This is a genomic window from Alteromonas salexigens (assembly GCF_025628895.1).
Classification (GTDB): Bacteria; Pseudomonadota; Gammaproteobacteria; order Enterobacterales; family Alteromonadaceae; genus Alteromonas; species Alteromonas salexigens.
In genome coordinates, this window is sequence record NZ_JAOTJC010000007.1 from 288,358 (window position 1) to 346,028 (window position 57,671).

Consider the following 57,671-nt stretch of genomic DNA (forward strand, 5'->3'; position numbering starts at 1 on the left):
CATTCCCAGTATAAGCGCCGCTCCCATCACGCACACCATCAAGGTTGTCGTCATAGAATACCTGCACCGCCACCGCAAATCCTGCAAATGCTGCGTTGCCACCGGCTGAAACCGCCTGGCCACGGCTATCCTGTATGCTGGAGCCACTCACACTCAGGCCATGAAAATCGTCCACATCATCGAAGTTACTTCGGGTTTCGCCGCTGTCCGGCCCTAACCCACTGCTGGGGGTGCAGGGCGTAGCTTCATTACACCGTGACCCGGGCGCACTCGCAGCTGAGTTTTCATCAAACCGCGTCCGCATAATTTCTTGTAGCAGGGATTCGGCCAGATGACTGGCCCGGGACTGGACCACAGGATCGACGCTGCGGCTTGCCTGTGACATCACCAGGTTTACCACAATGACAATCACAATACTGAACACCACCATGCCGGCGACCAGCTCAATGAGAGTAAAGCCTCTGTCAGCACGCATAAATAAAGCCTTCCCGCTCCACACACACTGACGCAGTATCGGCACCGGTAAAGGTTACCTCACAACCGGAAAGACAATTGAAATTGTTAGTTAACGGACGGCCAAGGTTGGTAAAGCCCATAAAGGTAATTTGTCCGCGGCCTTCCCGAGTTGCCATAGTGACGCTTTCGCCGCTAATTTCGGCTGAGTTGGCTTGTAAGTAATCGGGCGCGCGCAGCGCAATAGAAAGAGAGCACGATGAGCTTTCCTGCCCGGCACTATAATTACTGGTGGACGGACCAAATGCCGGACTGCTGCCGTTTTGGAATACCAGCTGGTAGCAAAAACCCGCTCTGTCATCCTGCATAGCACGGTATTGCATATGCCGTAGCGAGGAAATTAAGCGTTGCTGAAGGGTATATTCGGTGTACCCGGTATTGTCCTGAAACCGCGCTGCGGCGGTCACCGCGATGACGGCAATGACGAGGAGGGTTACCACTAACTCAATCAGTGTAAATCCCACCTGCTGGCTGAATTTACACTGATGAGAAAGCCCGGTAGCGGGCTTCATTACGCAGGTTGCTCTAATTAGCAGCCGCTGTCTTCAATATCGTACGAAGGTGTTCTTCCTGCAGAGCTCGGTTCGGTATACAGCAAGTAACAACGGGTTGCCGCTGCGGTAGAATACGCGACGCCATTCGGTGTAATTGCGAATGTACCTGCAGGGGGAACGGTGGCTGTGCCTGTACCGGATCCGGCAGTAATATCCCAGTCGTCACTGCTAATTTCTACCCAGTTATCAACCCAGCTTATAGTGAGCATACTCTCCGCATCGGGGTAACCGAAGTCAGTCTGCACATCGCCGTTATCTAAGGTTACTTCAGTGGTGTTGTCACCTGCATTAGCATTGCGGTTTTCACCAGCCAGTGCGGATTTAGCATACACCAGCTGAGCGCCACCCTGGACTGCTGCTTTCAGGCCACCCAGTGTAGAGGCACGGGCATCGCTTTGAAAATCCACAAAACGGGGGGCAGCGGTGACCGCTAAAATTCCCAGAATCACTATTACTACAATTAATTCAATTAAAGTGAAACCACGGTTGCTCATTGTTCTTTCTCCTAAAAATCTTTCCAAAGTATCACATGCTCTTGGTCACTATTAAAGCAAACTTTAGTCTATTTTCTGATACTTAGTTACGTGTAAAGGTTACTACCTGGCCAATACGCGGGTCATAAATAAAGCCGTTACCCACGGTATTATCACTCGGCGCTGCTGACTGGCTTTTGATTGTCTGACTCAGATAGTAATAACACACATCATTCCCGCCGACGCCGCCGCCCGAACTCAATGAAGTGAAGTAACGGAAGCCTTCAAACGGTTGTAACGAAAAATCTGAGGTAATGGTAGGTGCACTTTGCAGAATTAAATTAAAAATACTCACACAGTCTTGCACGGTAATGCTGGTGTCTTCGGTGCTGCTGTCGTTACTGAGCTGCCCGGTGGGATAGCCGGTATCCTGATCCACCCCTACGGTGACACCGTCCAGCACCACAAAGGTCTGGTTCGTCGCATTATTTTCCTGTGGACGGCCCTGCAACTCCCATTGTGCGCGAACCAGGCCTACGCCGGTAGCATAACCTCCCGCCACGCCCTCAACCGTGGCATCTTCGGCGTCTTCTGTCACATCCAGAAAACGGGGAATTGCCACAGCGGCTAACAGCCCCAGCAATACCACTACGATTACTAACTCGATAAGTGTAAAACCTCGCACACTTGCCGGGGCCATCATTTGTTTGTTTGTAGAGTTCACAGCCTTCTCCTGCTTTATAGCTCAGCACAGGGCGTTGTTATGCACACTGCGCATTAATCTGGCATGCATTGCCAGACTTTATTGAGTTCCTTCCAGCGACACCTTGCCCCGATAAATATGGTAATCGAAGTACGGGCCACGACTTAACCGAAAACGACAACGGGAATTTACCGGTTCGTTGTCCACCAATTCGCCGCGATAGTATTCGCCTATCACACGAAACCCATCTACCTGCATGGGTACGTTCAGTAACATTTTCCACAGCTTGTTGCAGCCTTGGCTGCTGGCTTCTACCCAGGGCACCCCAAGGTGGGACATTCTTACCGGGCGTCGGTCCCGCTCTTTCCCCTGGCTGTCGTAATGAATTAACATGATCATTTCAGGGCGGCCCTCGGCCTGCCATTTCCAGTGGGCGTTGGTGGCGCTACTCTCAACTTGTTTGCCGTACTGCGCCAGAATTCTGGCTTTTACATCGGGTTCGGCAGAATTGAAATAAACAATAAAACTCACCATGGCTAGTGCAAACACCACAATCACCGCAATATTGATATAAAGCCGGCGTAACCCATGTTCAGCACGCTCGTTTTTTGTCACCACGTGTTAGTTCCCTTTAATAGCACCCATCATGTCCCACATAGGCGTGAATATTCCCAATGCCAGTACTAATACCATGCCAGCTACAATAACAATCAGAATAGGTTCAATTTTTGCGGTCAGGCTTTTTAACTCGAAGTCGACTTCCCGCTCGTAGAACTCCGAGGCTTCTTTTAATAGTTCATCGACCTGTCCGGTTTCTTCCCCGACCCGAATCATCTGCATCACCATGGGGGTAAACAGTCCGCTACTGGCACTTACTCTGGCTAAACTCTCACCTTTTTCAATACTTTTTCTCATGGTGGTAATCTTGTCAGCCATATAGGCATTGTCTACCGCGTCAGCAGTAAGATTTAACGCCGTGGTCAGTGGCACACCACCCCGTAACATCATGGCAAAACTGCGGCAGTACCGGCCTAGCAAAGACCGCCGGAAAATAGACCCAACTACCGGAAGCTTCAGCTTATTTTTATCCCACTTGTACCGGCCTGCAGTGGAGTTGATGTATCTGTGCAACGCAAACAGTCCCAGCCCCAGCACTATCAGTATTAACCACCAAAAGTTAATCATAAAGTCAGACATGCCTATCAGCGCCCGGGTAACTAGCGGCAATTCGGCGTCAAACTTCGCAAACATTGTGCTGAATTTTGGGATAACAAATATATTCATAATCACAAAAGCAATGCTAATCGCGACCACCACAAAAATAGGATAGCGGGTGGCCGCTTTAATTTGCTTACGGGTTTCCTGCTCCCGCTCCAGGTATTCAGCCAATTGCGCAAAAGCTTCATCGAGGCGGCCGGTGTTTTCACCCACGTGGACCACACTCACGAACATGTGCCCAAAAATTTCACTATGCTGATTTAGCGCGGAGGAAAAGTTACGTCCCCTTTCCAGATGCGCAATAACATCTTCCAGCGCTGCCCGCAGACGTTTAGACGTACTCGACTCAGCCAAGCCTCCCACGGCACGAAGAATAGGGATACCCGCTTTGGTGAGTGAATACATCTGACGACAAAAGATAACCAGCTCATCAAGACGGACGCCAGGTAAGAACCAGTCGCTGATATCCTGCCCCTTGCTGCTATCGTCGTCCTGAGACTTAATGCTCAAAGGAATGACATTGCGGGCGCGTAATAAACGGACGGCACTTTGTTCGTCTGCAGCTTCAATAACCCCGTTACTCAAGCTGCCAGATAATTCACGTCCGGTATATTCAAATTTCGCCATCGTGCGTTCCGTCGGTCGAACTAGCAGCTTCCGGTTCCTCGGCCACCGGTGCCTCAGCGACCATTTCCACCAGCCGCAGCACTTCGTCTACCGTAGTAATGCCCATCTTAGCGTAGGTGAGTGCGGCATGAGAAAGCGGTCGGTAATGTGGACTCTTGTACGCAGCGTCACTGAAGCCTGCGGTATCGCCGGCTTTAAGTGCATTCATCATGCTTTCGGTCATTTCCAGCAGCTCGAAAACGCCTACCCGGCCACGATAGCCGGTTTGGTTACACTTCTGGCAACCCATACCCTGCTGGAAGGTGATGTTGGCAACGCCTGCATCGATGTTACTCAGCCAGAACTGTTCTTCCTGGGTAGGTGAGTAGGGCTTGGCACAACTATCACAAATCCGCCGTACTAATCGCTGGGCGACAATGCCCCGCAGTGAACTGGCCACCAGGTAACCCGGTGCGCCCATATCAATTAGACGTATAGCACTGGAAACCGCATCATTGGTGTGCAAGGTAGTTAACACAAGGTGACCGGTTAAGGCGCCTCGCAAACCAATTTCAACGGTTTCCTGATCCCGCATCTCGCCCACCATAATGATATCGGGGTCCTGACGTAACGTGGTGCGCAGTATTTGCGAGAATGATAAATCGATTTTACTGTTTACCTGCACCTGATTGATGCGCGGCAGTCGGTACTCCACGGGATCTTCTACCGTAATTATCTTTGACGCGGCTTTGTTAAGCTCACTGAGGGCGCCGTACAGCGTGGTGGTTTTCCCTGAACCGGTGGGCCCGGTGACCAGGATCATACCGTGAGGGCGGGTAAGCAATGTGCGAAAACGTTTCAGGATAGGCGCCGGCATACCGGTCTGATCCAAGGTTAGCAAACCGGCAGACTGATCCAGCAGACGCATAACCACCGACTCCCCCGCCTGCACCGGCATGGTAGAAAGTCGCACATCAATGCGATGCCCTTTTACGCGGATTTGGGTGCGGCCATCCTGCGGAAGTCGTTTCTCAGAAATATCCAGTCCGGCCATTAGCTTTAGGCGTAACACCAGTGCTGCAGCAATATTCTTCTCAGGAATGAGGTTTTCCTGCAACATGCCGTCTACCCGCTGGCGGATCCGCAGCTGGTTTTCATCCGGCTCAATATGAATATCTGACGCTTTGGCCATTACCGCGTCTTCAAAAATAGATTGCAATAATCGCGCTACTGCCGTGTCCTGTTCGTCTTCCAGCCCGGCGGCCAGCTCAAACTCGTCTTCTGTGGTGTACTCTTCTGCCAGCTCCTGCGCAAATGAAGCGATTTCCTCGGTTTTACGGTAATAGCTCTCATAGGCGTTAAACAACTGCTGTTCGCTGACTACCGCTAAATCAAAAGGCTTATTTAACAGACTGGACAGGTTATCCACGGCATTAAGATCAGCCGGGTCGGTCATTCCGACCAGAAAGCTGTCACCCCGGTCTTCAATAACCAGTGCACGGTATCTGCGCGCCTGTATTTCCGGTAGCCGCTTAACCGCCTCCGGATCAATGCGGTAATGCTCCAAATCAATCAAGGGAACATTTAAGTGAGCTGACAATAGTTCCAGCAACTGATGCTCTGTGACCATACCCAAGGCAATAAGGGTTGCCCCAAGTTTACGCCCGGTCTGGCGCTGTTCAGCCAGCGCCTGCATCAACTGCTCTTCGGTAATCAGATTTTGCTGGACCAGCAGGTCACCTAAGCGCAGGCGGGGTTTATTCATCATGGTCTCCGGCTAATACCGTTATACGTTGCCGCATAAACTGCTGAACATCCGTATTTAACTCCCCCCGCGAGAGCGCCTGGCGGTAGGCATTCAGTGCAACCTTAGCCTGACCAAGATGGTCAGCACTCGTTGCCACGCCGAGCCACCAACGGGATTCATCAGGGGCCCGCGCCACCAGCAAATGATAGTCAGTAAGTGCCTGTTCGAAGCGTTGTTCTGTTTGTGCCAGTGACGCTCGGAATGCTATCAAATCGGTACTCACAGGAAGATAATCTTCAGCCGTGGCTAATACTTGTCTGGCTTGTTCGGTTTGCCCCTGTTGCTGGTACAAGCGTGCCAGCATCAGACGCACGCTGTGGTCGGCAGGGAATTTGTCCAGCGTGGCAATGAGTTGATCCCGGGCCGGTCCGGCCTGACCATTCGCAAACAAGACCGCCGCCAGCTTTTTGCGCACTGCGACATTATCCGGTTGAGCCTCTGCCAGTTCCCGCATCAGAGTGATGGCTTCGCGCTTGTCCGGACTGTCCAGTGCCAGCCGGATCCGTTCCCGTAGGTTCTGGTACTCCTGCGTGCCGTTTTTGGCAGTCAGCGTGAACTCACCTTGTTCTGCTGCAGTGTCTTCCGCGGCTGTGGTCTCTGCACTTGCGGTGTCGGCCGCTGTCCCGGGCTGCTCACCACTCAGGGGCTTTTCACTGGCCAGCAAATCTTCTTTTCTGCCCGCCTGCCCCGCGACGATTTCGCTTATGGGGCGGGTTAATATAGATTGCTTCTTAGGCTTTGCGGGGACTGGTTTTGCTACTTCTATCGGTTTTGCGGTCACCGTGTTTGTCTCTTCGGCGGGCACCACTTCTACCGTTTGCGGTACCGACGGGGCTTCTACGCGTTCGGGCATGGTGAGTAATGCCACTGCCACCACCAGCACGGCAACGGTGACCAGTGAATACACCCAAATGCGTAATGGTTGCGCCTTTTTCTGCGCCGGGGGACGATAATTGCTGGGCGCGCCTGTCTCGGCGTCACGGGATTCCAAATCTTTCAGCATTTTATTAACTACACTCACTCCAGGCCTCCCAGGTGCCATACTGCCATTATTACTACGAGCGTACACAGGGCGGCAATCCCCACGAATGCTGCGGGTGACAGGCTTCGCCCGCCCACCGGCTCGGCCGCTTCCGTATCGGCTATAGCGGCCAGTACGTGGCTGCGCTCAACCTGTGTTTTCCCCTCTCCATATGCCAGCATCAGGGCCTTATGACACAGTACATTGACGATGCGAGGCGTGCCCCGGCTGGCGTTATAGAGCAACTGGCAAAGCGGGGCCGGGAATAATTCTGCGCCGCGGTAACCAGACACCGCCATCCGGTGCTGTACATACTGATGCACCTGATCGGCATCCATCAGCCGGAGCGCATAGCTGAAGGTGATCCGTTGTTTAAGTTGCCGCAATTCCTCGAGGGCCAGCTTTTCATCCAGTTCCGGCTGGCCGAATAGCACTACCTGTAAGAGTTTGCGCGACTCAGTTTCCAGGTTAGTCATCAGCCGCAGCGCCTCTATGCTCTCGGTAGGTAACGCCTGGGCTTCATCAATAATTAATACCGCACTTTTTTGCTGTTGATGAATAGCTATCAGGCGTTCCTGAATTTTTTGTGTGAAAACCTGCTGGTCGCTAGTGATACCCAGCTCTACACCCAATTCAGCGGCGACCGAACGACGTAATTCATCGGGTGATAACATTGGATTAGGGATGTAGGCCGCCTCAAAATGATCAGGCAGTTCATTGAGCAGCTTGCGGCATATCAAAGTTTTCCCAGTGCCGACTTCGCCGGTGACCTTAATGAATCCTTCACCGGTTTTCAGTGCGGTAAGCAGTACCTGTAACGCTTCGTTATGACTGGGCAGCCCGAAAAAGTAGCTGGTATTCGGCGTGAGCGTGAACGGTAACTCGTTAATGCCAAAATGATAGAGGTACATACCTATTCCACGTATAACCAGTCGGCCATGGTCTCCCGACTGCGTTCCATTTGCTCAGTCCAGGTGTCTGCACCCACTACCGTAGGCTTCAACAGAATAATCAGTTCTTTTTTGGTTTCCTGTTGCCGTTTGTTGGTAAACAATTCACCCAGAATAGGAATATCACCCAACAACGGGGTCTTTGATTCGGTATCCCCACGGGTCGTTTGCATTAACCCGCCAATCACCACAATTTCTCCTGATGCAGCACGAATAATGGTGTCAGACTCACGAATCGTACTCTGTGCGAGCGGCAGCACCAGGCGTTCGCCATTGACCGTGACAATTTTCTGTTGTTCCTGGGTTTCGATTACCGACGGGTGCACATGCAGTAACACACTGCCTTTGTCATCAATCTGTGGCGTAACATCCAGCGCGATCCCTGAGAAAAACGGCGTGAGTTCGACGTTCGGGGTCACTGAGGTCGCTGTAGGCGTCACGACGTTCTGGCTGGACACCTCAGTCACAAAATACTCATCATCGCCTACTTTAATGACCGCTTTCTGGTTGTTAATGGCGGTCACTCTCGGGCTGGACAATACCTGCACGTTGCCCTGTGTGGAGAGCAGCGATAACACACCTGAGAAGTCTTCGTTCATAAACGATAGCGAGGTGATCCCACCCAACGAGGTAGTAATACTGTTACCAAAGCTCGCCGCCGTGGTGGACAAGCTGAACCGGGTACTACCTTTGGCAACAATTTCATTCCAGTTAATGCCCTGCTGGTAATCATTATTCAGCACCACTTCCAGGATCCTGGCTTCAAGAATAACCTGCTTTTGTAAGTTTGTTTCAGAGATATTCAGGAAGTGTTTAATGTCCTGAATTTCCGACGGCAACGCCCGTACCGTTACCAGTCCAGCCTGAGGCGTTACAAATACCGCGCGCCCGTCTTCGTCGCCAATCATGCCTTCCAGGCTAACTTTCAAATCGTCCCAGAAATTTGTTTCGGTACGGGTGCTGATGTTTGTGCCATTAGCACTGTTCATCTGTCCCCCGAAATTCCCACCAGAGTCGGAGCCGGTGATATCACTGAATGCGTTGTTGCCACTGCTGTTATTGTTACCGTTCTGTTGAGATACTCCACCGGAGGTAATACTGGTCTGGGTGGCGCCATCGCGTTTCATCATGAGGTAATTAACCGCGAACGTCTCGGTGCGCATACCCGCCGGGCGCACCCGGTATACCGTATCTGAACGGGAAATGTCGTAACCATATAAGTCACTCACCAGCCCCATAATTTGTTCCATGGTGACCTGCTTAAGGGACAGACTAACCTCACCCTGCACTGCGGGGTGTACTGCTACGCTGTATGGCGTGTCGTGCACTAACCCCGAAAAGAACGCCCGTACGCTGACATTCTGTGCGTTGACATCAAATTTTTGTGGTCCGAACAGACTGTCGCTGTTTCCTGACAATGAGGGCGCCGCCAACGTCGCTGCCACTGCATCAGGCATCTGTGTTAACACTGCCTGATTGGCCGGTGACGTTGCATTATGCTGTTGCTGCTGTTCGAGCTGGGATGAAAGGTCCTGTTCGACAGCCGAACGTTCAGGGGCTTCTTCTGGCATCGTCTGACACGCGCCCAACCCGATTGTCGCGGTGATGGCGATTAACCATCTGCCTGTATTGCCCATCTTAAAATTCCTCAAAGGTACTGCGTTTAACCGGCGTCGGTGACGACAGCTGTAATACGGTTTGTGACGCGTTGCTGGCGCCACTTGCCCGCAGTACCACGGTGTTTGCATTTATTTGTTCTATGGTGCTGCCGGCAAGGATGTCCCCTTCGGCAACGACCTGATTATTAATCACGGCCTGACGATTATCAGTGGTAAAAAAAATGGCTTGTAACGTGAGGCTTCCTGTATTGCTCACGCCACTGCCGGATGACATCCCCGCCATCGCACCTGGGCGAGTGGGATCTCGTTCTTCAGCGAACGCGCTCGCCTGAGTCAGAACCGCAGCTCCCAATCCCAAAGCAAATGCCGCGCCGGTTAGAGTAATTTTATTCAACACCAATAAATGCCTTCTCGGTACTTAAGGTATAGACGTCTATCGTGACCTCCGCGTCGGGATAGCTACCGACGGTGTAAGTCATTGAACGCCAATAAAGTTCTGAGGTCAATTGCTCTGCCGAACGCAAAAAATCACGCACGGCAAAATAGCTGCCTGAAAAGGTCAGGGATAACCCATGCTGGTAAACCGCCACGCCTTCCATCTCTTTGCGATGGGCAAAAATGTTCACCGGGGGTAATGAGCGCATGCTGATAAGCTGCAAACCGTCTGCTTGAGAAAACACCTGTTCAATAAGTGCAGGCATCTGATGGGGCAGTACCAGCTCGCCAAGCTGACGGGTAAAAGTCTGTTGCAATTTGGCATACTGAGCTTCCAGCTCTGCCCGTTCCCGTTCTAGCTCGGCATTAGGATCCTGTTGCAGAGCTTCACTGAACGCCACCTGTTGCTGAACTAATGACTGTTGTCGTGCCTGTTCATTTTCCAATTGCTGATTGACCGCCGCCAACTCGTCCAGAGCGGGCTCAATGAAGAAAGTGACCAGCACCAAGAGGATAACCACCACGCCGGCAGCCAGGATCATCACTTTTTCCCGCATCGATATAGCCGCAAACTTTTCCGCGTTGGTTAACTGGCTCATTGCACCCCTCCCTGCTGCGTCTCACTGACGTCAGCCTGTCGGTCGGTCTGAAGGGCAAAATACAGTGCCTCATCCTCACGAATAACACTGGCTGAGTCGAAAGTCCGCCCACTGAATGAAGGGGTTTGAGCCAACCGGTTTAGCCATTGAGGTAGCGCACGCGGGGCAGAGACCTGACCTTCGAGGTACAAAATTGATTCGGAAGCCGAAATTGATTCTAGCCAGAGATCAGTAGATGACTGGGCTGCCAAATCGGTAAGCAATTGGGCAAAGCCCTGTTTTTTTATTACTTCGCGACTGCTCAGTTCTGCCAATAATACGTCCTGCTTAGCGAGAGTATTGCGAAGCATAGTTACCCGCGCTTTCAGAGCAGGGGAAGGCTGGCGGGTGGCCAGTTTTGATTGCAGCATTTGCACATCTTCATCGAGCTGACGGTTTTGCGCCTCAAATGCAGCCAGCCTGTCGGTATTGTCAGACACCGACCAGCGGATCCCTCCCCAGACCAACAGCAGGGTTATGAATAATCCGGCACAAATCCCCACCACGCTGTGTAGCGTCACCAGTTCCAGTTTCGGGTGAAACTGGTTTTGATATAAATTAATACGATGTTTCATCAGGCCGCCTTGCCTTCATATGAAGCACGCTCGGCGTGACGAGCGGGCGCCAGCGCCATACCCAGCGCCGTGAAGTTTAATCGTAGTTTGGACAGCGGCGCATTCACCTGAACATCCGGCTCCAATGCTATAACTTCCGCCGGTATAACCTGATTAATTTGCTGGGCGACTAATGCAGTGTGTGGGGTATCCAGCCGGAGCTGGATTTTGCGTACCGGCGGTTGTCTGAGCTGACTTTCAAAATAGTCCATGGAGCGCTGAACCTGCACACTGAGTGAATCAACCAGGCCCATTTGTAATTCCTGTTCGGAAAAGCTGCCCAGATTCTCAAAGCCTTTCAGACGGCGGCTGACATATAAATGCCCGTTTTTAACGATATTCAGTGACACTTCTTCGCCAGTTTCCTGCACGATAAGCATCAATGGTTCAGCCGTTGCAGGCATGAGTTCACAGGTTGCCAACTCGGCCACGCTGATTTGTACCAGGTTAACGCCTGCTCGCACCGCTTTTTCACTGGCGGCGGCCACCGCTTCCTGAGGGATGGCAAAAATATTGAGCTTTTTATTACCCGCCACGTGCACGTCCAGGTCGGTATAGTCAAAGACCCATTGGGTATCGCTGCCCAGAATTTCTTCCACCGAAAAGGAGAGCGCTGCGTGGACTTCATGGTCCTCCACCGGCGGGCGGTCTACCTGCACCTGACGATATAATTCCAGCGAGAAGGCCAGATATGCCGGGGTGTTACTCAGACCGTGCTGTTCAACCCAGGAGGCAAAGTGCCTACCCCAGTCAGCAAAGGCCACTGTATCTTCTGCATAGACCTCCAACTCTGCGTCTTTCTGGCGTAAAGCACAAAACGTCACTGTTTCCGCGCCAATCGCAATCCCCACAGAAAAGAACTGTGAAGATGACCGCAGTTTCTGTTTAAGGTATGCCCGCCACCCTATTCGCATGTGTGTTGATGTCTTTGAAAAGTTTCAACAATTACAACAGAGTTTAGAAGAAAGTACCAGTAGACTAAAGTGGGCACTCATCACGCACTTATTAGTGCCGCAACCACAACGTGCATGCCCCCCGAAGAATAACCATGACCGGCTCTTTTTATGTCGCCGAGGGGGCTTTATTCCCGATCTATTTTTGCAGGTACAGGCTATATAAATGATCGCCTGCCCGGTGACATCGTTATAAACATAAGCGCTACGCCTGCCTTGTTAATAAATTGCAAATCGGGCACGCTTCTTTATTTCTTGCCGACAGACATCTTGGAGACGCTGCGTGACGGATTATATTCTTGCCATCGATCAGGGAACGACAAGCTCAAGGGCGATTATTTTCGGTGCGGCCGGAGATATTATTGGCGTAGCACAACGAGAGTTCCCCCAATCTTACCCTCAGGATGGCTGGGTCGAGCACGACCCGGAAGCTATCTGGAACAGCGTGACCGATACGCTACGCCAGGTATTCGACAAATGCCCCGTCACGCCCGCAGAAATTAAAACGTTAGGCATTACTAACCAGCGCGAAACCACGCTGGTGTGGAATAAGCATACCGGTGAGACAGTTTATCCTGCGATTGTATGGCAGGACCGCAGAACATCTGAAACCTGTCGCCAGTTAAGTGAGGACACTGCCCTCACTGATTACATTACCGAACGCACCGGCCTGCTACTTGACCCTTATTTCTCCGCTACCAAAATAGGCTGGATCCTCGATAATGTGGAAGGCGCGCGTGAACTTGCCGAAGCAGGCGAGCTTCTGTTTGGCACTGTAGATACTTTCCTTATCTGGCGCCTTACCAAGGGTGCATCCCATGTTACCGATGCAACCAATGCTTCCCGTACCATGCTGTTTGATATCCATTCTCAACAGTGGGACGAACGGTTACTGGATGAGTTCAATATCCCGAAAGCGATGCTTCCAGAGGTACTCGATTGCGCCGCTGAATTTGGCGAGCTGGATGAAAGCCTGTTAGGAACGGGCATTCCCATACAGGGCGTAGCCGGTGACCAGCAGGCCGCGCTGGTGGGTCAGGCCTGTTTTGACAAAGGCATGGCAAAAAGTACCTACGGCACGGGTTGTTTCATGATCCTGAATACTGGCGACACCCCGCTGATGTCGGAAAACCGGCTGCTAACTACGGTTGGATATCGGCTGGATGGCAAAACCACTTATGCACTGGAAGGCAGTATCTTTATGGCGGGGGCCACTATTCAGTGGCTGCGCGATGGCTTGCACTTAATTGATAATGCGGAAGAAACCGAAGCCCTCGCCCAACGGTCAAGACGGGATAACGGGGTGTTTCTGGTGCCGGCATTTACCGGTCTCGGCGCGCCGTACTGGGATCCGGACGCCCGTGGCGCGATACTCGGGCTCACCCGGGATACCGGTATCAGTGAAATTGTTGCCGCAGGCTTGCAGTCAGTATGTTATCAAACCAAAGATCTGCAGAAAGCCATGGAGTGTGATGGAGCTCGTCCGGTTACCCTGCGTGTGGATGGGGGTATGGCAAAGAACGACTGGGTAATGGGGTTTCTGTCAGACATTCTCGGCGCCGAAGTTGAGCGCCCAGTGGTCACCGAAACTACCGCACTGGGGGCAGCGTATCTTGCTGGGTTACAGGCCGGCATATACGACTCAGTGAATACGCTTTCGAAACAATGGTTGTGTGAAACCACATTCAGACCCCGGCTGACCAAAGCCCAGCGGGATCAGGCCTATGAAGGCTGGCAGGCTGCGGTCGCACGGATCCGTTGCTGCTAGTTTGCTGACAATGATAGCTGTTGTATGGCTTCCCTGGGGTCGGATTGTTGTTGCTCAACCACGATTTTAACGTTAGCAGCCAGCTCTTCAGATACCCATTGAGCAACTAGTGTAAGGAACACGTCGCTGGCCTGCTCATCACTGGTTTCGACTCGTTCCCGAAACGCGTTCCACAATGAATAACTGTCCCTGTCACTCTTGGTGCGTAGCGCTGAATCAATCGCCTGATGGATAACCAGTCCGCACGTGTAATATAAATCGAAACGCCCTCGTTCAGCGGCCTCAGCAAGAGGAAAGTCAGTCAGACCGGTGGCGCAATGTTCTTTAAATCTGTCTGTTTTATTTGAGACGTAGAGATTCGTATCAGGATACAAGGCTGACAACGCCAGTGCCGCTGACCACTCTGCATGGCCTTCATGCAGCCAGGACGCCTGTCTTTCCACGATATTATCGCCCTTCCCGCTGCGTTGGTATAGGTGTGCTACTTCGTGAGCAAAAAACCAGAGGGTGTCATTGAGAAACTTACTGGTAGCGACTTTTTCTTCGAGGTTATTCACATTCCAGTGCATGAAGATCTGATTCGGCAGAGTACCGCCTTGGGAGGAGTGTCCTTCAACATTGGCATAAGAAGCGAACAAGGTGGGTTTCTCGCCCTCGACTGGCCCTAACTTCTTCTCAAAATACGTCATTAACGCGGGAATATCAGCCTCTAACGCATGTTTGATTTTCTCCGGCAAGCCAGGGTCTATGACGGCTATTACATTTGGTGTTTCTATTGGCGGTTGTGCGCCTACATACACATTCATGCCGTCACCGCTGTCTATCCAGCTGGTCGAGCCTGTGTGTACCTTTCCTGCGAGGATGATATGTTCGCCCGCCGGTACCTGCATGGACACCCGCCACTGTTGGTTTTCTTCCGAGCAGGTGTCAGCACAGGCAAACAGGCGTCCGGTGTATATCAAAGTGCCACCGTCTGAATAAGGGGAAAACGGCGCGTAATCTTTTGAAAGATGCTTATAGGTGGGGGTGAGTGTGACACTTGCTTTAGTAAAGTCAGTGCCGTCTATCCTGACCAAATACTCTTTATTATCAGCTAAAACCAGATCAAATTCAGATGATTGGGGCGTCCAGCGCGTAGTTCGTGAGTGATCAGGATTCCGTACAAAGCCCAGCCGGGACACTGGTTGTTGCGTTTGGTAGGTTACTGTCCAGTCTCCGGTGGCAGCTTTTACCACCGCAATATCCACCTTCGTATCATCTTGCGCCCAGGCGGGTGCACTCAGACCCAGTAATGAAATAAACCCAATGATCTTCAACGCTGACTTCCTTTTCTTATTGTGGGGCTGTGTGAAATTAAAACTATTTTTAGCTCCAACTTTTTCTGACTACAAGGCGTTATCCACTCTAAAAATATAAAAAAAGGGCTTGTGAAAACAAGCCCTTAATATAGTAAACCTACAATGTTAATTCCCTACCGGAAATCAAAAGGGCTTAATCAAAATTCATTACAGAATATATCTCAGGTAAACGCTAGAACGGGATATCGTCATCAAAGTCGAAATCGGGCTCTGCCATAGGAGGCTGTTTAGGCTGCTGGCTGCCGCCCTGCGGACGTCCGCCTTGCGGGTTACCTTGTGGTGCACCTTGCTGGCCACCCTGATAACCGCCTTGCTGACCGCCACCCTGATTACCGTAGCCGCCCTGGTTGCCTTGCGGGCGTTGCTGATAGCCACCGCCTTGCTGGCCGCCACCGCCGCCTTCACGACCGCCCAGCATCTGCATCTGGTCAACGATCACTTCAGTGGTGTAACGATCCTGGCCTTGCTGATCCTGCCACTTACGGGTTTGCAGCTTGCCTTCAACGTATATTTGAGAGCCTTTTTTCAGGTACTCGCCGGCAACTTCGGCCAGGCGACGGTACATCGTTAACCGATGCCACTCTGTACGCTCCTGTACCTGACCTTGCTGATCTTTCCAGCTTTCGCTGGTGGCCAGACTAAGGTTTGCGACGGCGTTGCCATTGGGCATGTATCTGACTTCAGGATCATTGCCCAGGTTGCCCACCAAAATGACCTTGTTCACGCCTCTGCTTGCCATTGATGTCTCCTGTTATTTACTTGCGGGGCCGGTTTATATACCCGCCACCGATACTGTCATTGTGTTCGCGTACGCGAAAGCCCACAAGTATACCGCAAATTGCCGCAGCAAGATGCAGTTTTTAGAACCCCGAGCCTTTCACTTAATGAAGAGATTAACACAGAATACGCTTACTGTGTGCTGCCTGTTAGACCAGCCGGCACCTGTGTGAGCGCGCCGGCCAGCATGCGGTGATTACCACCAGGTGGTGTAGAACGCCACCAATAGCAGTACCACCGCCAAGGATGCCATATTAAAGCCACTGGTTGTCTTAAAGTTCACTTCATTCAGTTCAATGGCATGTTCGTGTTTGCCGGCTTTTTCACTCAGCGAAACGATGACGGCCAAACCTACACAAAGCAGGAATACCAGCCCTACCCGGTCGATAAACGGCAATGCTGGCCAGAACAACCACAGCAGTAAACTGAAGAAAAACGAGCCCAGTGCGGCGACCAGACCGCCGTTGGCGGTAGTGCGCTTCCAGAACATCCCCAGAATAAACAGCGCACAGATACCGGGAGTAAAGAATCCGGTGAATTCCTGAATATACTGGAATGCCTGATCGAATTGGCCCAGTAACGGCTTCGCCGCCACCATGGCAATAATCAGTGATAACACGCTGACGATCCGGCCTACTTTTACGTAGTGATGCTGGGTTTCATTGGGGCGCTTATCTTTATAGATATCCATCGTGAAGATGGTCGACACACTGTTCGTCATCGACGCCAGCGACGACACAATCGCAGCCACCAGCGCGGCAAAGATAATGCCTTTCAGCCCAATTGGCATTAACGTCATCATTGACGGATAAGCCTGGTCGGGGCGTTGTAAGTCAGGCACCAGCAGCACCGCCGCAATACCTGGTAAAACCACAATTAGCGGCATCAACAATTTCAGGAAGGCGGCGAAAACTATCCCTTTCTGCGCTTCTGCCACGCTCTTTGCAGCCAGCGTACGCTGAATGATGTACTGGTTGAAGCCCCAGTAAGACAGGTTCATGATCCACATCCCGCCGATGAGCACTGACAAACCGGGTAGATCCATATAATGCGGATTGTCTTCAGACAAAATCATGTCGAACTTGCCGGGTAACTGGTCAGTAAGGGTCAGGAATCCCTGCCAGGGCCCGTTACCGTCGCTGATCAGGTTAAGCGCTGTGTACGATAAAAACAGGCCGCCGAAGACCAATAGCACAACCTGAATAATGTCGGTCATCGCCACGGCTTTTAACCCACCGTAAAGCGAATAGGCCAGAGAGAACGCGCCCAGGAAAATCATGCCATACACCATGTCTACGCCTGCAATCGTATTGATTGCCAGTGCCCCCAGCCACAGTACCGCAGTCAGGTTTACAAACACGTACACACCAAGCCAGAACACCGCCATAACTTTACGCACGCGGTGATCGTAGCGCTCCTCCAGGAACTGGGGCATGGTATAAATTTTGTGCTTCAGAAAGATGGGTAAAAAGAACTTACCGACAATAATCAGGGTAATTGCTGCCATCCACTCATATGAGGCAATAGCCAGACCTATCTGATAGCCAGACCCTGACATACCAATAATTTGTTCAGCGGAAATATTGGCCGCTATTAATGAGGCCCCGATGGCCCACCATGGCAGACTGGAACCTGCCAGGAAGTAGTCATTGGTGTCCTTATCATGTCCCTGCTTTTCCCGCGAGACCCACCAGGCAATACCAATCAGTGCCACTACATAAATGACAAATAACGCAATATCCAGCGTTGCAAGTTGCATAATTACATTCCAGTATTTTTGTTGTTGTGTAACCGTAGGGCATGCGGCACGTTAGCACCTTTTATATTTTTCTTATTGGCGTTACACGTGAGACGTAGACTATGAATGTAGCGGGGAACGCCCATTTACTGCAACATTTTTATCACAATTTCTGCGCACATTCATAAACGCCGCCCGTCCCTGCCAGGCGATATCATCATGGCCGGACGCCGCACATGACGGGGAGTTCGACGTACACAGTCGCTTGAAAATAAAAAAACGCTGCGCCTTATAAGGGGTCACAGCGTGAAGGGACACAACAAGTGTACAGGAAGTCAGGCGAAAGCACCCTGAGTAGCAGTGCAATCATAAATATCAGGTTGGTAGCCGGTATTAGCATAGTCGTGGTCCGTTACCGCCGCTTTGACATTGCCAATGAGGTGCTGGGGTACCAGCGCCACTACACAGCCCCCGAAGCCGCCGCCCGTCATGCGCACACCACCCGCACCCTCCAATACCCCAGCTATCAACGTAACCAGATAATCAATTGGCGGCACAGTAATTTCAAAATCGTCGCGCATCGACGCGTGAGATTCAGCCATAGCCTGGCTAACGGCCATAATGTCGTTATTTGCAAGTGCCTCAAACATTAGCTGCGTACGGGCATTTTCAGTAATGATGTGCCGGGCTCGGCGCATGACCGCGTCCGGCATCTCACTGCTATGCTTTCCAAGCATGTCCAGTGTGGCGTCCCTCAGGGAGGTCACTCCCAGCCACTCAGCGGCCTGTTCACATTGCTGGCGGCGTAAATTGTACTCACTGTCCACCAAGCCGCGCTTCACGTTAGAATTCACTATGACAATATGCAGGTTGTCTGGCAGGGTGGAATGTTTGAATGTGAGCGACCTGCAATCCAAAAGCATGGCGTGATCTTCGCGCCCCATCGCCGAAATTAGCTGATCCATAATTCCGCAAGCACAGCCCACAAAATCATTCTCTGCACGCTGTCCTAATAACGCCGCGGTGACGCCATCAATATCCAGTTCAAAAACTTCGGCAATGGCTTTTAACAGCGCAATTTCAAATGAGGCCGATGAACTCAGTCCTGCGCCTTGTGGCACATTGCCAGTCACCACCAGGTTTATTCCCCCAGGTAGCGGATATTGCTGCTGCAGCACTTTTAGCACCCCGCGCGCATAATTTGACCAGGGTTGTGTGCTGTCACGGACGATATTATCCAGGGCGAAAGAGTTTCGTTGCTCTTCATAATCAGCCGCAACCACACAACACTGATTATCATTGCGCTTACCCGCCGCGACCCAGGTAACAAAATTAATTGCGGCAGGGAATACAAAACCCTGGTTGTAATCAGTATGCTCACCGATCAGATTCACCCGCCCAGGAGCATGTGCGACCACCTCTGGCGGCGTATTAAAGTGCTGCTGAAAGGTAGCCTGCAACTCACGTTTATCCATGATCCGGGCCCGCCTGCTTATAGTGAGTGGAGGATTGTTCGCGTAGTCTGATCGCAGCCTGCTCAGGCGTAAGATCCCGCTGCGCCTCTGCCAGCATTTCATACCCCACCATAAATTTTTTCACGCTGGCTGATCGCAAAAGTGGAGGATAAAAGTGGGCATGCAAAGTCCATTCGGGGTGGGTGTTACCGTCAAAGGGCGCACCATGCCAGCCCATGGAATAAGGGAAAGAGGTGCTGAATAAATTATCGTAACGTACTGTTATCTGACCAATAATATCAGCGAGGCTGGTTGCCTGTGTGCTGGTCAGCTCGTCCAGCTTCGACACACTGAAGCGAGGCAGCAACAGTGTTTCAAACGGCCAGGCGGCCCAGTAGGGCACCACCACCAGCCAGTCATCGTTTTCACAGACAACCCGTTCCTGTTTGTCGGCTTCTAATGCTGCATAATCTGCCAGCAGGCTGCGACCATGCTGCTCAAAATAAGCCTGAAAACGTGTCAGTTTAGTAGCAGGCTCGGTAGGCAGATGTGTTTGCGCCCATACCTGTCCGTGGGGATGAGGATTCGAACACCCCATCATTGCCCCTTTATTTTCAAATACCTGTACCCACGCAAAACGTTGACCCAGTTCCCGGGTTTGTTGCTGCCAACAGGCAACAACAGCTTCACGTTCACGCAAAGTCAGTTCCGGCAGAGTTTTACTGTGATCCGGTGAAAAGCAAATGACCCGGCTGCAACCCTGTTCTGTTTGAAACTGCAATAATCCTTCGGTATTCGAGGCATGGGGGGTGTCAGGCCTGAGTGCCGCAAAGTCATTTTCAAATACAAAGGTACCGGTATAGACAGGGTTTTTCTCCCCATTAACCCGGGTATTACCGGCACATAAATAACAGTCTGGATCATGTGTTGGTTTCTGCTCTTGCGCTGGCTCCTCAGACTGCCCCTGCCAGGGTCGTTTGGCACGGTGAGGAGACACCAATATCCAGTCTCCGGTTAACGGATTAAACCGGCGATGGGGATGATCAGTGAGATCGACATGCGGGTTCATTGTTGCAATACCACCCTGATTGACGTGCTGTTCAGCGGTACCGAACGCAGTGGATTAAACGTTTATGCTGACTACTGTAAGAGTTTACCGGCCAGATTCATCTTTTTGCAGGTGATTTCACTCTCTAGGACTTGCGATTAGAGCTGGGTAAACCGATATCGAATATATTCACGCCGCGGTGCCCCGGGACGCAGAATACAGTCTGGAAACTCAGGTTGATTGGGGCTATCAGGAAAGTACTGGGGTTCAAGACAAATTGCCCCCATCCCTTCGTCTGCGACGATATTACCGGAATAAACCTGGAGACCCGGAAAACTGGTACTCAGCGACATATGAATCCCGGTATCCGGTGCATATAAGCTGGCGGCCGGTTCATCAGTGTTATTCAAGGCAAAGTTATGATCATATCCACCCACTTGGTCGAACAGCTGGCAGCCTGACACCAGATTGTTTGCTATGCGCGTTGGCATACGGAAATCAAAGGGCGTATCAGCGACCGGCAGCAGCGCGCCAGTAGGCAGTAAACTGGCATCAGCGTCAGTAACCCCGTCGGCATTTACATGAAGTTGCTGCCCGTGCACGCCGCGCTGATTACCTAACGTAAAGTAGGCATGCTGAGTCATACTGAACGGGGTGGCCGCGGTGGTTTCGGCGTACAGAGACAGCGACAGGGTGTTGTCAGAATGGAGCCTGTAACAGGCGACGACCGTCACCTTACCGGGAAACCCACCATCCCCCGCAGGGCTTTCCAGACTTAGCTCAACCCCCACAGCATTGTCTTCTGTCACCTTTTTCGCCGACCATAGCTGCTGATTGAAGCCTTTAAAGCCGCCATGTAAGTGATGCGGGCCGCCATTTACATCCACCTGATAGGTTTGACCATCCAGCGTGAAGTGCCCTTCTCCTATACGATTCGCGTAACGCCCCACCAACGCGCCCTGATAGCTGCTGTCTGCCAGATATTCGTCCAGCGTAGCGAAGCCATTCACACACTGGTGTGGGTTACCCTGATTGTCAGGCACCTGCAATGTACGAATGATCCCGCCGTAGGTGAGTATTTCAGCCGTCATGCCGGCATCATTTTCCAGTTTATAGCTGAAAACGGATTGGTCGTTAACGCTACCAAAGGGGATTTCAGAGACGTGCATAGAAGTTTACTCGGTTCGCTGTTTGGCTAATCAGGGTATAGGTTTTCTATAGCCGAATACAACACGTCACGCGCTCTTTTCTCGCCCAGTGTCATTCCTTAGGGGGAAACTCGTTCACAACTTTATTCACACTTTATACACAGGCGGGCTGACTTCAGACTGTAGGCTATTTGATCACTTCTAGCCTTGATGAGACGGGCGGGTTGTTAAGTCTGTCACAGCGACGCGACAAATTCACGATACCGTTTAAGCGTGCCAGGCTGCTTCATGGTGGTACCATGATCTGCCTCAGGCACCACGTACATCGCCTTGTTTTCACTGGGCGACAGGCGATAGAGCTGCTCGGTAAACTGCACCGGTGTGGTGCGGTCTTTTTCCCCTACCAGCATAAACAAAGGCCCGTGATATTGTTCCAGCAATACGCCGTTATCAATCCCGACTAACTCAGGATGCAGATTCACCCGGGTGAACAGCTTGGACCACATTGGAATCAAGTTATCCACCAGTTCCGGCACACCATTAATTGCGCCCTCCAGCACCAGCCCGTCGACTTCCCGCTCAGTAGCGACGTAGGATGCGATAAGACTTCCCATGGAAAGTCCATGCACCAGGGTCGGCAATTCCTGCGGAAATACTTCGCTGGCGTAATCAAACACCTGCAGGGCATCTTTTTTGAGATTTTCTATCACAATTTTCTCCGCCCGCTCACTGGCGCCCATGCCCTGGTAGTCTATCCACATAATGTTGGCGGGCAGTTTGCCCAGCTTATGCAAATACCCATTGGCTTTACTGATCGCCATGCCATTGCCGCCGAAAAAGACGATATTAACTACCGGCTCCGGGTAAGTTACTGCCACACCGGTTAGTGTAAGTCCTTGGGCGTTGGTCATTTCTACGGTGGTGATCCCCACCGAAATTTCATCTTTCGTGGCGGCGCTATGCAGCCCTGTGGTATCTAACGGTGTGGGTTGTTCAGCCTGGTGAACAAACGAGCGCGGACTGACATCAATGGCGCATCCACTAGCCAGCCATACAGAAGTGAAGACAACCAGAAAAATAGGTAGTGTGTGCATAGGCGACTTCCTTGTGTGAGTCACCTAATTAAACAGGATTGCTTAAAAAATAACAACTTGCTGTGAGCCAGCTGGCTTGTGCAAGCGAGCCGGGAGCCACTATCAGCCTGCCGGATGCGGCCCTGATAGTACCTGCCGTGCCCGGGTGGCATCAAACTCGCGGCTGACTTTCATGTACACTGCCCCTTCCTCCGGGCGCAATGTAACTTCCAGCACGCCTGGCACGGTTTTCAGTGACTGGGTAAGCGGGTTGCTGTCAGCTTCTGTGAACTGCGCATTCATCATCACCCGTTTTACCCGGCTGACTTCACGCAAGCCAAATAACACACCCAGCCAAAGCACGGCGACAATAGCGCCTATCAGGTAGGCCAGCTCCGCACTCCAGATATCGGTGATAAAACCTGATATCACGCCGCCAAGGAAAGCGCCAAAAAACTGGAAACTGGCGTAGATACCCATGGCCGTACCTTTTTCTCCGGCCGGGGCAATACTGGATACCAGGGCCGGGAAGTTGGCCTCAAGATAGTTAAACCCGGTGAAGAACAAAATCACCGCCACGACTACTATCCACCAGGCATGGTCCTGCATACTCAGCAGGGCAAAAGCACCCGCCATCATCACCACTCCGGCCAGCAGCAGGCTTTTCGGGGTGCGCCCCCTGGCGGCGCCCATCATGATTATCAGACCCACTATGGAGGCACCCAGCACCGGCAGATACAACGTCCAGTGACTGTCCAGGGTCATTTCAAAGTGCAGTAACGTGACCGGCAGTTGCACGAACAACAGCGTAATCATCATATGCAGCAACATCACGCTTACGTTAAGCCGCCACAGCTGAGAAGAAAATATCAGTCGGGTCAGTTGGCCTTGCTGTGGCAAGGTGTCACCACTGCTGAGGACTTCCCCGGTTGGCACCACCCAGATAATAAGCGGCATGCAGGCCACTGCCAGCACACCGGTAATGATAAAGATACCCGCCAGACCCCAGCTCTGGGCAATCACCGGCCCGAGCAGCACCGCAAGGTAAAATGAAAAGCCGATGGCAATACCGATTATCGCTAGCACTTTGGCGCGCTGTGATTCGCGACTCACGTCAGTGGCCAGCGCCATTATCGCCCCGGCAATGGCGCCGGCGCCCTGTAATACCCGGCCCACCAGCAACCACGCCAGGCTATCAGCCTGAGCGGCAATAAAACTGCCTATCGCAAACACACTGAGGCCGAGCAAAATAACCGGCTTGCGACCCCAGCGGTCAGACAACATCCCCATCGGAATTTGTAACGCAGCCTGGGTCAGACCATAGCCGCCCACGGCTAAGCCCACCAGCAAGGGCGAGTAATCCGGAAAGTCCATCGCGGCGACAGCCAGTACCGGCATCACCATGAACAATCCCAACATACGCAGTACATAAACTACCGCCAGCGCTAACGCTGCGCGTACTTCCAGTGCGTTCAAAACCGATGCAGTCCTCTGAGTGAATATGGCCGCGGAGTGTACCATAATTTGCGAATTCGCCCACGCCCAAATTGCTGCCTCCACCCCGCCAGGCGGCTGGCAGAGCGAGTGTAGAGCGTTCATACGCAGGCCTGTTGGAAATGGTTGTGTGGGGCTGCCGCGGCAGAAAATATGCGCGCCTGCTGCAACGTTATGATCAGTTACCCTTGGTGCTGGGTATAACAGTGCAACGGCGTTACGCACAAATTGCGAGCGATGCGCCGGTCACGTTGACATTATTACTGCTGCAAAGCGTAACTACACGGCAGTAAGGATTATTTTCGCCGCCCACTGTGGCATACTGATTCTTTTTTCCACGCACAGGCTTAAATGGACAAAATCGAAATTCGCGGTGCCCGCACCCACAATCTGAAAAATATCGATTTAACGCTCCCCCGGGATAAGCTGGTTGTTATTACCGGTCTCTCTGGCTCTGGTAAATCGTCTCTTGCCTTCGACACCCTATATGCAGAAGGGCAACGGCGCTATGTCGAATCATTATCTGCCTACGCCCGGCAGTTTTTATCGATGATGGAAAAGCCCGATGTCGATCACATTGAAGGCTTGTCGCCGGCCATTTCCATAGAGCAGAAGTCCACCTCACATAACCCCCGGTCTACGGTGGGTACCATTACCGAAATCTATGATTACCTGCGCCTGATGTTTGCCCGGGTAGGTACACCACGCTGTCCTGATCATGATGTCCCACTGGATGCGCAGACCATTTCGCAGATGGTGGACAAGGTGCTGGCTATGCCCGAAGGCAGCAAGCTTATGTTGCTGGCACCGGTCATCCAGGACCGTAAAGGCGAGCACGTTAAAACCCTGCAGAATTTGTCTGCACAAGGTTTCATCCGTGCCCGTATCGACGGTGAAGTCTGCGACCTCTCGGATCCGCCGCCGCTGGACTTACACAAAAAACATTCCATTGAAGTGGTGATCGACCGTTTCAAAGTGCGGGAAGACCTGGCTCTGAGGTTATCCGAATCGTTTGAAACCGCCCTGCACCTCTCGGGGGGCAATGCTATTATTGCCGATATGGACGATAAAGACGCCGAAGAAATAGTGTTTTCGGCAAACTTTGCCTGTCCTCACTGCGGGTACAGTATCAGTGAACTGGAACCCCGCATGTTCTCGTTCAATAACCCGGCTGGCGCCTGCCCTACCTGTGATGGCCTGGGCACCCGGCAGTTTTTCGATCCCTCAAGGGTGGTGGGTAATACTGAACTGAGTTTATCCGGTGGCGCCATTCGTGGCTGGGACAAACGCAGCTACTATTATTTCCAGATGCTGCAGGCGGTCGCTGACCACTACGGATTTGACCTCACCAAGCCCTTTGAATCGCTGTCAGACAAGCACCGCGATATCGTTTTGTACGGCTCTAAAGGCAAGTCTCTGGCGTTTAAATATATTAATGAACGCGGCGATATCATGGAGCGCAAGCACCCCTTCGAAGGGGTCATTCCGAATATGGAGCGGCGCTACCGTGAGACTGAATCGAATGCCGTGCGTGAAGAACTGGCTAAATACCTTAGTCAACAACCCTGCGGCAGCTGCCATGGCACACGTCTGAAGACCGAAGCCCGCAACGTCTTCATTCAGGGCACCAACCTGCCCGCCATTGCTGATATGTCGATTGCCGGTGCCTATGACTTTTTCACCGAGCTGGAAATGCAGGGACAGCGCGCCCAGATAGCCGAGAAGATCCTCAAGGAAATCCTCGACCGGCTGCGTTTTCTGGTGAATGTCGGACTCAACTACCTGTCGCTTTCCCGCAGTGCAGACACCCTGTCTGGCGGTGAAGCCCAGCGCATCCGTCTGGCCAGTCAGATTGGTGCCGGACTGGTGGGCGTCATGTATGTGCTTGACGAACCCTCCATCGGGTTGCACCAACGTGACAACGAACGCTTGCTGAAAACGCTGACCCATCTGCGTGACCTGGGTAACACCGTACTGGTGGTGGAGCATGACGAAGACGCTATTCGCGAAGCCGACTATATTGTGGATATTGGCCCGGGCGCGGGGGTCCACGGCGGCGAAATAATCGCCCAGGGCAGCCTGGATGATATTCTCAACAGTGAAGACTCACTTACCGGGAAATACCTGTCCGGTAGAGAAGAAATTGAAATTCCCGAGAAGCGCCATAAAGCCGACAAAAGTAAGTGGTTAACGCTGACCGGCGCCTCCGGCAACAATCTGAAGGACGTCACTCTGGAGATCCCGGTGGGCCTGATGACATGTATTACCGGGGTGTCTGGTTCAGGTAAGTCCACCCTGATAAATGACACCTTTTATAAAATTGCCCATCGTGAGCTGAATAAAGCCACCACGGCAGAGCCTGCGGCTTACAAGAGCATGGACGGACTGGAGCACCTGGATAAGGTGGTCGATATCGATCAGAGTCCGATAGGTCGTACGCCACGCTCAAATCCGGCCACCTACGCAGGCATCTTTACGCCCATTCGTGAACTGTTTGCCGGCACCCAGGAAGCGCGCTCGCGGGGCTATAAGCCGGGGCGCTTCAGCTTTAACGTAAAAGGCGGACGCTGTGAGGCGTGTCAGGGTGATGGCGTCATTAAGGTAGAAATGCACTTTCTGCCCGATGTCTATGTGCCCTGTGATGTGTGTAAAGGCAAACGGTACAACCGCGAAACGCTGGAAGTGAAGTACAAAGACCGCAGTATTCACGAAGTGCTGGAAATGACGGTAGAAGAAGCACGCGCCTTTTTCGACCCCATTCCGTCTATCGCCCGTAAGCTACAAACCCTGATGGATGTGGGTCTGGCGTACATCAATCTGGGGCAAGCCGCCACCACCCTGTCAGGCGGGGAGGCGCAACGGGTGAAGCTGGCCAAAGAACTGTCCAAACGTGACACCGGGCAGACATTGTATATTCTGGATGAACCCACTACAGGGCTGCACTTCCACGATATTAAACAGCTGCTGGCGGTGCTCAACCGGCTCCGGGACCATGGCAATACGGTGGTGGTCATCGAGCACAACCTGGATGTCATAAAAACGGCTGACTGGATTGTGGATCTTGGTCCGGAAGGCGGTTCAGGCGGCGGTGAAATCATCGCCAAAGGTACGCCGGAAGACGTAGCCAACGATCAAGCCTCTCACACCGGGCATTTCCTTAAGCCCCTGCTGGAACGTCAGCAGAGCTGACCCGTTTAAGCGCAGGCCTGCGGGCCTGCTGCTTTTATCTCCCCTGTGCGCCGTATCCCGCGGCTGTTTTCCTGCCACGCCCGTGGTAAAGTTATTTGCAGTTATCTTCCTCCGTCACCAACAATAAGAGCAATGTATGACCGAGCAAACTGCTTTGGAAACCACCTTTGACGTGCGTTTCTACGAAACCGACGCACTGGCCCATGTCAGCAATACCGTCCTGGTAGGCTGGTTTGAAGCCGCCCGTGAACCGGTGTTTAAAATGTTTTCCCCTACCCTGGATTTAACCAACTGGCCGCTGATACTGGCCAGCTATAAAGTTGATTTTCTTGCGCAGATTTTCTACGGCCAGCCGGTAACGGTGAAAACCTATATTCAGCGGCTGGGTGGCAGCTCGTTTGATGTCGGCCAGGAGGTGTGGCAGAACAACCACTGTTGCGCCAAAGGAGTGACCACTATGGTGCATTTCGACTATCAGACCCAAAAAGCGGTGCCCATCCCCGATGCGGTTCGCCAGCAACTTACCCAGATCATGCAGGAGGCCACCCATGACTGAGCATAAATCTGACTTCATTCAGGTGGTGGATAACGTCCTTGACCCGGCACTGTGTCAGGAAATCATGCAGCAGTTCGATAACAGCCCCAACCTTACCGCGGGCCGCACCGGTGGCGGGGTGGATCTGGACAAGAAACGCAGTACCGATGTGTCATTCAGTGAAAAACCCGAGTTTGGTCCCTTGTTTAAGCAAGTGATGCAAAAGACTGGCGAACAACTGGTGAAGTACATTGAAGAGCATTTTTTTGCTCTGGTTGGCCCGATAGGACTTACTGTGCGACACCCGGCCACCGGTGAACCGGTGAAACTGACCGGTGAAAATTTTGAAGAAGTGGGTAAGCCGAACCTGCCTAACCTGGTGAATTACCTGTTTCGGGTGGGGGAAGTGAATGCCCAGCGCTACACCGCGGGGGAAGGCGGCTATCCGTACTGGCATTCCGAAGTCTATCCGCAGTTACCGCATAACGATGCGCTGCACCGGGTGTTACTGTTTATGTATTACCTGAATGATGTGGATGAGGGGGGCGAAACGGACTTCTACTATCAGAACCGGTCGGTGTCACCGAAAGCCGGACGGATGGTGATTGCGCCGGCCTACTTTACGCACACTCACCGCGGGCAGATGCCAAAAAGCAACGATAAATACATCCTCACATCCTGGTTGCTGTTCAACCGCGCCGAGCAGATCTACACCCCTCAGCAATAACTCAGCCTGAGACGTTTTGTTGTTGCAGGGCGTGTCCGGCAGCAAGCTGGCGCGCCTGTTCCATCGCCTTTTCCAGCACCGGCAGCTCCGGCGCTGGCACGGTCAGGCGGTGGGCTGCGCGATATTCGGGGCTGTCATACAACGCCACCATCACCCGGTTAACTTCGCGCAGAAAACGCAGCGCCGTCGGGTGGCTATTGCACATCAGCTTGCCGGTAGTGGTGCTGGGCGCGCCAGCCACGGCGTAGCTCTGATAGGGCACTGCAGCATCGGGATAGTTATGCAGATACAGCGCCACTTCCTGGGGGTAAATCAACGTAGCGGAAATGCGTCCCCGAAAGAACATGCCTGAGAGCTTATTGTAACGGTTGGCGCTGGAACGCCAGATCACCCGGTTGGCGGGCAAGCCAGCAATAATGTTATCCAGCTCGTCGCCATAACTGATATCGTCCATCAGCAGCAACGGCTCTTCAGTGCGGCCACTGACAAAGTTTGCCAGAGAGGTGAGTTCACCGCCCTCGTTAAGCTGGCCCGAAGCGATTCCGGGGTTACCCCGCACGTACAAGCGGGGCGTCAGCAAAAACGTCAGGGGGAGCGAAAAGCGGTATTTCTGCGCGCGGGCGGCGGTTTCCAGCGCATAGTAATTACAGGCCGGGGTTTGTTCGTCATCAAGGTAACGGAGAGTACGTTTAAAGGGCGCGTGAACGAAGCGGAACGGCGCCTCTAGCCGGTCAGTCAGCATGCGATACGTATTAATCAGCGCATCGCGGCTGGCATCAGCATGTTCCAGTTGACGGGGAAAATCCGGATTCCCGAAATAAATGGTCACGGGCGCGTTGCCAGCCCATGCAGGAGGCAACCCTGCTATCGTTATAACCACTGCCAGTAGCCGCATCCATGTCGCCATTGTTTACCTCTGCTACGTCGAAACAAACATCGATTGACGGTCATCATAGCGTACTTGTCATCCGACCCTGAATTATATCGCGGCATGCCACCGTATAAATGCGACTACTCAACGAAGCGCGGATTTCGAAGGCGCCCGTAAGCGCAGCATTTAGTAGCGGAACTGTTGCCTCATCCGCACGTCTCTTGTGGCCGTCTAAGCAGTGACGGGCGCAAACCTAGCCTGTATGTGAATACATGACTAAAACGGCGCGACAGACTCGCCCTCTAACCGATAGCCCACGGTAGCGATATCGCCGGACCAGCCATCTGTAGACAGAACACCCGTCACCCAGATTGCATCGTATAAGTTGTCTATCGGCACGCCCTCAGAAAATTTAACATAGACTATCTGATTAGAAGGCGGCGGTGGCACGTGAATACAGGCACCGAAGAAAGGCACCAGCAAAAACTCGGTGGTCAGTTCGGCTGTCCCTTCCAGAGGGACCACAAAGCCCGGTATTTTCACGCGTTTGCCATTGAACGCCTCGACTACCGGAGCATCGGGTTGTAACTGGGTCATCTCCCCGTCGTGGGACACCGGGGGTGGCGATAGCTGATTAAAACCCTCCGGTATCAGGTCTTCCCAGTAAACTTCCTGCGCCTCTTCGGCCCAGGCAGTCACAGAGACTAAGCTCAGCGCAAACAGTGCAATGGATAGCCAGCTTTTCATGTAAACCTCTTTGTTAATACGGTGAACAGGGCTGCGCCCCAGGCTGATGTTTCAACGTTAGCATATTCCCCCCTGCTGCGCTGCTTCGCCCAACAAAAAAGCCCGCAAATGCGGGCTTTAATAAGAGGTGCATCGTTTGTTAACGCACGTCTCTTACGCTTCAGTTTCCTCGTAGCGTTTAACGCTGGCAAGAATTTCCTGTTTCGCCGCGGCAGCGTCCGCCCAGCCTTCTACTTTTACCCATTTACCAGGCTCAAGATCTTTGTAATGTTCAAAGAAGTGTTCAATTTGCTTCAGCAGCAGCGCAGGCACGTCTTCTACTTCATGTACGTCACGGTAAATGGTAGACAGCTTATCAACCGGCACGGCCAGCAGCTTAGCATCCTGACCGGACTCGTCACTCATGTTGAGTACGCCAACAGGACGGCAGCGAATTACCGAACCGCTTAACAGTGGGAACGGCGTCATCACCAGTACGTCTACCGGGTCACCGTCTTCAGACAGGGTCATCGGCACGTACCCGTAGTTAGTCGGATAATGCATGCAGGTTGCCATGAAACGGTCAACGAACATAGCGCCAGAGTCTTTGTCTACTTCGTATTTTACCGGATCGGCATGGGCCGGGATTTCAATGATGACATTCACTTCATCTGGCAGATTTTTACCAGCAGGAACGGTGTTCAGGCTCATTTTATGGTCCTTGTAAGTACAATCAAAAAATTTGCGCTAAGTATACGGGCAGTGCGACAAAATAAAAACGTTTTAGACCCGCTGAATGGCTTTCAGCGGGTCTTTTTGGGCAATTTTTCTGTCTTATTCCTCAGCGTAATAGCTCAGGCAATGCTCAACCTCTTCTTTTGACCCCAACAGCACAGGCACGCGCTGATGGATTTCTTCCGGCATGACTTCCAGGATCCGGCCATGGCCGGTGTTGCCCATCCCCCCGGCTTGCTCCATCAGAAATGCCATCGGGTTGGCTTCATACAACAGACGAAGCTTGCCCGGTATTGACGGGTTGCGCTTATCAAACGGGTACATAAAGATCCCGCCCCGACACAGCACCCGGTGAATATCACCGACCATTGCCGCTACCCAGCGCATATTAAAGTTTTTCTCACGGGGGCCCTCTTTGCCCGCCATCAGGTCACTGATGTACTGCTGAATAGGTGGCTCCCAGTGCCGCTGATTGGATGCGTTAATTGCAAATTCTGCGGTGGTTTCGGGCACTTTAATATTCGGATGCGTTAACAGGAAACCACCGTGAGTTTTATCCAGCGTATAGATATGAGTGCCGCGGCCGGTGGTCAGTGCCAGCATCGTCGAAGGCCCGTACAACACATAGCCGGCGGCGACCATTTGCGTGCCTGGCTGCAGGAACGCTAACGGATCATCCGGCTCCATCCACTGAGGGGCGTGGGTAATCGAAAAGATGGTGCCAATCAGACTGTTAATTTCTGTGTTAGAAGACCCGTCCAGCGGATCGAAACTGACCAGGTATTTGCCTTCCGGATTACAGGGCACCACATCGTCTTCCTCTTCTGAGGAGATGGCTTTTACATAGCCGGAGTCACGTAGTGTATCTTTAAGGATCTGGTTGGATATCACGTCGAGCTTTTTCTGCGTTTCGCCCTGTACGTTTTCTGACAGGGTAGAACCCAGCACGCCCGCCAGTGCCCCCTGACTCACGCGGAAAGAGATTTCCTTGCAGCCCGCCAGCAGCGTACGAATTAGCAGAATAAGTTCTAACGGCGCACCGTCATGTTGTAACTGGGAGTTAAGTCGTTTCATTGGATGTCCAAGCCTTGTTTTTGTGTAGGGTAATGTGGGTGCCACTGCCAGGTATCCATCCTGACGGCGTGAATCGCACCCTTGCCGCGTTCTTGTGTGCCGGTGACAAACGCCTCCGGTGGCAGCAATCGGTTAGATTGTAACCGTGATCCGCAGGGGATGGAAATCTGTTATTCGAACATCGGACCGGTTCTGATACAGTACCCTGCAATACTGGCGTTTATCACAAGACTTACCTTCCTATGCACGTACATATTCTCGGAATCTGCGGCAGCTTTATGGGCGGCATCGCCGCCATTGCCAAGTCGCTGGGACACACGGTTACCGGCTCTGACAGCAATGTGTATCCTCCCATGAGCACCCAACTGGAAGCACTGGGCATTACCCTGACCGAAGGAGATGATGTGGCGCAGTTCACGCCGCAGCCCGATATTGTGGTTATCGGCAACGCCCTGTCACGGGGGAATCCGGCGGTAGAATATGTGCTCAGCCGTAATTTACCCTACACCAGTGGCCCGCAGTGGTTACTGGATAACCTGCTGACCGACCGCTGGGTTATCGGCATCGCCGGCACGCATGGCAAAACCACCACCAGCAGCATGGTGGCGTGGATCCTTGAACACGCCGACCTCCAGCCAGGGTTTCTGATAGGGGGGATTCCCCAGAACTTCGGTATTTCGGCGCGCACCGGTGAGAGCCCGTTTTTTGTGATTGAGGCCGATGAGTATGACAGCGCATTTTTCGACAAAAGGTCTAAGTTTGTCCACTACCGCCCGAAAACCCTGGTATTGAATAATCTGGAATTTGATCACGCCGATATTTTTGTCGACCTTGCCGCCATTCAGACTCAGTTCCATCACCTGGTGCGCATGGTGCCCGGCAACGGGCTGATTCTCTCACCGGCGCAGGACTCAGCCCTGAATGACACCCTCGACAAAGGCTGCTGGACACAGCGCCAGTCGCTGGGTAATGACTGGCATGCCAAGTTAATCGAGCCGGATGGCAGTGCATTCAGTGTGTATTTCCATGATGAACACCAGGGCGATGTGCACTGGTCATTACTGGGCCAGCACAACGTGGATAACGCCATGATGGCTATCGCGGCTGCCCATCACGCTGGTGTTCGGGTGAGTGATGCGATTACCGCGCTGGCGCGCTTTGAAAACGTGAAACGCCGGATGGAGGTGCGCGGCCAGGTGAACGGGATCACTGTGTATGATGACTTCGCCCACCACCCCACGGCCATTGACACCACAGTGGCCGGGCTGCGTAACAAAGTAGGCACAGGACGGATCCTGGCGGTACTTGAACCCAGATCCAATACGATGAAGATGGGCGTACATAAAGCTGCACTGGCCGCGTCGTGGGAGCAGGCCGATGCAGTGTATCTGTTTGAGCCGGCGAACATGCCCTGGTCACTCACCGAGATTGCCGCACAAAGCCGCCCCCCAACTGAGTGTCATGCCAGTGTGGACGCCATCATCGCCGCCCTTCATAAAGAGGCCCGGCCCGGCGACAGCATTCTGATCATGAGCAACGGGGGTTTTGACAATATTCACCAGCGCCTGCTTGATACGCTGGCACAGGAGTCAGCATGACCCAGGACAACCGCGTTACCCTCGCCATTACCGGTGCCTCAGGCGCCCCTTATGCTCTCAAATTGTTAACGTCGCTGGTACGTGCAGGCAAAGAAGTCTATGTACTGATTTCATCGGCGGCCAAGGTGGTGTTTGCCACAGAAGAAAATGTCAAAATACCGGCTAAACCGGACGCCGCGGCGACGTACTTAAGCGAGTATTGTCAGGCTCAACCCGGGCAGATAAAGGTGTTTGGCAAGGAAGAGTGGTTTTCTCCCGTCGCATCAGGTTCAGCCGCCCCCCATACCATGATTGTCTGCCCCTGCTCCACCGGCACCTTGTCCGCCATCGCCGTAGGCGCCAGCGACAACCTCATTGAACGGGCAGCCGACGTGGTAATGAAAGAACGGGGACAGCTGGTGCTGGTGACCCGGGAAATGCCGGTCTCGTCCATACATTTGGAAAATATGTTAAAACTTTCACAAATGGGCGTTACTATTATGCCTGCTTCGCCGGGCTTCTATCATAATCCACAGACTATTGATGACCTGATAGATTTTGTCGTGGCGCGGATACTGGATCATGTCGGCGTAGACCAAACCCTGGTTGCACGCTGGGGTTACGAAACAAAAAAACACACAGAGGAATAACAATGTTAGCGTTTGCAAAACGGACCTGCGCAGTCACGCTTGGACTACTGGTCGGGGTAACCGCCAGTTCATCGGCCTGGGCCTGGGGTCAGACCGGCCACCGGATCACCGGCGCCATCGCCCAACAGTACCTGAGCCCGCTCAGCCAGGCGGCGGTAATGGATTTACTTCCTGACAGCTCCCTTGCTGAGGCTTCCACCTACGCCGATGAAATGCGCTCAGTGCAAACCGAATTCTGGCAGCGTACCGCCAGTCCCTGGCACTATGTGACAGTACCGGAAGGCAAACACTACCACGAGGTGGGCGCGCCTGAAGAAGGCGATGCATATTCTGCCATTGAAAGGTTTACCGCCACATTGAAAAACGCCGACGCCAGCCGCGAAGACAAGCAATTAGCCCTGCGCTTTCTGGTTCACCTGATTGGCGACCTGCATCAGCCCTTACACGCGGGGAACGGTACCGACCGGGGTGGCAACGATGTCAAAGTCCGGTTTTTCTGGCAGAACTCTAATCTGCACCGGGTGTGGGATTCACAGATGCTTGATCAACGCGACTTGTCTTACTCGGAATGGACCCGTTGGCTGACTGACAAAATCAGTGCGGCAGATATCCGCGAGTGGGCAACGACTAATCCATCAGACTGGATAAGCGAAAGTACCCAACTGCGTGATACCGTGTATCCGGAAGACGCCAATAATATGAATTACGATTACCTGCATACTCACCTGCCGGTTGCCCAGCGTCGCCTGCAGATGGCGGGCATTCGGATGGCCATGTACCTCAACGAGGTTTTTGCTGACGCCCAGCAAACTCAGGCCACTGACTAACGGTAGTGAGATAACGAAAAAGGGGCGCCTGGCCGGGCTCCCCTTTTTTTATCTTTGCCAGCTAATCCGCAGTTAGTCCAGATCGAGTGGCTCGGGTGACAGAATAACGCCTGTGCTGTCAGCGTAGAGGTGATCTTCCGGCAGAAAGGTCACGCCAGCAAAATTAACTGGCAGGTCAACATCGCCGGTGCTTTCGCTGTCGGCGTTAACCGGAATAGACGCAATGGCCAGGATCCCGATATCGAGATCGCTGAGTGCGTCAACTTCACGCACGCTGCCCCAGCAGACGATACCTTCCCAGTCGTTATCGATAGCCAGTTGCGCTGAGTTGGCATCCAGCAATGCACGACGGGTAGAGCCGCCACCATCAATCAGCAGCACCTTTCCTTCGCCCGGCTGTGCCAGTACCCGGTCTATCAGTCCGCGATCTTCAAAACATTTCACTGTGGTGATTTCTCCACCAAAGGAGAGCCGGCCGCCGTAGCTGACAAAAATCGGATCGACGACATCGACGCTGTCGGTAAACAGGTCGCATAATTCTGAGGTGTTGTAATCCATTGACATGCCTTGTGTTGTTTGAGGTCGTTCGACGTGATGCGCTTGCCTTTAGCATAGCATCATTTAGCCACATAGGAATGCCCTATCCGGCGCATTTCTGAGTTTCCTTGCGACCACCGCATAGCAATGCGATCGCCCGCCCGGCTGTCATAAAGGTTTCTTTTTTCTGTCACCCCACAGTCACAGTTGGCCAATAGGCTATTAATCAACCAACAAGTAGGGGTCCGGCATGGTAAATCTCAAATCCCTGGCTAAATATGACACCGCGTTGTTCTTTCATTTGTACCGTCTGACGGAGCGCAAGGACTGCCGTAGTGTTATCTGGTTGTCGAAAACCGGTGACGGTTACCTTTACGGCCTTATTGGCCTGCTGTTATGGGCATTCGAACCCCAACAGGGCGAGCTGTTTTTATATACAACGCTCATGGCCTATGCACTGGAACTGCCAGTTTACGTGGTGCTCAAGCGCCTGTTTAAACGCCCGCGCCCCTGCGACTTACTGCATGCATTGCGAGCGCACATTACGCCCTCGGATAAATTTTCACTGCCCTCCGGGCACACCGCGGCAGCCTGGCTGATGGCCTGCATTGTCGCGCATTTTTATCCGCCCTTCGGGTTATTTGCCTGCTGCTGGGCCACGCTCATCGGATTATCCCGTATTCTGCTGGGCGTGCACTACCCCTCAGATGTACTGGCAGGAATGGCATTGGGGATAAGCATTGGATCGCTAAGCTTACTGATACTGGGTTAATATGAAATTATTGTATGGTGTACAAGGCACCGGTAACGGTCACATTGCCCGTGCCCGCATAATGGCCGCCGCGCTGGCCCAACGTGACGATATCGAAGTCGACTTCATATTCAGTGGCCGTGCCCCCGATAAATACTTCGATATGGAGGTTTTCGGGGACTACCGGGTATTTACCGGGCTGACCTTCCTGACCCGCCACGGAAAGGTGGATAAGTGGCAGACGCTACGTCAGGCTAACCTGCGTCAGTTTGCCCGTGATGTGAGAGAGCTGGACATTCACAATTACGATTTGCTGGTCAACGATTTCGAGCCGGTCACCGCCTGGGCGGCGAAACTGGGTGGCGTGCCGTCAATATCCATCAGTCATCAGGCCGCCTTCAGTTATAACGTGCCCCGTGCGGGGGACACCCTCACCGATAAGCTCCTGATGCGCTTCTTTGCGCCGGCCGCTGTGCGCCTTGGTGTGCACTGGTTTCATTTTAATCAGCCGATTTTGCCGCCGTTTGTCGCCGACCGGCCCGGCAGCGGTCCGCCGCAGCAACATATCCTGGTGTACCTGCCGTTTGAGGACATCAGCGATATTCAGGACATGCTGGCGCCTTTACGGGAGCAACAATTTCAGTGTTTTCACCCGGCCATTACCGCCCCTCTTACCCGGGGTAATGTTCACTGGCAGCCCACCTCCAAGGCGCACTTTAAACACGCCTTACAGTATTGTCGCGGGGTGATTGCCAATGGGGGCTTTGAACTGTCCAGTGAAGCACTGCAACTGGGCAAGAAGCTGTTGATAAAGCCCCTGCAGGGACAGTTCGAGCAACTTTCAAATGTCCTGACGTTATCCCGGCTCGGACTCTGTCAGCCGCTGTTTCAGCTGGAGACGGACACCGTCGAAGAGTGGCTGGACGCCCCACCCACCGAAGCCATTTCGTTCCCTGATAATCCCCACATTCTTATCGACTGGCTGATCAAGGGCGACTGGCAGGATACCCAGACGTTATGTGACTCGCTCTGGCGCCAGGTGAAATTCGGCGATAAGACCCGTGAACGGCTAATGTCTCTTGCATTTTAAATGCGCGATGCGATGATACCGCCTACGCATTAAATACAACCTGGGACAGTCTGATCCATGAAGCGCATTTTATTGGTGTCAGTGGCATTGCTGCTGAGCAGTTGCGGTTTTCGCGGCGCCCTGTATCTGCCTGACGACGCAGAGCAAAACGCCCCCGAAGCGGCACCGGTTGCCACACCACCGCCCGCCACCTCTGACCAGACCCCCGCTGCCCCCGTACCCGGAGACACTCACTAGATGGATCATTTCGTTTATCGTGACGGCCGCCTGTTCGCTGAAGACGTGGCGGTATCTGACCTTGCCCGCCAGCACGCCACGCCGCTGTATGTTTATTCACGCGCCACGCTGGAGCGACACTGGCATGCGTTTAACGATGCAGTAGGTGAGCATCCGCACCTGATCTGTTACGCCGTGAAAGCCAATTCAAACCTGGGCGTACTTAGCGTGCTGGCGAAACTCGGGTCGGGCTTCGACATCGTGTCCGCGGGTGAGCTGGCCCGGGTACTGGAAGCCGGTGGCGATGCGGCCAATGTGGTGTTTTCCGGGGTCGGCAAAAAAGCTGATGAAATCCGTTATGCCCTGCAGCAGGGGATCATGTGTTTCAACGTGGAATCCGAGCCTGAGCTGCACCGCATCAATGCTGTTGCTGGCGAGCTGGGCGTAAAAGCGCCCATCTCTTTACGCATTAACCCGGATGTGGACGCCCGCACCCACCCGTATATCTCCACCGGACTGAAAGTCAACAAATTTGGCATTCCCCGGGAACGGGCTATTGCAACTTATGAGCTGGCTGCCAGCCTGCCCCACATTGATGTAGTGGGAATGGACTGTCATATCGGCTCACAGCTTACCGATATCGACCCGTTTGTAGATGCACTGGAGCGTTTACTGGTGTTAATCGACGAGCTGGCTGAGAAGGGAATTACGATTTCCCATTTAGATGTAGGCGGTGGCCTGGGAGTGACGTACAACAACGAGACCCCGCCCCATCCCCGCGAGTACGCGGCTGCTATGGCTGAGAAAATGACTGGCCGGGACGACCTCAAGCTGATCCTGGAGCCCGGCCGGGCCATTGCAGCGAACGCCGGCATTTTAGTCACCGAGGTGGAATTTATTAAAGAAGGCGAAGAAAAACACTTTGCCATTGTGGATGCGGCCATGAATGACATGCTGCGCCCGGCCCTCTACTCCGCCTGGCAAAATATTATCCGCGTAGAACAGCACACGGCTGCCACACCGAAGGTTTATGACATTGTGGGGCCGGTGTGTGAAACCGGCGACTTCCTCGGTAAAGACCGCCATCTGGCGCTGGCCGCAGGGGATTTATTAGCGGTGCGCAGTGCCGGCGCGTACGGGTTTGTTATGGCGTCCAACTACAACAGCCGCTGTCGCCCGGCGGAGATCATGGTAGACGGCGACCAGGTGACGGTAGTGCGGGAACGAGAAATTCTTAAAGATCTCTGGAAAGGTGAGCACAAACTTACGTAAACTAGGGCTAACACTTATAAGAAAGATGCGCGCTTAATGCAAATTCAGTTCTCCAAGATGCACGGTCTGGGCAACGACTTCATGGTTGTAGACAACGTGACCCAGAACGCTTTTTTCTCCAAGGAAAAAATTCAGCAACTGGCAGACCGGAACTTTGGGATTGGCTTCGACCAGTTACTTATGGTGGAGCCGCCTTACGACCCCGAACAGGACTTCCACTACCGCATTTTTAACGCCGACGGCTCGGAAGTGGCCCAGTGTGGCAACGGCGCCCGTTGCTTTGCCCGCTTTGTAAAACAAAAAGGCCTGATTAACCGCAATAAAATCGTGGTGAGCACCAAGGCCGGCAAGATGGTGCTGTATCTGGAGAAAGACGGGCAGGTCACTGTGAATATGGGCAAGCCTGAGTTTGAACCCGCCAAGGTGCCGCTAAAAGCCAACAAACAGGAAAACTTCTACATCATCCGCGACGGCGACCAAACCCTGTTCTGCGGCGCAGTATCGTTGGGCAACCCGCACTGTGTTATGGAAGTGGACGATATCGACACCGCCCCGGTGCACGACGTGGGCCCGCAGCTGGAACGTCACGAGCGCTTTCCTGAAGGTGTTAATGTGGGCTTTATGCAGGTATTATCAGAGTCTCATATTAAATTACGTGTATTTGAGCGTGGTGCCGGCGAAACGCTGGCCTGCGGCAGCGGTGCCTGTGCGGCAGTTGCAATAGGTCAGATACAGGGTAAATTAGGCAAGGACGTGCGGGTAGACTTACCCGGCGGCAATTTACGGGTACGCTGGCCCGGTGGCGATGCCCCGCTGAAAATGACCGGCCCGGCTGAACATATCTATGATGGACAGATTACCTTATGAGTGAAATATCAGGTCACACAGAAGCCATGGTGCCCCTGGAACCTTACGAGGATACCGGTGCCGTTTCCGCTGAGGACGTTCGCGCCTATCTGATGTCACATCCTGATTTTTTCAATCAATACCCGGAACTGGCGGAGCGCCTGACCATCCCTCACGGCCACAAAGGCAGCGTGTCGCTGGTCGAGCTGCAAAGCGAACAATTGCGCAAGAAAGTCCGCCAGTTGAATTACAAGCTGAACCAGCTTATTGGTATCGCCAAACAAAACGAAAAAATTTATCGCGTATATACCGACCTGAACGTGCAGTTATTGCACTGTAAAACCCTACATGACATTCAGCTGAAGCTTGAAGAGGTGTTACAAGAGCGGTTGCAACTGGCCTCGGTGGTCATTAAGAACTTCCGCGGTCCGCACGCCATCCCCGAACTGCAACGCCGATTGTTTGCCGAAAAACGGTTTAAGCACGACTCGTTCTTTTTCGGCCGTCTTTCCCAGCACGAGCGCCAGCTGTTATTCGGCAGTGATCCGGCCGAATCCTCCGCCCTCATTCTGCTGGGGGAAAAACATGATCTGGGCATTTTAGCCGTGGGCAGCGCCGACGCTACCCATTTCACCCCCGATATGGATACCCTGCTGTTAAAGCAACTTCAGCAGGTGCTGAACATAATTCTTCCCGACCTGCTTGAGTACTGAGGCTCGTGGCCGAGAGTAGTAATTACTCACTTTCTAAGCACTGCCAGCACTGGCTGGACAAATTCCTGCTTCATCTGCAAGTAGAACGGGGCTTATCACCGCATACGCTGAGCAACTATCGCCGCCAGCTCACCGAAATAGCCGCACTGTTGGCGCTGGACGACTGGTCTGGCTTAACGCCCTCCGATGTAAAACGGGTGCTTACCACTGCCAAGCGCCAGGATCTCAGTGCCCGCAGTATTGCCTTGCGGCTGTCTGCCCTGCGCACCTTCTGTCAGTATTTAATGAATAACGAGCAGCTGTTCACCAATCCCGTGGAAGGAATTCAGGCCCCCAAACAGGGCCGTCCCCTGCCCCGTCAGCTGAGCGTGGATGATATGCAGCAGCTGTTAGCAGATAACACCGACGATGACGATGAAGGTTTGCGTCTGCGCGATCAGGCGATGTTTGAACTCTTGTATGGCTGTGGTTTGCGGTTAAGCGAGCTTACCGCGCTGAATTTAAGTGACCGGCAGGCAGACGGCACCCTTAGGGTCACCGGTAAAGGCAGCAAGCAACGTATTCTGCCGCTGGGCCGCACCGCCGAAAAAGCCCTGCTGGCGTGGCTGAAAGTGCGTGCTAACTATGCGTCGCCCTATGAGGCCGCCATATTTGTGAGTAAGCGCAAAACCCGCATCTCTAACCGCCAGGTAGCGAACCGTCTGAACAAAATGGCCCAGTTACAGCATATTGATCAACAGGTCAGTCCGCATAAGCTGCGCCATTCCTTTGCGACCCACGTACTGGAAAGTAGCGGTGATTTGCGTGCGGTGCAGGAACTGCTTGGTCACGCAAACCTGTCCACTACCCAGGTGTATACCCATCTGGATTTTCAGCACCTGGCGCAGGTATATGATGCTGCACACCCCCGTGCGCGGCGAAAACGCTAGCTTTTTCATTATCCCATTATCAGGAGTTGCATGCGATTCTACCGACCGCTTGGCCCCATCCGGGCTATCACTTTCGACCTCGATGACACTCTGTACGATAATGGCCCGGTGATCCGCCAGGCCGAACAGGCACTGACCGCCTTTATCGGCACGCATTATCCCAGAGCTGCGGCACTATCTGCGGAAGACTGGCATAACATTCGGCATACGCTGATTAGCGAGACCCCGGCGCTGGCCTCCGACATGGGCGAGCTGCGGCTGCGCACGCTTACCCAGGCATTGCAGAATGATGTCAGCGGCGAAGCGCTAACGCAGGCTGCCAGCGCCTGCTTCGACTGCTTTTATCATGCCCGCAGTGAGCTCACGCTGGCAGACGATGTTCACCGGACGCTGGATTATCTGGCCCAGCGGGTACCGCTGGTAGGCATTACAAATGGCAATGTGGATCCCAAGCGGATTGGCATAGACAGCTACTTCGATACCATCTTTCACGCCAGTCTTACCCGTCCAATGAAACCCGCCCGGCCATTGTTTGACGATGCCGCGACCCATATCGACCAGCCGCCCGCGCAAATCCTGCACGTGGGTGATAACCTGATTAAAGACGTGCATGGTGCTATAAATGCGGGTTACCAGACCGCCTGGTTCGCCTGTAACCGGCCAATGCAACTTCCCGCGGAGCGGGTGAGCACACTCCCTCATGTGCAACTGGACTGCCTGACCGAGTTAATGCAGCTGCTGTAACCCCTACTCAGCGTTTTCATCCGTGAGCTTGAAAACGCGGGCGCTGAGCGCCATATCAGGACAAACACAGGGAGCGTGCCACCATGAAAAATATACTGATGATAGCCATGTTACTGGCCAGCGGCTGGGTAGTTTCCAGTCCTGCGGTACATCCTGAGCCCACGCTGAGCGAACACGAAGTCGACACCATTATTGCCAACACAGTCACGGCGCTACACGACACCTATTTATTTCCTGAACAGGTCAGTGACGCGGTGAGTCAGCTACGTTATGAGCGCAGCATGGGCATGTTTCAGCGGGGTATGAAGTTTGGCCGGTTCCGGCAGCGCTATGAAGCACTGCTGATTACCGCCACCCAGGATTCTGGCTTCGAGCTGCTGGAGCGCACTCCGGCCACGCTGCAATCGTCTGCACCTGAACATCAACGGACCAGTAACCTGGCGATGGAAATATTGCCGGACAATATTGGTTACCTTACCTTTGAGGGTGATTTCACCGGCGCGGGTGCCGACCGTGAGCTGGCTGCCGCCATGCATTATGTCCGCGATACCGGTGCCCTGATCCTCGACCTGCGCCGGGCCGGCGAGACCTCATTTGCGGTTGCGCAGAATGTGGTCAGCCAGTTTGTTAAGACAGGCACTGAGCTGGCCAGGGTGGATTACAACAGCCCGCACTCACCCAGCGTGGTACGCGCCCAATCTGTGCCAGCCCCCTATTTAGCGCGCCCGGTATATATACTTACCGCAGCGCTGGTTGCCGGTCCCTGGGAATTTGTGTGCTACACCCTCAAGCACCATGACACCGCCGTCATTATCGGCGAAGACACCATGGGTGTGGGGTACATGAAAATGGCGATAGACCTGAGTGAGCATGCCAGGCTTACCCTGTATTACGCGCAAACCCGCCATCCCGAAACCGAGGGGAACTGGCACCGCATTGGGGTGATTGCAGACTACCAGACCAGTGCCGCTGACAGCATGGATACAGCTCTCACGCTTATCAGCGACGCGTTATAGGTAATTAGTCGCGGGCAGCGGCGTTATCTTCCAGTACGTTTTGCTTCATAGAGTCGCAGGGATGTTCACAACAGGGCCGGCCTACGACTTTCGCGGGCACGCCCACGACCGTGACATGGGCGGGCACATTGCTTAACACCACACTACCGGCGCCCACTTTAGAGCCTTCACCAATTTCAATATTACCGAGGATCTTGGCGCCGGCGCCCACCAGCACACCCTCACGTACTTTCGGATGCCGGTCACCTGACTCATTGCCGGTACCGCCCAGTGTGACACTCTGTAATAACGAGACATTGTCCTCGACTACCGCCGTTTCACCAATCACGATACCGGTGGCATGATCGAACATGACTCCTTTACCTATTTTTGCGGCCGGGTGAATATCCACGCCAAAGGTTTCCGAGTTACGGCTTTGCAGAAATAACGCCAGCTGATGCCGGCCATGCTGCCACAGGTAGTGAGCCATACGATGCACCTGTACCGCCTGGAACCCTTTAAAGTGCAGCAGTGGAGTCAGATAATCGGTGACCGCAGCGTCCCGGCGGTACACCGCCATAATATCCTCAATGGCGGCCTCGGTGATTGCCGGCTCTAACAGATAAGCCTCATCAAACACTTCCCGAATAGCCAGCGCAGGCATTACGTCATCTGACATTTTGTTAGATAAAATAAAGCTCAGCGATGACTCAAAATTATGGTGGGTCAGTATGCAGGCGTGGACAAAGCTCGCCAGTAACGGTTCGTTGTCAACCAGTCTCTGAGCTTCTTTTTTCAGCGATAGCCAAAAGTCGGTGGTGTTGGATAGTGCTTGCATAGGACAGTCCTGTAGCGGAATTAATGGACGCTCTTTGCACTGTAGTGACGACAGCGCATAATTCAAGACCCGGGACGGCGATTTCGCCATCCCGTGCGGTGTTCGGATTGTACCCCGCAGACCGGGGTTTTGATCATTCTTTCCGGATAAAGACATGCAGACAGCCAAATAGTTGCCGTCTGTTACAACGATGGGGCGGCGAATAGAGTGCGCATGTTACCCAGTGCCGCCAGCGTTTCAATGTTGGCAGACAATGCGTGGGCGGGCGTCGATACTATCAACTCATCGACGCCGGTAGCGGCCACAAAGTCGCTCAGGGTTTCTTCTACCTGTGTATCCGTTCCCACGGCGGCGAACCGCAGCGCCTGGTTAACGCCCCGTATCTCATTCTCGTGCAGCGCCAGCCGGATATCTTCTACCGGTGACGGTAGCGGTGCATTCACCCCACGCCGCAGGTTTGCAAACTGCTGTTGAACCGAAGTAAACCGCTGTGCCGCTTCATTGTGGGTGTCTGCCACCACGGCCATCACCCCGGCCATCACGTAGGGTTCCTTCAGACTGGCTGACGGCGTGAATTCGGCACGATATAAGCTGATGGCGTCCTGCAGCGCTTCCGGTGCAAAATGAGAAGCAAACGCGAACGGCAGGCCCAGCGACGCGGCCAATCTTGCTGAGTACAGGCTGGAACCGAGCAACCACAACGGCACATGACTGTTGGTCCCCGGCACCGCAATTACCTCCTGGTCGTGCTCACTGCTGCCCAGGTAACCTTGTAACTCGGCAATATCCTGCGGATAGCGACGGGCATCACCGGCTACATCCCGGCGCAGCGCTTTGGCGGTGGCCTGATCGGTACCCGGCGCCCGGCCCAGCCCTAAGTCAATCCGTCCCGGAAACATCGCTTCCAGCGTACCGAATTGCTCAGCAATCATCATCGGCGGATGGTTCGGCAGCATAATACCGCCCGCTCCCAATCGGATGGTTGAGGTGACCTGGCCAATCCCGGCCAGCATCACGGCGGTAGCCGCACTGGCCACCCCACGCATACCATGATGCTCTGCCAGCCATACACGGTTAAAGCCGTGCTGTTCAGCAGCCTGGGCCAGACGCTGGCTGTGGGACACCGCCTGGGCGACAGATTGTTGCTCACCAATGTGGGCAAGATCTAATAACGAGACTGGAATGGGGGCGGCCATACACGCTCCTTAAAGCAGCAAGAAAACATTAATACCGGCAGTGCCTGGGGCAGTTACCGCGTCCGATAACTCAGACATGCGTCTGGCCGAGAGCAATTGCAAGGGCAGAAGTGAAAGGTTTTAGCTCTAGGGCTGACGTTACAGACCGCATGGTTCAAAGAAAACTGGTCGCAAGCCTGTATAAAATAACAGTTAACTGGCATAATATTGCGATTTGCTGACCACATTAACGACAGGTGTTTTGCCCTATGGATGTATCTTTACTGCTTGACGATCTCAACGACCATCAACGTGAAGCGGTGGCTGCGCCCCAGTCCAACATGCTGGTGCTGGCTGGCGCGGGAAGCGGTAAAACCCGGGTACTGGTCCATCGCATTGCCTGGCTGATGGAAGTGGAAAACATCGCGCCATTCTCCATTCTGGCGGTGACCTTTACTAACAAAGCGGCGCGTGAAATGCGCGGGCGCATTGAGTCGTTAATGGGCCGAAGTCTGCACAATATGTGGATTGGCACTTTTCACGGGCTGGCACACCGCTTATTGCGGGCACACCATGCCGAAGCGGGCTTGCCGGAAAATTTCCAGATCCTCGACTCAGATGATCAGTACAGGCTGGTACGGCGCATTCTGAAAGCCATGAACCTGGACGAAAAGCACTGGGCGCCCCGGCAAATACAGTGGTATATCAACGGCAATAAAGATGAAGGGCTGCGTCCACAACATATCGAGACCCATGGCGATCATATTCAGCAAAAAATGCGCGATATTTACGCGGCCTATCAGGATGCATGCGATCGCTCAGGTCTGGTCGACTTTGCCGAACTGTTGTTACGTGCCCATGAACTGTGGGCGAAAAACCCCGAGGTACTGGCCCACTACCAGCGTCGTTTCCGCGCCGTACTGGTAGACGAATTTCAGGATACCAACAACATTCAGTATGCGTGGTTGCGCATGCTCAGCAATACCGACAATAACAACATTATGATTGTCGGCGATGACGACCAGTCTATCTATGGCTGGCGCGGGGCCAATGTGGATAACATTCAGCATTTTCTGAAAGATTTTGAATCGCCTGCCACAATTCGCTTGGAGCAAAACTACCGTTCTACCGGCACCATACTGAATGCCGCCAACGCCGTGATTGATAATAACCAGGGGCGGCTAGGGAAAGAACTGTGGACCGACGGCAGCGACGGTGCACCCATTTCAGTGTACGCCGGGTTTAACGAACTCGACGAAGCCCGTTTCATCGTATCGCAGATCCGTAGCTGGCTGAATGATGGCAATGCCCTGAAAGACAGCGCTATTTTATACCGCAACAATGCCCAGTCACGGGTGTTAGAGGAAGCATTGCTGCATGAAGGCATAGCCTACCGAATTTACGGTGGGCTGCGCTTCTTCGAACGTCAGGAAATTAAAGACGCGCTGGGCTACCTGCGCATGATCAATCATCCCCACGACGACGCCGCATTTGAACGGGTGGTAAACACGCCCAGTCGCGGCATCGGTGAAAAAACACTAACCCAGATCCGCGAAACCGCGCGGGCCCATAATTGTTCTATGTGGCAGGCCAGTCAGCTCTTGATCACCGACAAGGCCCTGAAAGGCCGCGCGCTGAATGCCTTGCAAAGCTTTAGCCTGCTGATCAGTGAAATGGAGCAGAAAGCCACCGACGAGCCCCTGGAAGAACAGGCCGATATCGCTATTAAGCAGTCTGGTCTGTATGCCATGTATAAGGCTGAGCGTGGTGAAAAAGCCCAGGCGCGCATCGAAAACCTGGAAGAACTGGTCACCGCCTGTAAGCAATTTATTGTGCCGGAAGAAGCCGAGGAGATGACGCCATTGTCTGCCTTCCTTGCCCATGCGTCGCTGGAGGCCGGCGAAACCCAGGCCGATACCGACCAGGATGCGGTGCAGATGATGACCATCCACACCGCCAAGGGTCTGGAGTTTCCATTGGTCTTTATGGCCGGTGTAGAAGAAGGCATGTTCCCCAGTCAGATGACCAATGACGAACCCGGGCGCATGGAGGAAGAACGCCGCCTATGTTACGTGGGCATGACCCGCGCCATGCAGAAACTGTATATTACCTATGCAGAAACCCGCCGGGTCTACGGTCAGGACAAATACCACACCGCCTCACGGTTTATCCGCGAGATCCCGGATAACTGTGTAGAAGAGGTGCGCCTTAAATCTACCGTGTCCCGGCCCGTCCATAACCGTTTCTCACGCTCTGCGTCTCACGAAGCATTTGAGCACAGTGGTTTCCAGCTGGGTCAGCGGGTCACGCACCGGAAGTTTGGCGAAGGTGTCGTGCTGAATTACGAGGGCGCGGGCGACCACGCCCGGGTACAGGTAAATTTTGATGACTTAGGAAGTAAGTGGCTTGTGCTGGCATATGCTAAGCTAGAAAGTATCTAAAGCACGGCAGGGTTCACCGGCCGTCATTGCAGGGCGTCGGGACGTATGCAACAAAAGGTGCTGGTGATTGAAAACAGTCAGGTGAGTCTTAACCTGATGGAAAAGCTGGTGCATAAAGCAAACCTCACTCCGATAGGCGCCCGCTCCCTGACTGAAGCTCAGTACAAATTCAGTCATGCCACCCCAGAAGATTACCTGTGCGCAGTGGTGGGCTATCAATTACCTGATGCCCCACGCGGCGAAGCCATTGATTTCACCACCAGTGCCTTTCTGCCCACTATCGTGGTCACCGATGAAATCAGTAATGACGTGCGTGATGCGGTACTGGCCCGCGACGTCGTGGATTACGTGCCAAAAGAAAACAACCAGGTATACGACTACATCGCCCGCTTGCTGGCCCGACTGGATAAGAACCGTCACATTGGCGTACTGGTAGTACACGGCCGGCGGGGGCCGCGGGCGTATATGGCCTCGTTACTGTACCGCCATAACTTCTCTGTATTTCAGGTGGGCTCTGCCAAAGATGCCATGGCGGCGCTGGCACAGCGGCCTAATATTCAGCTGGTGCTGACCGACAGTGCCCTGCCCGATGAGTCTGGCACCCGGTTCATTGCTAATCTACGCAAGCTGTTTTCCAAAGAGCAGCTGGCCATTATTGGCATAGCGGATGGGAACAGTGCTGCATTGTCCGCACACTTTCTGAAAAGCGGCGCCAACGACTTTCTGCGCCTGCCGTTCTGTCATGAAGAGTTCCTTTGCCGCATTATGCAAAACGTAGAGTTGATGGAGAATGTCGAGTCTATTCGCAGTGCGGCCAACACCGACTACCTCACCGGCCTGTCCAACCGGCGCCATTTTTTCTATACCCTGAGCATGGGTTATCAGACACTGCCCACGCCACATGCGCTGGCGTTGCTGGACCTCGACTTCTTCAAGACCGTGAATGACACCCACGGCCACGATGCTGGGGATGCTGTGCTCAAAGCGGTGGCTGCGTTACTCACCCGCCATTTTAACGACGAGCTGGTGGCGCGGTTTGGCGGTGAAGAGTTTTGCGTCTACCTGCCACAGACCGATGCCGACACAGCCATAGAACGCCTGGAAGCCTTTCGCCGCCAGGTGGCGGCGTTAAAAGTGGAGGTAGATCAGGGGGGGCCGTTAACCGTGACTGTCAGTATCGGTATGACCTTCCAGCCCGCCAATAGCATTGAAGCATTACTGTCAGCGGCCGACCGGCTGCTTTATCAGGCCAAAGCTCAGGGCCGCAACCAGGTGTGTAGCGACAGCTAGACGCTATTCTGGCGTGGCGTACCGCAACCGGCGTTGCTGCCGGTAGGCACGCAGGGAATCCACTGAGAAAATCACCAGCGCCGCCCATACAAATCCGAAGGTCACCAGTCTGGCCTCCTGTAGCGGTTCGTCATATAAAAACACCGCCAGGAAAAACATCAGCGTAGGCCCGATATACTGAAAAAAGCCCAGTGTAGAATACATGATGCGGCGGGCCGCTGCGGTGAAGCATAGCAAGGGCGCGGTAGTGACCACCCCGGCGGCCAGTAACCACAGGTTCAGCGATAACGGGTTATCGGGCATGGCACTGTAAGAGGAAGCGAAGAACACCCAGTAACCCAGCGCCAGCGGTAGCATCATCAGGGTTTCAATAAACAGGCCGGGCAATGAGTCGACTGCCACCTGTTTGCGCAGCAACCCGTACACGCTGAAACTGCCGGCGAGTACCAGCGCTATCCACGGGAACTGCCCATAGGAGAGGATCAGAATACTTACGCCAATAACCGCTAGTACCACCGCCACTTTCTGAAACAAACGTAACCGTTCACCCAGAAACAGCCGGCCCAGGAAGACATTCAGTAGCGGGTTAATGTAATAGCCGAGACTGGCATCAAGAATATGGTCGTTATTAATGGCCCAGATAAACAACAGCCAGTTAGCCCCCAGCAGAATACCGGCGGCAAATAGCACCAGCATGACCCGTCTGGAGCAGACGGCCGCCACAACTTTCGGCCACTGTCGCATGCCAGCAATCAGACCGATCAGGATCACGGCTGACCAGACTACCCGGTGCATCAGTACTTCCATGGCAGGCATCATCTGCAGCTGCTTGAAATACATCGGGGCGATACCCCACATGGTATATGCGGCGATGGCACACATCACCCCGACCTGGGTACGGTTTACGGCGGATTCAGTCTGAGACACGTGATTCCTGTCATTGGCTGGCTTCGAGGACGGGCATTGTCGGTGAATGCCCGTCCCCGCGCAATACGAATTCGTTATGGTGTATAGTCGTGCGACCAACGTCGGCTGGCAACACGGCCTGCGTTACAGCAAAAACAGCGTTCCCAGCCCCAGAAAGGCCACAAAGCCCACGATGTCGGTGACCGTGGTGAGAATAACCGAGCCGGATAATGCGGGATCGATGCGTAATTTATCCAGAATAACCGGCAGAAATACTCCGGCCAGGGCTGCACTGATGATATTCACCAGGATCGCCAGACAAATCACTATGCCCAGCACCACATCGGTGAACCAGAAATACGCCACAATGCCAATCACCACTGCCCAGATAAGGCCATTCACGCCGCCCACCTTCAGCTCTTTAATCATCAGCGCCCGGAAGTTGGCACTGGTTACCTGGCCAAGGGCGAGGCCCCTGACGATCAGAGTCAGGGTCTGACTGCCGGCAATCCCGCCCATGCTGGCTACCACCGGCATTAATACTGCCAGCGCCACCACCTGTTGCAGGGTGGCTTCAAACAGGCCAATAAACCAGGAGGCCAGAAACGCAGTGAGCAGATTGATGCCCAGCCAAACGGCGCGGTTACGGGCACTTTTCGCTACGGGTGAAAACAAATCCTCGTCTTCATCCATACCTGCCGAGGCCATCACCTGACGTTCGTAGTATTCGTTAACCAGTTCACCGGCAGACTGCATATCCAGCCGCCCCAGCAACTTATTGCCTTCATCTACTACCGGCAGCGAGGCGTAACCAGAGCGCTGCACCTGCAGTGAAGCTGCCATGCTTTCATCTGTGCCTTTCAGCACCGGGATATTTTCTTCGGTAAGCTCGACTAACGGCACGTGTTCAGGTGCGCCAAACAGCCGGGTCAGTCGCACGGCAGCGGAAAACTGGCCCGAGCGGTTTACCAGAAACACGGTATCGCAATGCGCGGGCACGTTGCGGCGAATAAGGCGCAGGCCCTCGCGCACTTTGGCATTCAGGGGGAGTACCAGCAGCTCATGACTGATCCAGTGACCAATTTCCTCGTCTTTAAACTGGGTCGCTTCCCGGAAATAGGCCTGTTGACGGCCATCCAGCGCGGCATAGGCTAAGTCCACCAGCCGTGATGGCAAAGAATCGAGCAGCTCCAGCAGATCTTCCGCTTCAATGTCATTGAAGATGGCCGCCCACTCATAATCCTGCACCGCATCGATAAGGATTTCCCGGGGGTCGCTGCGCATCTCTACCAGCACATCGAGTTTACGGTCCCGGGGGATCCCTTCCCACACAGCTATCCGCCGATCTACCGGCAGCGACTCCAACAAGGTGGCAATGTAGACATCGTCCTGCGCCGCCAGCGCGGTGAGAATGGCCGCAGGATCGTCAGTGGGCCCCTCTGAAACAAACTCTTCAATGAGATCGGGTAACGGTTCTGCCATGCCCTGTCTCCTTTCAATGTTGTGGCCACGCCACGGTTAAGCGCAATTTGTAGATATACTGATGAACCCGTTTAACTAGCCCAGCATAGCGTTAAAGGGCACCTGGTCGCGAAACAGGAAAATAACCTGGTTCGTCAGTGTGTCTCTGAGTGTGGCGGTCATGGGCGCGCGAGTCAAAAAGCCGTGCTGTTATTGTACCTGCAATTACACATGACGCCATATTTGTCAGCGAAAACAGCCACTTTCAGCCAGCCCCCTGATTTTTAGGCCAGAATTGCCCTTTCCCCCGTGAAGCTTGCACTAAAAACGCGTAAAATCCCCGCCCATGAATATGCCTGTTGTTGATACCGCACCTCCCGAACCGTCGCCACCTACGCCCCAGTCTGTGCTGGAGCAGGTCTTCGGCTATGCCACTTTCCGGGATGGTCAGCAGCAGGTGATTGAGCACCTGTGCGACGGTGGCGATGCACTGGTGCTGCTGCCCACTGGGGGCGGTAAATCATTGTGCTATCAGATCCCGGCGCTGGTTCGTCCGGGGACGGCCATTGTGGTGTCGCCGCTTATCTCGCTTATGCAGGATCAGGTGGAACAGTTACAGGCACAGGGCGTCCGCGCCGCGTACCTGAACTCGTCACTGGATATGGACGTGCAAATGCAGGTGCAGGATACCCTGCGCGAGGGCGGTTACGACCTGCTTTATGTATCTCCAGAGCGGTTGCTGCAGCATCATTTTCAGGCCCAGTTGCAGGCGCTGACCGTGTCACTGTTTGCCATTGATGAGGCCCATTGCGTGTCCCACTGGGGCCACGACTTCCGACAAGATTACCGCATGCTGGGGCAGATAAAGCGACGCTTCCCGGACATTCCGGTGGTCGGCCTGACGGCCACTGCCGATGTGGCCACGCAGGCCGATATTCAGGCCCAGCTGAACCTGCAGTCACCGCTCATATATAAAGGCAGCTTCGACAGACCCAATATCCGCTATCGGGTGATGTCCAAATATAAAGGGTTTGATCAGGTGGTGGCCTATGTCAAACAACAGGATGGCAGCGGCATTATTTACTGTAACAGTCGCGCCAAGGTCGATGACCTGAACGCCAAGTTGTATCGCCAGGGATTCAAAAGCGCAGCCTATCATGCCGGCAAAGACGCCGATGAACGGGAGTTTGTTCAGCGCCAGTTCCTGAACGACAAAGTGGACGTGGTAGTGGCCACGGTCGCCTTCGGCATGGGGATCAACAAGTCTAATGTGCGTTTCGTGGTCCATCACGATGTGCCCCGCAGTGTCGAAAGCTACTACCAGGAAACCGGTCGTGCCGGTCGTGACGGGCTCGATGCCGAAGCCCTGCTGTTGTTTGACGAAAAAGACAGTGCCCGGGTAAAGCAATGGATTGAACAGGGCGAAAACGCCGAGCGTACGGATGTGGAATTACAGAAGTTTGCCGCCATGGAGTCCTTTGCCGAGGCACAGACCTGTCGCCGTCAGGTGCTGCTGAATTATTTTTCCCAGTTCAGCGACAGCGCCTGCGGTAACTGTGATATCTGCCTCGATCCGCCCAAAATGGTGGACGGCGTAGTGACCGCCCAGAAGGTGTTGTCCTGCATACTGCGTCTCGAACAACAGGCCGCTACCCAGTACGTCATCGACGTATTACGGGGCAAGCAACTACGCCGTCTGCAGGAAGCCGGTCACGACCAGCTTAGTACCTACGGCATAGGCAAAGACCAGTCAGACTCATACTGGCACAACATCATGAACCAGTTAATTCACCAGGGGCTCATTCGGGTGGATATTACCGCCAACGCTGCGCTCAGACTGACCGAGGCGGCTCGTCCCGTCCTCAAAGGTGAGGTAGCCCTGAAACTGGCAGTGCCGCGATTGGAATTTAAGCCCGATAAGAAAGCCAGGCATGCACCGGCCAATTATGACCGGACCTTGTTTGTGCGCCTGAAACACCTGCGCAAAGTGCTGGCGGAAGAGCACGAAGTGCCACCCTATGTGGTCTTCAGTGATGCCACCCTGGTAGATATGGCTGCCAAGCAGCCCACCAGCACCGCAGCGATGCTGGATATCAGTGGCGTCGGCCAGACCAAGCTGGCCCGTTACGGCGAGGCATTTTTACAGTTAATCGACGATTATCTGAACAAAGAATTAGCCTGAGGCGTTTCAGGCATAATCGTACTGGCCGCCTTTTTCCAGCGCTCGTTGATAAGCAGGCCGTGCATGGATCCGTTTTACATAGCTGCTGATAGCCGCCAGGTTATCAGCCCGTCCCGACGCTACCAGTGACTCCAGCGGAAACAGCATTTGCACATCGGCGCCGGTAGGCGCATCGCCGGCAAACCAGTCGTGTGCAGCCAGATAGGACTCCACATAACGCAGACTTTTATCCAGATTAGGACGGTAATACGCATCCAGAATGCCATCTATCAGCTTGTTGGCGATGGGTTTTACAAAAAATGGTTTGGACGCTTTCGCGCGGGCTTTTTCGAGCACCAGTCTGGCCACCATCGGCGGCATTAAGGAGCCTTCGGCAAAGTGCAGCCAGAACAGATATTGCTGATAGGCGGCGGCATCCTTAGGCGGCGCAAAATGATCTGTCGCATATTCCCGCACCAGATACTCAATGATAGCGCCCGACTCTGCCATTGCGCCAGCTGGTGTTGAAAGGACCGGTGAGCGCCCTAACGGGTGTACGGCTTTTAATTCTGCTGGTGCCAGCTTGGTGACAGGATCCCGCTGGTACAGTTCCAGCGTATAGTCTGCTCCCAGCTCTTCCAGCAGCCACAGGATACGCTGCGAGCGTGAATTATTTAAATGGTGCAGTGTTAGCATAGTTCTTTCTGAAAACCCGGTTGCGTTGCTGGCCCCTGCCGACGTGGCCAGTACCAGTAACTAAAAGAAAAGTCGTTGTTATGTGACACCAGAGTGGGTGCCAGTGTTATCCATATAATATACAGCGGGCTCACCAGATAAGTTTAGTGAAATTAAGAATTTAATGCACCGTCCTGCCCCCTTCGAAACACTACCTGCTGCCATGGTATACTGAGGCGGTATTTGTTCCAGACAACGGGAGTCATGTGACACTCACTCATCACTACGCCAATACCCTGCCTGACCTGGTTAGTCAGGTGACACCCCAGCCGCTCACCGGGCTTAACCTGCGACTGGTCAACCGCGCCCATGCCGATGCCCTGGCGCTGCCTGACTACTGGTGGCAGGACGACTGGCTGGTAAAGGCGCTGCACGACAGTGACTCTGAGCTGGCCAAAGGTGCTGTGGCACAAAAGTACGGTGGCCATCAGTTTGGCCACTGGAATCCGGCGTTGGGTGACGGCCGGGGGCTGTTACTGGGCGAGGCCGCAGATGCCACCCAGGGGCCCCAGGACTTACACCTGAAAGGGGCCGGCCCCACGCCCTACTCCCGGCATGCCGATGGTCGCGCAGTGCTGCGCTCTACCCTGCGGGAGTATCTGGGACAGGAAGCTTTGCACCATCTGGGTATTCCTACCTCCCGCAGTCTGTGTCTGCTCACCAGTGCCGATACCGTGTACCGGGAACGTCCTGAGCCCGGTGCCATGTTAATTCGCACCGCGCCCAGTCATATTCGTTTCGGACACTTTGAATTTTATTACCACAGCCGTAACAGTCAGGCGCTGGACGACCTTATTCAGTACACCATCGCGCGTTACTTTCCCGAGTGTCTTGCTGCGCCCAATCCGGTGGCCGCACTGCTCAGTGCCATCGTGTTGCGCACTGCCCGCATGGTGGCTCACTGGCAGGCCCATGGCTTCGTGCATGGTGTCATGAACACCGACAATATGTCTGTTCACGGTATTACCTTCGACTATGGTCCGTATGCGTTTATGGACGCCTTCAGACCGAATGCCGTGTTTAACCACACCGATCACGAAGGCCGCTATGCATTTGATCGGCAGCCAGGCATTGCCCTGTGGAACTTAAACGCACTGGCCCATGCATTTTCCGGGCACTGTTCAACCGATGAGTTACGGGACGCCCTGTCACAGTTTGAACCGGTATTCATTAATCAGTACCGCCATCAAATGACCGCCAGAATGGGGCTGTCGGACAGCGCCGATGACGTGGAGATTATGCAGGAGTTCATGGCCTTGTTAAGTGCGGAGCAGCACGATTATACGTTGCGCTTTCGCCAACTGGCTCATGCTGACATTCACCAATCCGGCAGCACCCTGCGGGACAGCTTCGTTGACCGCGTCGCCTTCGATGCATGGTGGCAGCGCTATCGTGGCGCCCGCGAGCACCAGGCCACAGATGCAGATACATTGCTTGCGAAAAACCCCGCTGTGATCCCCCGCACCCATACGCTCAGTGCACTTATTGCGCAGGCCGAACAGGATGACTGGCAACAGGTGGAAGCGTTCATTCAGGCGCTGCAGACACCGTTTGATACGTGCTGGGACGAACACGAATTCGCCCGGCCGCCAACAGAAGCTACGCCGGTGTCACTCTCATGCAGCAGTTAACCCTTAGCCGTCTGCAAGAGGCCTTACAGTTCCAGCCACCGGTAGTCACTGTGCACGTGCCGCTACCAGAGAGTGCTGCCCAAACACTGCAGTGGACCCGACACTTCGCCCGGCTTACCGGTCTGACAGTGATCAGTGAGGACTGGGGAGCCGATCGCTATCAGGCGGTGCTCACGGGCACTGAGCTGCGCGTAATGCTGAATATCGAATGGCTGTGTGAGTCCATCTGGCTGGAAGCTGCCGGTGGCAATGGCAATGACGCAGAGACGCTATGGCGTTGGTGTCAGTCATGGTCGTTACCACCGGATCACGACAGATAATTCATTCCCCGTATTTGACGGGGCCACCCGGCAACATAAAGTTTGTCAGCTTACATTACAAAAAAAGAAAAGGATGTCTTATGCATGTACCCTCTCTGAGTGCCGCTCTGACCGCACTCTCGCTCCTGGTGCCGGTACACGGTCAAACGCTGGATTTGCCCTGCGATGACAAAAAAGATCAGGCGCTGCAAACGGCCAGCGAAGAAGAAGTGGCCCGCATCACCTCCTTCACGCCTGCCGAAGCCGTCGATCGCGAAAATCCCCGCTATCCCCGCCAGGCCGCCCAGCACGGCCAGGAAGGCTGGGTGCAAATGAGCTACGTGATTGATGAAGAAGGCAATGTTCTGGATGCCGTGGTAGAAGATTACGTCGGCAACACACTGTTTAAACGCAGTGCCCTGCGTGCGCTAAAACAATGGAAGTTCACGCCGGCCATGCAAGACGGAAAGCCCACCCAGCAGTGTCACCAGAAAGTGCAGTTTGATTTTTACATTGACGGCGCGCGCGGCGCCTCCCGGCAATTTGTGGCTGCGTATAAAGACATTGAAGCGTTAATCCGGACGGACAACCTCGCCGAGGCAGAAAAAGGCTTGCAGACACTTCATGAACGCACTGACAGTAACCGCTACGAAAATGCGTGGCTGTATTCACTGGACGCCATGCTGGCGAAAAAACTCAATGATGGCCGCCGCGAACTGAAAAGTCTTCGGCGCGCCGTGGCCAGTGCCCGTAGCCACGACGAAAAGCATGCCACCTTTGATAGTAACTACACCGCGTTTATGTACCAACGCCAGTTTGTGCTACATACCCGGTTCCTGCAGCTGGCTGACGCGTTAGCAGCGGCCGAAAAATTAGCTGCAATGGAAGGGCAGGCAGACCACCTGGCTGCAATACAGCCTGCCATCGATAAAATTCACGCCTATATTGCGTCAGCAGACAATATATTCGTGCCGCTTGCGCTGGATGAATCGGGCGTGGAATTTCATGCTCTGTCGCGTAACCAGTTTGCCTTTGCTGATATTCTGGGGCAACTGGATACAGTGGAAGTACGTTGCGAGACCCAGCGCGAAATTTTCACCGTCGCTGAGGCGCATATCTGGACCATCCCTGAAAGCTGGGGGGCGTGCCGGGTTTTAGTAGCAGGTCAGGCAGGTGCTGCATTTAACCTGGTAGAAGTAGCAGGCAGCTAACTGTGACGTGAGGCGGGGACGCTGCCCCGCTTCGGTAGTCGTTTGTCGACCAACCCGTAATCATCTGATTCCACTTATTTTTTTCAATACTCCCTATTATTTCACGCAGTTCCTTCCCAACATTCAACCGGATAAGCTAGTATGAATCAGACCTGCTTTATCAAGGATGCTGTTATACACCCCATGTCTGTTCCGAGGATAGGTAACCAACACCGCCGGCTGCTTTTCGTCTTCACTGCTATGTGGGGACTGCTGCTTACCTGTGTCAGCCTGCCCCTCAGCGCCCAGCAAGCCCACCTGGTACTGGATGAACAATTTACCTCCCATGCCTTTAATATCAGAGCCCAGTGGAAAGTCGTTCCTCAGCAACACGCTTACGATACCGTGATGGCACGGTTCGATGACTGGCCCGATATTCATTATCCGTCACCGCTGGCCGACAACGACCGCTTGTGGCTGCGGGCGCGCATTTCAAACATGGGCGACCAGCCCTTGTCCCTGACATTGGTCAGCGACCGGACAGCGCTGGATTATGTTCATCTGGTGCTGCTGGACGG

Annotated in this window: 55 protein-coding genes (2 of these 55 only partly in view); 23 read left to right on the forward strand and 32 right to left on the reverse strand. The window is 53.7% G+C overall.

Annotated elements, in window-relative coordinates:
• The 14 genes from OCL06_RS08760 to OCL06_RS08825 form a co-directional block, all read right to left on the reverse strand.
• Positions 1–475 carry the 5' portion of a prepilin-type N-terminal cleavage/methylation domain-containing protein gene (locus OCL06_RS08760; protein ID WP_262993554.1) on the reverse strand. The gene continues 77 nt to the left of window position 1, outside the view, so only the first 475 of its 552 coding nucleotides appear in the window; its start codon is at positions 473–475; its stop codon lies off the left edge, out of view.
• The gene (locus OCL06_RS08765; RefSeq protein WP_262993556.1) at positions 465–1,025 is read right to left on the reverse strand and encodes a prepilin-type N-terminal cleavage/methylation domain-containing protein; all 561 of its coding nucleotides are present in this window, start codon (positions 1,023–1,025) and stop codon (positions 465–467) included. The genes OCL06_RS08760 and OCL06_RS08765 overlap by 11 nt, the downstream gene beginning before the upstream one ends.
• Before the next feature lie 17 nt (positions 1,026–1,042).
• Positions 1,043–1,561 carry a type II secretion system protein gene (locus tag OCL06_RS16170; RefSeq protein WP_308446005.1) on the reverse strand — a complete coding sequence of 173 codons (519 nt, stop codon included), beginning with the start codon at positions 1,559–1,561 and terminating at the stop codon, positions 1,043–1,045.
• Positions 1,562–1,643: 82 nt separating this feature from the next.
• A complete protein-coding gene (locus OCL06_RS08775; protein ID WP_262993884.1) occupies positions 1,644–2,243 on the reverse strand; it encodes a prepilin-type N-terminal cleavage/methylation domain-containing protein in 600 nt (199 codons plus the stop codon).
• A 99-nt stretch (positions 2,244–2,342) separates the two neighbouring features.
• Positions 2,343–2,861 (reverse strand): hypothetical protein, encoded by a 519-nt coding sequence (locus tag OCL06_RS08780; protein ID WP_262993558.1) that lies wholly within the window; start codon positions 2,859–2,861, stop codon positions 2,343–2,345.
• A 3-nt stretch (positions 2,862–2,864) separates the two neighbouring features.
• Positions 2,865–4,088, reverse strand: a complete 1,224-nt coding sequence (locus OCL06_RS08785) for a type II secretion system F family protein (RefSeq protein ID WP_262993560.1) — start codon at positions 4,086–4,088, stop codon at positions 2,865–2,867.
• Complete coding sequence (locus tag OCL06_RS08790) at positions 4,075–5,835, reverse strand: GspE/PulE family protein (RefSeq protein WP_308446006.1); 1,761 nt, start codon at positions 5,833–5,835, stop codon at positions 4,075–4,077. The genes OCL06_RS08785 and OCL06_RS08790 overlap by 14 nt, the downstream gene beginning before the upstream one ends.
• The gene (locus tag OCL06_RS08795; protein ID WP_262993564.1) at positions 5,825–6,895 is read right to left on the reverse strand and encodes a tetratricopeptide repeat protein; all 1,071 of its coding nucleotides are present in this window, start codon (positions 6,893–6,895) and stop codon (positions 5,825–5,827) included. The genes OCL06_RS08790 and OCL06_RS08795 overlap by 11 nt, the downstream gene beginning before the upstream one ends.
• A complete protein-coding gene (locus tag OCL06_RS08800) occupies positions 6,892–7,806 on the reverse strand; it encodes an ExeA family protein (RefSeq protein ID WP_262993566.1) in 915 nt (304 codons plus the stop codon). Before OCL06_RS08800 ends, OCL06_RS08795 begins: the two co-directional genes overlap by 4 nt.
• Before the next feature lie 2 nt (positions 7,807–7,808).
• The gene (mshL, locus tag OCL06_RS08805; RefSeq protein ID WP_262993568.1) at positions 7,809–9,482 is read right to left on the reverse strand and encodes a pilus (MSHA type) biogenesis protein MshL; all 1,674 of its coding nucleotides are present in this window, start codon (positions 9,480–9,482) and stop codon (positions 7,809–7,811) included.
• A 1-nt stretch (position 9,483) separates the two neighbouring features.
• Positions 9,484–9,858 carry a general secretion pathway protein GspB gene (locus tag OCL06_RS08810; protein WP_262993569.1) on the reverse strand — a complete coding sequence of 125 codons (375 nt, stop codon included), beginning with the start codon at positions 9,856–9,858 and terminating at the stop codon, positions 9,484–9,486.
• Positions 9,851–10,498 (reverse strand): type II secretion system protein GspM, encoded by a 648-nt coding sequence (locus tag OCL06_RS08815; RefSeq protein ID WP_262993571.1) that lies wholly within the window; start codon positions 10,496–10,498, stop codon positions 9,851–9,853. The genes OCL06_RS08810 and OCL06_RS08815 overlap by 8 nt, the downstream gene beginning before the upstream one ends.
• A complete protein-coding gene (locus OCL06_RS08820) occupies positions 10,495–11,112 on the reverse strand; it encodes a PilN family protein (RefSeq protein ID WP_262993573.1) in 618 nt (205 codons plus the stop codon). Before OCL06_RS08820 ends, OCL06_RS08815 begins: the two co-directional genes overlap by 4 nt.
• Entirely contained in the window at positions 11,112–12,065 is a 954-nt protein-coding gene (locus OCL06_RS08825) for a type IV pilus biogenesis protein PilM (protein WP_262993575.1), read from the reverse strand. The genes OCL06_RS08820 and OCL06_RS08825 overlap by 1 nt, the downstream gene beginning before the upstream one ends.
• Positions 12,066–12,387: 322 nt before the next feature.
• Here OCL06_RS08825 and glpK point away from each other — a divergent pair, with 322 nt between their 5' ends.
• On the forward strand, positions 12,388–13,872 hold the full coding sequence (gene glpK / locus OCL06_RS08830; RefSeq protein ID WP_262993577.1) for a glycerol kinase GlpK: 1,485 nt from the start codon (positions 12,388–12,390) through the stop codon (positions 13,870–13,872).
• Here the strand turns inward: glpK and OCL06_RS08835 are convergent.
• The 8 genes from OCL06_RS08835 to OCL06_RS08870 form a co-directional block, all read right to left on the reverse strand.
• Positions 13,869–15,188: a M1 aminopeptidase family protein gene (locus tag OCL06_RS08835; protein ID WP_262993579.1), complete on the reverse strand. Its 1,320-nt coding sequence runs from the start codon at positions 15,186–15,188 to the stop codon at positions 13,869–13,871. The two genes, glpK and OCL06_RS08835, sit on opposite strands and share 4 nt — an antisense overlap.
• A 214-nt stretch (positions 15,189–15,402) precedes the next feature.
• Positions 15,403–15,969: a single-stranded DNA-binding protein gene (locus OCL06_RS08840; protein WP_262993581.1), complete on the reverse strand. Its 567-nt coding sequence runs from the start codon at positions 15,967–15,969 to the stop codon at positions 15,403–15,405.
• 234 nt (positions 15,970–16,203) lie between these two features.
• On the reverse strand, positions 16,204–17,766 hold the full coding sequence (locus OCL06_RS08845; protein ID WP_262993583.1) for a sodium/sugar symporter: 1,563 nt from the start codon (positions 17,764–17,766) through the stop codon (positions 16,204–16,206).
• A gap of 314 nt (positions 17,767–18,080) precedes the next feature.
• The gene (galK, locus tag OCL06_RS08850) at positions 18,081–19,220 is read right to left on the reverse strand and encodes a galactokinase (RefSeq protein ID WP_262993585.1); all 1,140 of its coding nucleotides are present in this window, start codon (positions 19,218–19,220) and stop codon (positions 18,081–18,083) included.
• Entirely contained in the window at positions 19,213–20,268 is a 1,056-nt protein-coding gene (locus OCL06_RS08855) for a UDP-glucose--hexose-1-phosphate uridylyltransferase (protein WP_262993587.1), read from the reverse strand. Before OCL06_RS08855 ends, galK begins: the two co-directional genes overlap by 8 nt.
• Before the next feature lie 137 nt (positions 20,269–20,405).
• Positions 20,406–21,416, reverse strand: a complete 1,011-nt coding sequence (locus OCL06_RS08860) for an aldose epimerase family protein (protein ID WP_262993589.1) — start codon at positions 21,414–21,416, stop codon at positions 20,406–20,408.
• 215 nt (positions 21,417–21,631) lie between these two features.
• Positions 21,632–22,489, reverse strand: a complete 858-nt coding sequence (locus tag OCL06_RS08865; protein ID WP_262993591.1) for an alpha/beta hydrolase — start codon at positions 22,487–22,489, stop codon at positions 21,632–21,634.
• Positions 22,490–22,591: 102 nt separating this feature from the next.
• Positions 22,592–23,944, reverse strand: a complete 1,353-nt coding sequence (locus OCL06_RS08870) for an MFS transporter (protein ID WP_262993593.1) — start codon at positions 23,942–23,944, stop codon at positions 22,592–22,594.
• A 369-nt stretch (positions 23,945–24,313) separates the two neighbouring features.
• Here OCL06_RS08870 and uvrA point away from each other — a divergent pair, with 369 nt between their 5' ends.
• From uvrA to OCL06_RS08885, 3 genes are all read left to right on the forward strand, one after another.
• Complete coding sequence (gene uvrA / locus OCL06_RS08875) at positions 24,314–27,151, forward strand: excinuclease ABC subunit UvrA (protein WP_262993595.1); 2,838 nt, start codon at positions 24,314–24,316, stop codon at positions 27,149–27,151.
• 136 nt (positions 27,152–27,287) lie between these two features.
• Positions 27,288–27,707, forward strand: coding sequence for an acyl-CoA thioesterase (locus tag OCL06_RS08880; RefSeq protein WP_262993598.1), 420 nt, complete (start codon positions 27,288–27,290; stop codon positions 27,705–27,707).
• Positions 27,700–28,413, forward strand: a complete 714-nt coding sequence (locus OCL06_RS08885; RefSeq protein ID WP_262993600.1) for a 2OG-Fe(II) oxygenase family protein — start codon at positions 27,700–27,702, stop codon at positions 28,411–28,413. Before OCL06_RS08880 ends, OCL06_RS08885 begins: the two co-directional genes overlap by 8 nt.
• A gap of 1 nt (position 28,414) precedes the next feature.
• On the opposite strand, the gene OCL06_RS08890 is transcribed toward OCL06_RS08885, so the two are convergent.
• The 4 genes from OCL06_RS08890 to OCL06_RS08905 all read right to left on the reverse strand — a co-directional run bounded on the left by OCL06_RS08890 (position 28,415) and on the right by OCL06_RS08905 (position 31,819).
• On the reverse strand, positions 28,415–29,320 hold the full coding sequence (locus OCL06_RS08890) for a hypothetical protein (protein ID WP_262993602.1): 906 nt from the start codon (positions 29,318–29,320) through the stop codon (positions 28,415–28,417).
• 240 nt (positions 29,321–29,560) lie between these two features.
• Positions 29,561–30,031, reverse strand: coding sequence for a DUF3299 domain-containing protein (locus tag OCL06_RS08895; protein WP_262993604.1), 471 nt, complete (start codon positions 30,029–30,031; stop codon positions 29,561–29,563).
• 153 nt (positions 30,032–30,184) lie between these two features.
• Entirely contained in the window at positions 30,185–30,721 is a 537-nt protein-coding gene (ppa, locus tag OCL06_RS08900) for an inorganic diphosphatase (protein ID WP_262993606.1), read from the reverse strand.
• Between the two features lie 123 nt (positions 30,722–30,844).
• Positions 30,845–31,819, reverse strand: a complete 975-nt coding sequence (locus OCL06_RS08905) for a class 1 fructose-bisphosphatase (protein ID WP_262993607.1) — start codon at positions 31,817–31,819, stop codon at positions 30,845–30,847.
• A 242-nt stretch (positions 31,820–32,061) separates the two neighbouring features.
• Between OCL06_RS08905 and mpl the strand changes: the two genes are divergently transcribed.
• From mpl to OCL06_RS08920, 3 genes are read left to right on the forward strand one after another with little or no spacing between them, the layout of a single operon-like run.
• Positions 32,062–33,417, forward strand: coding sequence for a UDP-N-acetylmuramate:L-alanyl-gamma-D-glutamyl-meso-diaminopimelate ligase (mpl, locus tag OCL06_RS08910; RefSeq protein WP_262993609.1), 1,356 nt, complete (start codon positions 32,062–32,064; stop codon positions 33,415–33,417).
• Complete coding sequence (locus OCL06_RS08915) at positions 33,414–34,046, forward strand: flavin prenyltransferase UbiX (RefSeq protein WP_262993612.1); 633 nt, start codon at positions 33,414–33,416, stop codon at positions 34,044–34,046. Before mpl ends, OCL06_RS08915 begins: the two co-directional genes overlap by 4 nt.
• Positions 34,047–34,048: 2 nt before the next feature.
• Positions 34,049–34,873: a S1/P1 nuclease gene (locus OCL06_RS08920; RefSeq protein ID WP_262993614.1), complete on the forward strand. Its 825-nt coding sequence runs from the start codon at positions 34,049–34,051 to the stop codon at positions 34,871–34,873.
• A gap of 72 nt (positions 34,874–34,945) precedes the next feature.
• Here the strand turns inward: OCL06_RS08920 and rraA are convergent, their stop codons facing one another.
• Positions 34,946–35,431: a ribonuclease E activity regulator RraA gene (gene rraA, locus OCL06_RS08925; RefSeq protein ID WP_262993616.1), complete on the reverse strand. Its 486-nt coding sequence runs from the start codon at positions 35,429–35,431 to the stop codon at positions 34,946–34,948.
• A gap of 229 nt (positions 35,432–35,660) precedes the next feature.
• On the opposite strand from rraA, the gene OCL06_RS08930 reads away from it, so the two are divergent.
• From OCL06_RS08930 to OCL06_RS08970, 9 genes are all read left to right on the forward strand, one after another.
• Positions 35,661–36,182, forward strand: a complete 522-nt coding sequence (locus OCL06_RS08930) for a phosphatase PAP2 family protein (protein WP_262993618.1) — start codon at positions 35,661–35,663, stop codon at positions 36,180–36,182.
• A 1-nt stretch (position 36,183) separates the two neighbouring features.
• Complete coding sequence (locus OCL06_RS08935) at positions 36,184–37,251, forward strand: MJ1255/VC2487 family glycosyltransferase (protein ID WP_262993620.1); 1,068 nt, start codon at positions 36,184–36,186, stop codon at positions 37,249–37,251.
• Between the two features lie 57 nt (positions 37,252–37,308).
• Positions 37,309–37,488 carry an LPS translocon maturation chaperone LptM gene (gene lptM, locus OCL06_RS08940; protein ID WP_262993623.1) on the forward strand — a complete coding sequence of 60 codons (180 nt, stop codon included), beginning with the start codon at positions 37,309–37,311 and terminating at the stop codon, positions 37,486–37,488.
• Complete coding sequence (gene lysA / locus OCL06_RS08945) at positions 37,489–38,739, forward strand: diaminopimelate decarboxylase (RefSeq protein WP_262993625.1); 1,251 nt, start codon at positions 37,489–37,491, stop codon at positions 38,737–38,739.
• A 36-nt stretch (positions 38,740–38,775) separates the two neighbouring features.
• Positions 38,776–39,606 (forward strand): diaminopimelate epimerase, encoded by an 831-nt coding sequence (dapF, locus tag OCL06_RS08950; RefSeq protein WP_262993627.1) that lies wholly within the window; start codon positions 38,776–38,778, stop codon positions 39,604–39,606.
• Positions 39,603–40,298: a DUF484 family protein gene (locus OCL06_RS08955; RefSeq protein WP_262993629.1), complete on the forward strand. Its 696-nt coding sequence runs from the start codon at positions 39,603–39,605 to the stop codon at positions 40,296–40,298. The genes dapF and OCL06_RS08955 overlap by 4 nt, the downstream gene beginning before the upstream one ends.
• A 5-nt stretch (positions 40,299–40,303) precedes the next feature.
• A complete protein-coding gene (gene xerC / locus OCL06_RS08960; RefSeq protein WP_262993631.1) occupies positions 40,304–41,227 on the forward strand; it encodes a tyrosine recombinase XerC in 924 nt (307 codons plus the stop codon).
• Between the two features lie 30 nt (positions 41,228–41,257).
• Positions 41,258–41,971 carry an HAD-IA family hydrolase gene (locus tag OCL06_RS08965; protein WP_262993633.1) on the forward strand — a complete coding sequence of 238 codons (714 nt, stop codon included), beginning with the start codon at positions 41,258–41,260 and terminating at the stop codon, positions 41,969–41,971.
• Between the two features lie 83 nt (positions 41,972–42,054).
• Positions 42,055–42,987: a S41 family peptidase gene (locus OCL06_RS08970; RefSeq protein WP_262993635.1), complete on the forward strand. Its 933-nt coding sequence runs from the start codon at positions 42,055–42,057 to the stop codon at positions 42,985–42,987.
• Positions 42,988–42,991: 4 nt separating this feature from the next.
• Here the strand turns inward: OCL06_RS08970 and cysE are convergent, their stop codons facing one another.
• Positions 42,992–43,804, reverse strand: coding sequence for a serine O-acetyltransferase (cysE, locus tag OCL06_RS08975; protein WP_262993637.1), 813 nt, complete (start codon positions 43,802–43,804; stop codon positions 42,992–42,994).
• 182 nt (positions 43,805–43,986) lie between these two features.
• Positions 43,987–45,000 carry an LLM class flavin-dependent oxidoreductase gene (locus OCL06_RS08980; protein ID WP_262993640.1) on the reverse strand — a complete coding sequence of 338 codons (1,014 nt, stop codon included), beginning with the start codon at positions 44,998–45,000 and terminating at the stop codon, positions 43,987–43,989.
• A gap of 248 nt (positions 45,001–45,248) precedes the next feature.
• Here OCL06_RS08980 and uvrD point away from each other — a divergent pair, with 248 nt between their 5' ends.
• Together uvrD and OCL06_RS08990 are read left to right on the forward strand one after the other, a co-directional pair.
• Positions 45,249–47,420, forward strand: coding sequence for a DNA helicase II (uvrD, locus tag OCL06_RS08985; protein WP_262993642.1), 2,172 nt, complete (start codon positions 45,249–45,251; stop codon positions 47,418–47,420).
• 45 nt (positions 47,421–47,465) lie between these two features.
• Positions 47,466–48,710, forward strand: a complete 1,245-nt coding sequence (locus OCL06_RS08990; protein ID WP_262993643.1) for a GGDEF domain-containing response regulator — start codon at positions 47,466–47,468, stop codon at positions 48,708–48,710.
• Positions 48,711–48,713: 3 nt separating this feature from the next.
• Here the strand turns inward: OCL06_RS08990 and rarD are convergent, their stop codons facing one another.
• Both rarD and OCL06_RS09000 read right to left on the reverse strand, forming a co-directional pair.
• On the reverse strand, positions 48,714–49,592 hold the full coding sequence (gene rarD / locus OCL06_RS08995; RefSeq protein ID WP_262993886.1) for an EamA family transporter RarD: 879 nt from the start codon (positions 49,590–49,592) through the stop codon (positions 48,714–48,716).
• A 168-nt stretch (positions 49,593–49,760) separates the two neighbouring features.
• Complete coding sequence (locus OCL06_RS09000; protein WP_262993645.1) at positions 49,761–51,098, reverse strand: magnesium transporter; 1,338 nt, start codon at positions 51,096–51,098, stop codon at positions 49,761–49,763.
• A 331-nt stretch (positions 51,099–51,429) separates the two neighbouring features.
• On the opposite strand from OCL06_RS09000, the gene recQ reads away from it, so the two are divergent.
• Complete coding sequence (recQ, locus tag OCL06_RS09005; protein ID WP_373318468.1) at positions 51,430–53,259, forward strand: DNA helicase RecQ; 1,830 nt, start codon at positions 51,430–51,432, stop codon at positions 53,257–53,259.
• A 6-nt stretch (positions 53,260–53,265) separates the two neighbouring features.
• Here recQ and OCL06_RS09010 read toward each other — a convergent pair whose 3' ends face one another.
• Complete coding sequence (locus OCL06_RS09010) at positions 53,266–53,934, reverse strand: glutathione S-transferase (protein ID WP_262993649.1); 669 nt, start codon at positions 53,932–53,934, stop codon at positions 53,266–53,268.
• Positions 53,935–54,179: 245 nt separating this feature from the next.
• Here OCL06_RS09010 and OCL06_RS09015 point away from each other — a divergent pair, with 245 nt between their 5' ends.
• The 4 genes from OCL06_RS09015 to OCL06_RS09030 form a co-directional block, all read left to right on the forward strand.
• Positions 54,180–55,604: a protein adenylyltransferase SelO gene (locus tag OCL06_RS09015; RefSeq protein ID WP_262993651.1), complete on the forward strand. Its 1,425-nt coding sequence runs from the start codon at positions 54,180–54,182 to the stop codon at positions 55,602–55,604.
• Positions 55,592–55,924 (forward strand): DUF3630 family protein, encoded by a 333-nt coding sequence (locus tag OCL06_RS09020; RefSeq protein WP_262993653.1) that lies wholly within the window; start codon positions 55,592–55,594, stop codon positions 55,922–55,924. Before OCL06_RS09015 ends, OCL06_RS09020 begins: the two co-directional genes overlap by 13 nt.
• 80 nt (positions 55,925–56,004) lie before the next feature.
• Positions 56,005–57,114, forward strand: a complete 1,110-nt coding sequence (locus OCL06_RS09025; protein WP_262993655.1) for an energy transducer TonB — start codon at positions 56,005–56,007, stop codon at positions 57,112–57,114.
• 141 nt (positions 57,115–57,255) lie between these two features.
• Positions 57,256–57,671: the 5' portion of an EAL domain-containing protein gene (locus OCL06_RS09030; RefSeq protein WP_262993657.1), read on the forward strand. The gene runs 2,506 nt beyond the window's last position; 416 of the gene's 2,922 nt are visible here — the first part of the coding sequence; its start codon is at positions 57,256–57,258; the stop codon falls past the right edge of the window.

What these genes read in the sequence shown, in the direction of transcription:
- OCL06_RS08935 (WP_262993620.1), top strand. Translation starts at nt 36,184, where the DNA reads ATGAAATTATTGTATGGTGTACAAGGCACCGGTAACGGTCACATTGCC.
- OCL06_RS08815 (WP_262993571.1), bottom strand. Translation starts at nt 10,498, where the DNA reads ATGAGCCAGTTAACCAACGCGGAAAAGTTTGCGGCTATATCGATGCGG.
- rraA (WP_262993616.1), bottom strand. Translation starts at nt 35,431, where the DNA reads ATGGATTACAACACCTCAGAATTATGCGACCTGTTTACCGACAGCGTC.
- ppa (WP_262993606.1), bottom strand. Translation starts at nt 30,721, where the DNA reads ATGAGCCTGAACACCGTTCCTGCTGGTAAAAATCTGCCAGATGAAGTG.
- OCL06_RS09020 (WP_262993653.1), top strand. Translation starts at nt 55,592, where the DNA reads ATGCAGCAGTTAACCCTTAGCCGTCTGCAAGAGGCCTTACAGTTCCAG.
- OCL06_RS16170 (WP_308446005.1), bottom strand. Translation starts at nt 1,561, where the DNA reads ATGAGCAACCGTGGTTTCACTTTAATTGAATTAATTGTAGTAATAGTG.
- OCL06_RS08970 (WP_262993635.1), top strand. Translation starts at nt 42,055, where the DNA reads ATGAAAAATATACTGATGATAGCCATGTTACTGGCCAGCGGCTGGGTA.
- uvrD (WP_262993642.1), top strand. Translation starts at nt 45,249, where the DNA reads ATGGATGTATCTTTACTGCTTGACGATCTCAACGACCATCAACGTGAA.
- galK (WP_262993585.1), bottom strand. Translation starts at nt 19,220, where the DNA reads ATGGATAAACGTGAGTTGCAGGCTACCTTTCAGCAGCACTTTAATACG.
- OCL06_RS09010 (WP_262993649.1), bottom strand. Translation starts at nt 53,934, where the DNA reads ATGCTAACACTGCACCATTTAAATAATTCACGCTCGCAGCGTATCCTG.
- OCL06_RS08840 (WP_262993581.1), bottom strand. Translation starts at nt 15,969, where the DNA reads ATGGCAAGCAGAGGCGTGAACAAGGTCATTTTGGTGGGCAACCTGGGC.
- OCL06_RS08920 (WP_262993614.1), top strand. Translation starts at nt 34,049, where the DNA reads ATGTTAGCGTTTGCAAAACGGACCTGCGCAGTCACGCTTGGACTACTG.
- OCL06_RS08890 (WP_262993602.1), bottom strand. Translation starts at nt 29,320, where the DNA reads ATGGCGACATGGATGCGGCTACTGGCAGTGGTTATAACGATAGCAGGG.
- OCL06_RS08965 (WP_262993633.1), top strand. Translation starts at nt 41,258, where the DNA reads ATGCGATTCTACCGACCGCTTGGCCCCATCCGGGCTATCACTTTCGAC.
- dapF (WP_262993627.1), top strand. Translation starts at nt 38,776, where the DNA reads ATGCAAATTCAGTTCTCCAAGATGCACGGTCTGGGCAACGACTTCATG.
- rarD (WP_262993886.1), bottom strand. Translation starts at nt 49,592, where the DNA reads ATGTGTGCCATCGCCGCATATACCATGTGGGGTATCGCCCCGATGTAT.
- OCL06_RS09025 (WP_262993655.1), top strand. Translation starts at nt 56,005, where the DNA reads ATGCATGTACCCTCTCTGAGTGCCGCTCTGACCGCACTCTCGCTCCTG.
- OCL06_RS08895 (WP_262993604.1), bottom strand. Translation starts at nt 30,031, where the DNA reads ATGAAAAGCTGGCTATCCATTGCACTGTTTGCGCTGAGCTTAGTCTCT.
- cysE (WP_262993637.1), bottom strand. Translation starts at nt 43,804, where the DNA reads ATGCAAGCACTATCCAACACCACCGACTTTTGGCTATCGCTGAAAAAA.
- OCL06_RS08980 (WP_262993640.1), bottom strand. Translation starts at nt 45,000, where the DNA reads ATGGCCGCCCCCATTCCAGTCTCGTTATTAGATCTTGCCCACATTGGT.
- uvrA (WP_262993595.1), top strand. Translation starts at nt 24,314, where the DNA reads ATGGACAAAATCGAAATTCGCGGTGCCCGCACCCACAATCTGAAAAAT.
- OCL06_RS08845 (WP_262993583.1), bottom strand. Translation starts at nt 17,766, where the DNA reads ATGCAACTTGCAACGCTGGATATTGCGTTATTTGTCATTTATGTAGTG.
- OCL06_RS08790 (WP_308446006.1), bottom strand. Translation starts at nt 5,835, where the DNA reads ATGATGAATAAACCCCGCCTGCGCTTAGGTGACCTGCTGGTCCAGCAA.
- OCL06_RS08880 (WP_262993598.1), top strand. Translation starts at nt 27,288, where the DNA reads ATGACCGAGCAAACTGCTTTGGAAACCACCTTTGACGTGCGTTTCTAC.
- OCL06_RS08825 (WP_262993575.1), bottom strand. Translation starts at nt 12,065, where the DNA reads ATGCGAATAGGGTGGCGGGCATACCTTAAACAGAAACTGCGGTCATCT.
- OCL06_RS08765 (WP_262993556.1), bottom strand. Translation starts at nt 1,025, where the DNA reads ATGAAGCCCGCTACCGGGCTTTCTCATCAGTGTAAATTCAGCCAGCAG.
- OCL06_RS08905 (WP_262993607.1), bottom strand. Translation starts at nt 31,819, where the DNA reads ATGAAACGACTTAACTCCCAGTTACAACATGACGGTGCGCCGTTAGAA.
- OCL06_RS08775 (WP_262993884.1), bottom strand. Translation starts at nt 2,243, where the DNA reads ATGATGGCCCCGGCAAGTGTGCGAGGTTTTACACTTATCGAGTTAGTA.
- OCL06_RS08800 (WP_262993566.1), bottom strand. Translation starts at nt 7,806, where the DNA reads ATGTACCTCTATCATTTTGGCATTAACGAGTTACCGTTCACGCTCACG.
- OCL06_RS08930 (WP_262993618.1), top strand. Translation starts at nt 35,661, where the DNA reads ATGGTAAATCTCAAATCCCTGGCTAAATATGACACCGCGTTGTTCTTT.
- lptM (WP_262993623.1), top strand. Translation starts at nt 37,309, where the DNA reads ATGAAGCGCATTTTATTGGTGTCAGTGGCATTGCTGCTGAGCAGTTGC.
- lysA (WP_262993625.1), top strand. Translation starts at nt 37,489, where the DNA reads ATGGATCATTTCGTTTATCGTGACGGCCGCCTGTTCGCTGAAGACGTG.
- recQ (WP_373318468.1), top strand. Translation starts at nt 51,430, where the DNA reads ATGCCTGTTGTTGATACCGCACCTCCCGAACCGTCGCCACCTACGCCC.
- OCL06_RS08785 (WP_262993560.1), bottom strand. Translation starts at nt 4,088, where the DNA reads ATGGCGAAATTTGAATATACCGGACGTGAATTATCTGGCAGCTTGAGT.
- OCL06_RS08820 (WP_262993573.1), bottom strand. Translation starts at nt 11,112, where the DNA reads ATGAAACATCGTATTAATTTATATCAAAACCAGTTTCACCCGAAACTG.
- OCL06_RS08990 (WP_262993643.1), top strand. Translation starts at nt 47,466, where the DNA reads ATGCAACAAAAGGTGCTGGTGATTGAAAACAGTCAGGTGAGTCTTAAC.
- OCL06_RS08885 (WP_262993600.1), top strand. Translation starts at nt 27,700, where the DNA reads ATGACTGAGCATAAATCTGACTTCATTCAGGTGGTGGATAACGTCCTT.
- OCL06_RS08865 (WP_262993591.1), bottom strand. Translation starts at nt 22,489, where the DNA reads ATGCACACACTACCTATTTTTCTGGTTGTCTTCACTTCTGTATGGCTG.
- OCL06_RS09000 (WP_262993645.1), bottom strand. Translation starts at nt 51,098, where the DNA reads ATGGCAGAACCGTTACCCGATCTCATTGAAGAGTTTGTTTCAGAGGGG.
- mpl (WP_262993609.1), top strand. Translation starts at nt 32,062, where the DNA reads ATGCACGTACATATTCTCGGAATCTGCGGCAGCTTTATGGGCGGCATC.
- OCL06_RS08915 (WP_262993612.1), top strand. Translation starts at nt 33,414, where the DNA reads ATGACCCAGGACAACCGCGTTACCCTCGCCATTACCGGTGCCTCAGGC.
- mshL (WP_262993568.1), bottom strand. Translation starts at nt 9,482, where the DNA reads ATGGGCAATACAGGCAGATGGTTAATCGCCATCACCGCGACAATCGGG.
- OCL06_RS08955 (WP_262993629.1), top strand. Translation starts at nt 39,603, where the DNA reads ATGAGTGAAATATCAGGTCACACAGAAGCCATGGTGCCCCTGGAACCT.
- OCL06_RS08855 (WP_262993587.1), bottom strand. Translation starts at nt 20,268, where the DNA reads ATGAACCCGCATGTCGATCTCACTGATCATCCCCATCGCCGGTTTAAT.
- OCL06_RS08860 (WP_262993589.1), bottom strand. Translation starts at nt 21,416, where the DNA reads ATGCACGTCTCTGAAATCCCCTTTGGTAGCGTTAACGACCAATCCGTT.